The sequence below is a fragment of the Arsenicicoccus sp. UBA6765 genome (assembly GCF_002453335.1).
Taxonomy (GTDB): Bacteria; Actinomycetota; Actinomycetes; order Actinomycetales; family Dermatophilaceae; genus Arsenicicoccus; species Arsenicicoccus bolidensis.
The window spans coordinates 1-54804 of sequence record NZ_DKGR01000033.1 but is presented as its reverse complement, the minus strand read 5'-3'; the positions used below and the strand labels follow the sequence as shown (position 1 = coordinate 54804).

The 54804-nt window shown below is 73.0% G+C and carries 57 protein-coding genes, 4 tRNA genes and 1 pseudogene; 28 read left to right on the top strand and 34 right to left on the bottom strand.

Annotated features, from left to right (window positions below; all coding sequences use genetic code 11):
- The first annotated feature begins 81 nt into the window (after positions 1 to 81).
- The 7 genes from B4K29_RS09310 to B4K29_RS09280 all read left to right on the top strand — a co-directional run bounded on the left by B4K29_RS09310 (position 82) and on the right by B4K29_RS09280 (position 5749).
- The gene (locus B4K29_RS09310; protein ID WP_051274012.1) at positions 82 to 753 is read left to right on the top strand and encodes a SatD family protein; all 672 of its coding nucleotides are present in this window, start codon (positions 82 to 84) and stop codon (positions 751 to 753) included.
- 8 nt (positions 754 to 761) lie between these two features.
- Positions 762 to 1583: a hypothetical protein gene (locus B4K29_RS09305; RefSeq protein ID WP_029210777.1), complete on the top strand. Its 822-nt coding sequence runs from the start codon at positions 762 to 764 to the stop codon at positions 1581 to 1583.
- 58 nt (positions 1584 to 1641) lie between these two features.
- Positions 1642 to 3219, top strand: a complete 1578-nt coding sequence (locus B4K29_RS09300; protein WP_169516826.1) for a protein kinase domain-containing protein — start codon at positions 1642 to 1644, stop codon at positions 3217 to 3219.
- Between the two features lie 185 nt (positions 3220 to 3404).
- Positions 3405 to 4127, top strand: a complete 723-nt coding sequence (locus B4K29_RS09295) for a hypothetical protein (protein ID WP_286967124.1) — start codon at positions 3405 to 3407, stop codon at positions 4125 to 4127.
- Positions 4124 to 4471, top strand: coding sequence for a hypothetical protein (locus B4K29_RS09290; protein ID WP_286967123.1), 348 nt, complete (start codon positions 4124 to 4126; stop codon positions 4469 to 4471). Before B4K29_RS09295 ends, B4K29_RS09290 begins: the two co-directional genes overlap by 4 nt.
- A gap of 83 nt (positions 4472 to 4554) precedes the next feature.
- Positions 4555 to 4983: a hypothetical protein gene (locus tag B4K29_RS09285; RefSeq protein ID WP_286967122.1), complete on the top strand. Its 429-nt coding sequence runs from the start codon at positions 4555 to 4557 to the stop codon at positions 4981 to 4983.
- Between the two features lie 16 nt (positions 4984 to 4999).
- On the top strand, positions 5000 to 5749 hold the full coding sequence (locus B4K29_RS09280) for a response regulator (protein WP_286967121.1): 750 nt from the start codon (positions 5000 to 5002) through the stop codon (positions 5747 to 5749).
- 163 nt (positions 5750 to 5912) lie between these two features.
- Here the strand turns inward: B4K29_RS09280 and B4K29_RS09275 are convergent.
- The 4 genes from B4K29_RS09275 to B4K29_RS09260 all read right to left on the bottom strand — a co-directional run bounded on the left by B4K29_RS09275 (position 5913) and on the right by B4K29_RS09260 (position 7471).
- Positions 5913 to 5989, bottom strand: a tRNA-Phe gene (locus B4K29_RS09275).
- Between the two features lie 46 nt (positions 5990 to 6035).
- A tRNA-Asp gene (locus tag B4K29_RS09270) sits at positions 6036 to 6112 on the bottom strand.
- Positions 6113 to 6189: 77 nt separating this feature from the next.
- A tRNA-Glu gene (locus B4K29_RS09265) sits at positions 6190 to 6262 on the bottom strand.
- Between the two features lie 105 nt (positions 6263 to 6367).
- Entirely contained in the window at positions 6368 to 7471 is a 1104-nt protein-coding gene (locus tag B4K29_RS09260; RefSeq protein ID WP_029210773.1) for a PHP domain-containing protein, read from the bottom strand.
- Between the two features lie 65 nt (positions 7472 to 7536).
- Between B4K29_RS09260 and B4K29_RS09255 the strand changes: the two genes are divergently transcribed.
- The 6 genes from B4K29_RS09255 (at position 7537) to B4K29_RS09230 (ending at position 14078) form a co-directional block, all read left to right on the top strand.
- A complete protein-coding gene (locus tag B4K29_RS09255) occupies positions 7537 to 8910 on the top strand; it encodes an L-serine ammonia-lyase (RefSeq protein WP_029210772.1) in 1374 nt (457 codons plus the stop codon).
- A gap of 37 nt (positions 8911 to 8947) precedes the next feature.
- On the top strand, positions 8948 to 9988 hold the full coding sequence (gene mgrA / locus B4K29_RS09250) for an L-glyceraldehyde 3-phosphate reductase (protein ID WP_286967120.1): 1041 nt from the start codon (positions 8948 to 8950) through the stop codon (positions 9986 to 9988).
- Positions 9989 to 10304: 316 nt separating this feature from the next.
- The gene (locus B4K29_RS09245) at positions 10305 to 11156 is read left to right on the top strand and encodes a sugar phosphate nucleotidyltransferase (RefSeq protein WP_051274011.1); all 852 of its coding nucleotides are present in this window, start codon (positions 10305 to 10307) and stop codon (positions 11154 to 11156) included.
- A gap of 5 nt (positions 11157 to 11161) precedes the next feature.
- Positions 11162 to 12202: an NAD-dependent epimerase/dehydratase family protein gene (locus B4K29_RS09240; RefSeq protein WP_019284946.1), complete on the top strand. Its 1041-nt coding sequence runs from the start codon at positions 11162 to 11164 to the stop codon at positions 12200 to 12202.
- Positions 12202 to 12798, top strand: a complete 597-nt coding sequence (rfbC, locus tag B4K29_RS09235) for a dTDP-4-dehydrorhamnose 3,5-epimerase (protein WP_019284945.1) — start codon at positions 12202 to 12204, stop codon at positions 12796 to 12798. The genes B4K29_RS09240 and rfbC overlap by 1 nt, the downstream gene beginning before the upstream one ends.
- Positions 12795 to 14078 carry an NAD(P)H-dependent oxidoreductase gene (locus tag B4K29_RS09230; protein ID WP_019284944.1) on the top strand — a complete coding sequence of 428 codons (1284 nt, stop codon included), beginning with the start codon at positions 12795 to 12797 and terminating at the stop codon, positions 14076 to 14078. Before rfbC ends, B4K29_RS09230 begins: the two co-directional genes overlap by 4 nt.
- Before the next feature lie 85 nt (positions 14079 to 14163).
- Here B4K29_RS09230 and B4K29_RS09225 read toward each other — a convergent pair whose 3' ends face one another.
- On the bottom strand, positions 14164 to 14784 hold the full coding sequence (locus tag B4K29_RS09225) for a hypothetical protein (RefSeq protein ID WP_286967118.1): 621 nt from the start codon (positions 14782 to 14784) through the stop codon (positions 14164 to 14166).
- Between the two features lie 161 nt (positions 14785 to 14945).
- Here B4K29_RS09225 and B4K29_RS09220 point away from each other — a divergent pair, with 161 nt between their 5' ends.
- Positions 14946 to 15128 carry a hypothetical protein gene (locus B4K29_RS09220; protein ID WP_019284942.1) on the top strand — a complete coding sequence of 61 codons (183 nt, stop codon included), beginning with the start codon at positions 14946 to 14948 and terminating at the stop codon, positions 15126 to 15128.
- Positions 15129 to 15133: 5 nt separating this feature from the next.
- On the opposite strand, the gene B4K29_RS09215 is transcribed toward B4K29_RS09220, so the two are convergent.
- Entirely contained in the window at positions 15134 to 15427 is a 294-nt protein-coding gene (locus B4K29_RS09215; RefSeq protein ID WP_019284941.1) for a hypothetical protein, read from the bottom strand.
- Between the two features lie 62 nt (positions 15428 to 15489).
- Here B4K29_RS09215 and B4K29_RS09210 point away from each other — a divergent pair, with 62 nt between their 5' ends.
- Positions 15490 to 16221 (top strand): hypothetical protein, encoded by a 732-nt coding sequence (locus B4K29_RS09210; protein WP_029210769.1) that lies wholly within the window; start codon positions 15490 to 15492, stop codon positions 16219 to 16221.
- 11 nt (positions 16222 to 16232) lie between these two features.
- Here B4K29_RS09210 and B4K29_RS09205 read toward each other — a convergent pair whose 3' ends face one another.
- The 7 genes from B4K29_RS09205 to B4K29_RS09175 all read right to left on the bottom strand — a co-directional run bounded on the left by B4K29_RS09205 (position 16233) and on the right by B4K29_RS09175 (position 21256).
- Positions 16233 to 16589 carry a hypothetical protein gene (locus B4K29_RS09205; protein WP_286967116.1) on the bottom strand — a complete coding sequence of 119 codons (357 nt, stop codon included), beginning with the start codon at positions 16587 to 16589 and terminating at the stop codon, positions 16233 to 16235.
- A 160-nt stretch (positions 16590 to 16749) separates the two neighbouring features.
- Positions 16750 to 17142 (bottom strand): DUF952 domain-containing protein, encoded by a 393-nt coding sequence (locus B4K29_RS09200; protein WP_019286890.1) that lies wholly within the window; start codon positions 17140 to 17142, stop codon positions 16750 to 16752.
- Between the two features lie 25 nt (positions 17143 to 17167).
- The gene (locus B4K29_RS09195) at positions 17168 to 18454 is read right to left on the bottom strand and encodes a hydroxyacid-oxoacid transhydrogenase (RefSeq protein WP_286967115.1); all 1287 of its coding nucleotides are present in this window, start codon (positions 18452 to 18454) and stop codon (positions 17168 to 17170) included.
- A complete protein-coding gene (locus B4K29_RS09190) occupies positions 18451 to 18666 on the bottom strand; it encodes an AMP-binding enzyme (RefSeq protein WP_286967114.1) in 216 nt (71 codons plus the stop codon). Before B4K29_RS09190 ends, B4K29_RS09195 begins: the two co-directional genes overlap by 4 nt.
- Positions 18606 to 20132 (bottom strand): class I adenylate-forming enzyme family protein, encoded by a 1527-nt coding sequence (locus B4K29_RS09185; protein WP_286967113.1) that lies wholly within the window; start codon positions 20130 to 20132, stop codon positions 18606 to 18608. Before B4K29_RS09185 ends, B4K29_RS09190 begins: the two co-directional genes overlap by 61 nt.
- Positions 20129 to 20779, bottom strand: coding sequence for a cyclase family protein (locus B4K29_RS09180; RefSeq protein WP_338021325.1), 651 nt, complete (start codon positions 20777 to 20779; stop codon positions 20129 to 20131). The genes B4K29_RS09185 and B4K29_RS09180 overlap by 4 nt, the downstream gene beginning before the upstream one ends.
- A gap of 57 nt (positions 20780 to 20836) precedes the next feature.
- Positions 20837 to 21256 carry a hypothetical protein gene (locus B4K29_RS09175; RefSeq protein ID WP_239261331.1) on the bottom strand — a complete coding sequence of 140 codons (420 nt, stop codon included), beginning with the start codon at positions 21254 to 21256 and terminating at the stop codon, positions 20837 to 20839.
- A 31-nt stretch (positions 21257 to 21287) separates the two neighbouring features.
- Between B4K29_RS09175 and B4K29_RS18440 the strand changes: the two are divergent.
- A pseudogene (locus tag B4K29_RS18440) lies at positions 21288 to 21841 on the top strand (nitroreductase/quinone reductase family protein).
- Positions 21842 to 21888: 47 nt separating this feature from the next.
- On the opposite strand, the gene B4K29_RS09170 reads toward B4K29_RS18440, so the two are convergent.
- A tRNA-Lys gene (locus B4K29_RS09170) sits at positions 21889 to 21962 on the bottom strand.
- A 66-nt stretch (positions 21963 to 22028) separates the two neighbouring features.
- Positions 22029 to 22733 carry a GAF and ANTAR domain-containing protein gene (locus B4K29_RS09165; RefSeq protein WP_034251968.1) on the bottom strand — a complete coding sequence of 235 codons (705 nt, stop codon included), beginning with the start codon at positions 22731 to 22733 and terminating at the stop codon, positions 22029 to 22031.
- Positions 22734 to 23020: 287 nt separating this feature from the next.
- On the opposite strand from B4K29_RS09165, the gene B4K29_RS09160 reads away from it, so the two are divergent.
- Positions 23021 to 23884 (top strand): SDR family oxidoreductase, encoded by an 864-nt coding sequence (locus tag B4K29_RS09160; RefSeq protein WP_019286896.1) that lies wholly within the window; start codon positions 23021 to 23023, stop codon positions 23882 to 23884.
- Positions 23885 to 23903: 19 nt separating this feature from the next.
- Here the strand turns inward: B4K29_RS09160 and B4K29_RS09155 are convergent, their stop codons facing one another.
- Complete coding sequence (locus B4K29_RS09155) at positions 23904 to 24443, bottom strand: MarR family winged helix-turn-helix transcriptional regulator (RefSeq protein WP_239261338.1); 540 nt, start codon at positions 24441 to 24443, stop codon at positions 23904 to 23906.
- 111 nt (positions 24444 to 24554) lie between these two features.
- On the opposite strand from B4K29_RS09155, the gene B4K29_RS09150 reads away from it, so the two are divergent.
- The 5 genes from B4K29_RS09150 to B4K29_RS09130 are packed head-to-tail and all read left to right on the top strand — an operon-like array spanning position 24555 to position 28531.
- Positions 24555 to 26075 (top strand): phytoene desaturase family protein, encoded by a 1521-nt coding sequence (locus B4K29_RS09150; RefSeq protein WP_019286898.1) that lies wholly within the window; start codon positions 24555 to 24557, stop codon positions 26073 to 26075.
- The gene (locus tag B4K29_RS09145; protein ID WP_240483940.1) at positions 26072 to 26983 is read left to right on the top strand and encodes a phytoene/squalene synthase family protein; all 912 of its coding nucleotides are present in this window, start codon (positions 26072 to 26074) and stop codon (positions 26981 to 26983) included. The genes B4K29_RS09150 and B4K29_RS09145 overlap by 4 nt, the downstream gene beginning before the upstream one ends.
- The gene (locus B4K29_RS09140; RefSeq protein WP_019286900.1) at positions 26980 to 27327 is read left to right on the top strand and encodes a lycopene cyclase domain-containing protein; all 348 of its coding nucleotides are present in this window, start codon (positions 26980 to 26982) and stop codon (positions 27325 to 27327) included. Before B4K29_RS09145 ends, B4K29_RS09140 begins: the two co-directional genes overlap by 4 nt.
- Positions 27324 to 27653 (top strand): lycopene cyclase domain-containing protein, encoded by a 330-nt coding sequence (locus tag B4K29_RS09135; protein ID WP_029210761.1) that lies wholly within the window; start codon positions 27324 to 27326, stop codon positions 27651 to 27653. The genes B4K29_RS09140 and B4K29_RS09135 overlap by 4 nt, the downstream gene beginning before the upstream one ends.
- Complete coding sequence (locus tag B4K29_RS09130) at positions 27650 to 28531, top strand: prenyltransferase (protein WP_019286902.1); 882 nt, start codon at positions 27650 to 27652, stop codon at positions 28529 to 28531. The genes B4K29_RS09135 and B4K29_RS09130 overlap by 4 nt, the downstream gene beginning before the upstream one ends.
- Here the strand turns inward: B4K29_RS09130 and B4K29_RS09125 are convergent.
- The gene (locus B4K29_RS09125) at positions 28470 to 29054 is read right to left on the bottom strand and encodes a hypothetical protein (protein WP_029210760.1); all 585 of its coding nucleotides are present in this window, start codon (positions 29052 to 29054) and stop codon (positions 28470 to 28472) included. The genes B4K29_RS09130 and B4K29_RS09125 overlap by 62 nt on opposite strands.
- Entirely contained in the window at positions 29051 to 30454 is a 1404-nt protein-coding gene (gene idi / locus B4K29_RS09120) for an isopentenyl-diphosphate Delta-isomerase (RefSeq protein ID WP_240483939.1), read from the bottom strand. Before idi ends, B4K29_RS09125 begins: the two co-directional genes overlap by 4 nt.
- 30 nt (positions 30455 to 30484) lie before the next feature.
- Here idi and B4K29_RS09115 point away from each other — a divergent pair, with 30 nt between their 5' ends.
- Entirely contained in the window at positions 30485 to 31201 is a 717-nt protein-coding gene (locus tag B4K29_RS09115) for a CPBP family intramembrane glutamic endopeptidase (RefSeq protein WP_286960146.1), read from the top strand.
- The gene (locus B4K29_RS09110) at positions 31198 to 32640 is read left to right on the top strand and encodes a tryptophan-rich sensory protein (protein ID WP_029210758.1); all 1443 of its coding nucleotides are present in this window, start codon (positions 31198 to 31200) and stop codon (positions 32638 to 32640) included. Before B4K29_RS09115 ends, B4K29_RS09110 begins: the two co-directional genes overlap by 4 nt.
- Before the next feature lie 48 nt (positions 32641 to 32688).
- Here the strand turns inward: B4K29_RS09110 and B4K29_RS09105 are convergent, their stop codons facing one another.
- The 15 genes from B4K29_RS09105 to B4K29_RS09035 form a co-directional block, all read right to left on the bottom strand.
- Complete coding sequence (locus B4K29_RS09105) at positions 32689 to 32952, bottom strand: type II toxin-antitoxin system RelE family toxin (RefSeq protein WP_019286911.1); 264 nt, start codon at positions 32950 to 32952, stop codon at positions 32689 to 32691.
- On the bottom strand, positions 32949 to 33209 hold the full coding sequence (locus B4K29_RS09100; RefSeq protein WP_029210757.1) for a type II toxin-antitoxin system Phd/YefM family antitoxin: 261 nt from the start codon (positions 33207 to 33209) through the stop codon (positions 32949 to 32951). Before B4K29_RS09100 ends, B4K29_RS09105 begins: the two co-directional genes overlap by 4 nt.
- 49 nt (positions 33210 to 33258) lie before the next feature.
- A complete protein-coding gene (locus tag B4K29_RS09095; RefSeq protein ID WP_239261346.1) occupies positions 33259 to 34614 on the bottom strand; it encodes a cryptochrome/photolyase family protein in 1356 nt (451 codons plus the stop codon).
- A gap of 88 nt (positions 34615 to 34702) precedes the next feature.
- Positions 34703 to 34933, bottom strand: a complete 231-nt coding sequence (locus B4K29_RS09090) for a hypothetical protein (RefSeq protein ID WP_019286914.1) — start codon at positions 34931 to 34933, stop codon at positions 34703 to 34705.
- A gap of 72 nt (positions 34934 to 35005) precedes the next feature.
- On the bottom strand, positions 35006 to 35485 hold the full coding sequence (locus B4K29_RS09085; protein WP_029210755.1) for a pyridoxamine 5'-phosphate oxidase family protein: 480 nt from the start codon (positions 35483 to 35485) through the stop codon (positions 35006 to 35008).
- Between the two features lie 22 nt (positions 35486 to 35507).
- On the bottom strand, positions 35508 to 36215 hold the full coding sequence (locus B4K29_RS09080) for a hypothetical protein (RefSeq protein ID WP_029210754.1): 708 nt from the start codon (positions 36213 to 36215) through the stop codon (positions 35508 to 35510).
- Positions 36212 to 37750 (bottom strand): ATP-dependent DNA ligase, encoded by a 1539-nt coding sequence (locus B4K29_RS09075; RefSeq protein WP_286967112.1) that lies wholly within the window; start codon positions 37748 to 37750, stop codon positions 36212 to 36214. The genes B4K29_RS09080 and B4K29_RS09075 overlap by 4 nt, the downstream gene beginning before the upstream one ends.
- Entirely contained in the window at positions 37747 to 38748 is a 1002-nt protein-coding gene (locus B4K29_RS09070) for an SDR family NAD(P)-dependent oxidoreductase (protein ID WP_286967111.1), read from the bottom strand. Before B4K29_RS09070 ends, B4K29_RS09075 begins: the two co-directional genes overlap by 4 nt.
- 442 nt (positions 38749 to 39190) lie before the next feature.
- A complete protein-coding gene (locus B4K29_RS09065) occupies positions 39191 to 39928 on the bottom strand; it encodes a glycosyltransferase (RefSeq protein ID WP_286960152.1) in 738 nt (245 codons plus the stop codon).
- Positions 39912 to 40940: a hypothetical protein gene (locus B4K29_RS09060; RefSeq protein WP_286967110.1), complete on the bottom strand. Its 1029-nt coding sequence runs from the start codon at positions 40938 to 40940 to the stop codon at positions 39912 to 39914. Before B4K29_RS09060 ends, B4K29_RS09065 begins: the two co-directional genes overlap by 17 nt.
- Entirely contained in the window at positions 40937 to 41572 is a 636-nt protein-coding gene (locus tag B4K29_RS09055; protein ID WP_029211066.1) for a class I SAM-dependent methyltransferase, read from the bottom strand. Before B4K29_RS09055 ends, B4K29_RS09060 begins: the two co-directional genes overlap by 4 nt.
- Positions 41569 to 42384, bottom strand: a complete 816-nt coding sequence (locus B4K29_RS09050) for a glycosyltransferase family 2 protein (protein WP_286967109.1) — start codon at positions 42382 to 42384, stop codon at positions 41569 to 41571. Before B4K29_RS09050 ends, B4K29_RS09055 begins: the two co-directional genes overlap by 4 nt.
- A 28-nt stretch (positions 42385 to 42412) precedes the next feature.
- On the bottom strand, positions 42413 to 43438 hold the full coding sequence (locus tag B4K29_RS09045) for a hypothetical protein (RefSeq protein WP_286960373.1): 1026 nt from the start codon (positions 43436 to 43438) through the stop codon (positions 42413 to 42415).
- Complete coding sequence (locus B4K29_RS09040; RefSeq protein ID WP_286967108.1) at positions 43435 to 44580, bottom strand: glycosyltransferase family 4 protein; 1146 nt, start codon at positions 44578 to 44580, stop codon at positions 43435 to 43437. The genes B4K29_RS09045 and B4K29_RS09040 overlap by 4 nt, the downstream gene beginning before the upstream one ends.
- Complete coding sequence (locus B4K29_RS09035) at positions 44577 to 45995, bottom strand: glycosyltransferase (RefSeq protein ID WP_286967107.1); 1419 nt, start codon at positions 45993 to 45995, stop codon at positions 44577 to 44579. Before B4K29_RS09035 ends, B4K29_RS09040 begins: the two co-directional genes overlap by 4 nt.
- Positions 45996 to 46083: 88 nt before the next feature.
- Here B4K29_RS09035 and B4K29_RS09030 point away from each other — a divergent pair, with 88 nt between their 5' ends.
- Positions 46084 to 47025: a WcbI family polysaccharide biosynthesis putative acetyltransferase gene (locus B4K29_RS09030; RefSeq protein ID WP_239261365.1), complete on the top strand. Its 942-nt coding sequence runs from the start codon at positions 46084 to 46086 to the stop codon at positions 47023 to 47025.
- Positions 47026 to 47066: 41 nt separating this feature from the next.
- A complete protein-coding gene (locus B4K29_RS09025) occupies positions 47067 to 49442 on the top strand; it encodes a glycosyltransferase (protein ID WP_051274041.1) in 2376 nt (791 codons plus the stop codon).
- 67 nt (positions 49443 to 49509) lie between these two features.
- On the opposite strand, the gene B4K29_RS09020 is transcribed toward B4K29_RS09025, so the two are convergent.
- Positions 49510 to 51684, bottom strand: a complete 2175-nt coding sequence (locus B4K29_RS09020) for a catalase (RefSeq protein ID WP_019286931.1) — start codon at positions 51682 to 51684, stop codon at positions 49510 to 49512.
- A 255-nt stretch (positions 51685 to 51939) separates the two neighbouring features.
- Here B4K29_RS09020 and B4K29_RS09015 point away from each other — a divergent pair, with 255 nt between their 5' ends.
- Complete coding sequence (locus B4K29_RS09015; RefSeq protein WP_029211060.1) at positions 51940 to 53130, top strand: zinc-dependent alcohol dehydrogenase; 1191 nt, start codon at positions 51940 to 51942, stop codon at positions 53128 to 53130.
- Between the two features lie 281 nt (positions 53131 to 53411).
- Positions 53412 to 54698: a threonine ammonia-lyase IlvA gene (gene ilvA / locus B4K29_RS09010; protein WP_286967106.1), complete on the top strand. Its 1287-nt coding sequence runs from the start codon at positions 53412 to 53414 to the stop codon at positions 54696 to 54698.
- Positions 54699 to 54804 lie beyond the last annotated feature (106 nt).

Sequence of the window (54804 nt, the reverse complement as noted above, 5' to 3'; positions counted from 1 at the left end):
TGGCCGGTTGCGCCACTGATGTCCTCCTCGATATCAGCAGATGACTGATACTGAGTCGGAAATGAGCTATTCTCTGATGTCGTGACCTCCTCCGGATCGTCCGACCCCGCGGTCTACGCGCTGCTGGGGGACGTCGTCGGGTCCCGGCGTGCCGGCAACCGGCGCGTCCTGCACGAGCACCTCGGCGCCGCGCTCCGCCAGGTCGAGCAGGTGGTGCCCGCGCTCGAGCCGCTCACCACGACGGTCAGCGACGAGTTCCAAGGGGTGTACGCCGACGTCGGGTCCGCCGTCCTTGCTTCGCTGCTCGTCCGGCTGCACACGCTGCCGCAGGTCGACGTCAGGTGTGGCATCGGGCGCGGCCTGGTGCAGGTGATCGACCACGGCCACGTCCCGCCCCTGCAGGACGGCAGCGCCTGGTGGGCCGCCCGAGAGGCCGTGGAGGAGGCCGAGCGCCGGGCCGCCTCGGCGGGCACGCGGTCCTGCCGCACGTGGTACGTCGAGGACCCGGACCGGCCCTCCGGCGCCGCAGCCACCATCCTCGCCACGCTGGTCCTGCGCGACGAGCTCGTCTCCAGGCTGGACGCGCGGCCCCTGCGGGTGCTCCTGGGGGTCATGTCAGACCTCACGCAGACAATGGTGGCCGAGCAGGAGGGGATCACGCAGTCGGCGGTCTCCCAGCTGGTGGCGCGAGAGAGCCTCGGAGCCATCAGGGAGGCGCACGAGATCCTCACCCAGCCTGCCCGCGACCGCTGAGGAGCACCATGACCTATCTCGCCGTGTGGCTGCTGGCGCTGGGAGCCGGCGACCTGGCGCGCCCCGGCGCGGAGCTCGGGGGTCGGCGGCCCTCGTGGCTGCCAGTCCTGGTCTCCGTCCCCGTGGCCGTGCTGTCCTGGCCCCTGCTCGGGCAGCGTGGCGGCTGGCACCTGCTCGCACTGCTCGGGATCGTGCTGCTGCTCGTCGTGTGGGCCCGCTCGTCGGCGGCCGCCGTGAGCAGCGGGCTCCGGGCACGCGACCACGGCGACGGCGAGGGCGACGGCGACGACCGCGCCCACGACCCCTCGGCCGCGGCCGCCGCTCTGCTGCGGAGCGCCGGACGGCACCGGCTGGTGGCCGGCGCCTCCCTCCTGGTGGGACTCGTGGCACTCTTCGCGCTGGCCGGGGTCGACGCCGCCGCCGGTGGGCCGCTGGCCCGGTGGTGGGGCTCGCTCGGCCTGCCCCGGCTCGGCCGGGTGCCGCTCGACCGCGCGCTGATGGTCCTCGCCGTGATGCTGGCGCAGATCGGCACCGGCAACGTCGTCGTGCGTCTCGTCCTCGACGCGGCCGGCGCGCACAGCCAGCCCGGGGTCCTGCGCGGCGGGCGCTGGCTGGGCCCGATGGAGCGTGTCTTCGTCGTCGGGCTCGCCCTCGCGGGCCAGGCGACCGCAGCCTCCGTCGTCATCGCCGCCAAGGGGATCCTGCGCTTCCCCGAGCTGCAGGACCAGCGCGGGCCGGGTCAACGGATCGACGTCGTGACCGAGTACTTCCTCCTGGGCAGCTTCACCTCGTGGCTGGTGGCTCTCGGGTGCGCCCTGCTCGCGCTCTGACCAGGCGCGCCGGGCCGATCGGGGCCCACGCCCCGGGCCATGCGTGACAATGGCGTCCATGAGTGGAGACATCGTCCTCGCCAACCGGTACCGCCTGGAGCGCCAGATCGGCCGCGGCGGGATGGGCCAGGTCTGGTCTGCCGTCGACACCCGGCTGCAACGCCGGGTGGCCGTCAAGACGGTCGACCTGGCGGCCACCGGCGACGAGGTGGCGGCCGAGAGGTTCCAGCAGGAGGCCCACGCCACCGCGGCGCTGTCCCACCCCAACATCGTCACGATCTTCGACAACGGCGTCGACGGCCACACGGCCTATCTCGTCATGGAGCTGCTGAGCGGGCCCAGCCTCGACGAGCTGGTCCGCGACCAGGGGCCGCTCCCGGTCGACCGGGCGCTCGCCTACACCCAGGAGGTGGCCTCCGCCCTCGGCGCCGCGCACCGGGCGGGCGTCGTGCACCGTGACGTCAAGCCCAGCAACCTCATGCTCGACGAGCGCGGCACCCTCAAGATGGTGGACTTCGGGATCGCCCGCCTGGACCAGGCTCGCACCAGCCAGCTGACGGCGACCGCCACGGTCATCGGCAGCGCGCCATACCTGTCTCCGGAGCAGGCCACCGGCGGGACGGCCACCCCGCAGAGCGACCTGTACTCCCTCGGCTGCGTCCTCATGACCCTGCTGACCAGCGAGCCGCCGTTCGAGGGCGAGCACCCTCTGTCGATCCTGCACCACCACCTGAGCACGCCCCCGCCGCTGCCGTCCGAGCGCCGCCCCGGGGTGCCGCAGGCCGTCGACGACCTGGTCGCCCAGCTGCTGGCCAAGTCGCCCCAGGACCGACCCGCCAGCGCCGCTGACGTCGCCGGCCGGATCGCTGCCATCCGCCGCGGCGCCGCGCCCTCCACGACGGTGCTGCCGGTCGCCGGAGCCGCGGCGGCCGCCACCACCGTGCTCCCTCCCGCGGTGCGGGCCCCCGAGCCCGCACCGCGCACGGTCACGCAGGCCACGGCCTACCGTGACGAGCCCGACCGCCCGCGGCGCCGCGGCATGGGGGCGCTGTGGGTGATGCTCCTCCTGCTGGCGGCGACGGTCGGTGCCCTGTGGTGGTTCGTGCTCCGGGGGACCGGCCCCTCGACCGACACGCCCACCGTCCCGACCCCCACGGCGACGAGCACCACCGCCCGCACGACCGCCCCCACGAGGACGACCTCGGCCCCGACGGTGACCGTCACGCAGACCCCCACCCAGAGGCCGACCTCCAGTGCCCCGACGACCCCGACGCAGGAGCCGACGACCCCGACCGAGCAGCCGACGACCCCGACCGAGCAGCCGTCGACCCCGACCGAGGAGCCCAGCGACCCGGCGCCGACCTGGACCGGTTCGGCCTCCGCGGCCGCGTCGACGCTGGGCGACGTCGTCCAGGGTGCGCAGCTGTCCGGGTCCTCGGGCAAGGACGCGTCCAAGAGCCTGCGCTCGCTCGACAAGGCCATCCGTCAGCAGGATGCCGGTGCCGCGCGCGCGGCGCTGGGTGAGCTGAGCGGCGCGGTCCAGAGCAGTGTCCAGGACGGGTCGGTCTCCAGCGAGACCGCGCAGTCCATCACGTCGGCGGCCGACGTCGTGGCCGGCGCGCTCCCCGCCGCCTGACGCTGCTGAAGGCCTCAAGTGCCGCTGCTCCGAGTTGCGGGCGGCAGGTGCGATCCTGACGACGTGGCACCACCAGTCGGCGGCCTGAGCGCCGTGGCCCTGAGGGCCGTCCATCGCAACGAGGCGACGGTCACCCTCGTCGTGCGACTCACCGCGCGCCTCTGGCTGCTGGTGGGGACGTGGGGGTGGGCCGACACCCCCGGCGCTGGGCCTTGCTGGCCCTGTGCGTGGTCCACGACCTGTGGCTGTGGTCGCGGCTGCGGGCCGGGCGCGGCCCCGGGGTCCGGTGGCGAGTGGCGGCGGACCTCGTCGACGCGACGGTGTGGTCGCTGCTGGGCTGGGCGCACTACCCCCACACGGCCGCCGTGATGGTCGTGATCCCGCTCGTCGCCTTCGTGTCGGCGCGGCGCCTGTCGACCGGCCTGGTGCTGACCGCCGTGACGATCGGCGTGACGGCGGCCGCGAGGTCGCTGGTCGGCTCGGAGCCCTACCTGGTGGTCACCACGGGGTTCGTGCTGATCGGCGTGCTGCTCGGCCGGTCCCTCGTGTGGCTCGTCGCCGAGGAGGTCCGGCGTCACGAGGCCCTCGTCGAGCGCTCGGCGCAGGCGTCGCTGGCCGCCGCCCGCCTGGCGGGGCGCAACGCCGTCGTGACGGGGGTCGGTGCGGAGGCCATCGACCAGCTGCAGGTGACCATCTTCGCCCTGGGTGGCGCCGGGGTGGACGAGGCGACCGAGCTGCGCAAGGCCGTGTCCCAGCACAAGCAGCAGCTCGGCCGGGCGACCCGCGCCGAGGCTACTACCTGCGGGACGCCTGCGACGTCTACTCCCAGGCCACCCGGTCCAGCGAGCCCGACGCCTCGCGCTTCACCTTCTTCGACGTCGACCCGTCGGCCGGCACGGTCGTCGTGAGCCGGTCTCAGGCGCGCCTGCTGTGGCAGCACCTCGCCGGACGCGGAGGTGGGGTCGTCCGGGTCCGGAGCGCGACGGTCGGCCCGAACGGGGAGGTCTCGGTGCAGGTCGACGACGAGACCGTCGTGCTGCCCGCGGTGGACGGGCAGCCGCTGTCCCTGTCGGTGACGGCGGCCGGCGTGGCGGCGATGGCGGCATACGTGCTGATCCTCGCGGTGCCCCAGCACTCCGTCGTGCCGGCGGCGATCGCGCTGCCCGTCGCCGCGCTCCTGCTCCTCTCCACGGTGGTCGCCCATCGGGTCCTGCGCCGCTGGGGACCGCCGGGGAACCCCTGGTGGCCCTGAGCGGTGCCGTGCCGATAGCCTGCCTCGGGGGACTCTGGTTCGCCGGTCACGGGCCGCGCGGGCCGGAGGACATGATGCTCAACATGCCGATGGTGGGGTGGGCGATGATGCTTGGTCTCGTCGTGCGGCCGCGACGGGCCGTCCTGGCCTGCCGCGCCGCACTGGTGCTCGGCCTCGTGCTGACCGCTCTGGCGACCGAGGGCACCCTGAGGTTCGCGATCCCCGAGCTCGTGTGGCCGCTCATGGCCTATGTGGGGTCGCAGTGCGTCAGCCGCACCCTGGACGACGCGTGCAACGAGGTCCAGGTCGAGGCCCGCGCCCAGGCGCAGGCCCGCACCGAGGCGGCCCGACGTGCGGCGGCCGGTGCCGAGCTCGACTACCTCACGACGGTCGTGGAGCAGGGGCAGCGACTGGTCGCCGGGGCTGACGCCGGGGAGCTGCGCGAGGGGGTCGCGGACGACCTGCGCCGGGTGAGCAGGCTGCTCGCCGAGACCCGCGCGAGCCTGGCATGAGGACGGGCGGGCGCGGATGAGGATCGTGATCGTCGACGACAGCCCGAGCGTCCGGGACGCCCGTCAGCTGTGGTTGCGGGAGGCGACCGACGCCCAGGTCGACGCCCTCGACTTCGAGGGTGCCCTCGCGCTCGGCACCCGCTGGGGGCAGGTCGACATCGCCGTGCTCGACGGGCACGACCGCAGGTCTCCCGAGCGCCGGGCCGCGGCGGCGCGGCGCTCGGGCGTGGACTCGATCCCGGCGCACGACCACTTCCCGGGCGCGCGGCTCGGGCAGGAGGTGCGCCGGCACACTCCCGCCGGCGTCACCAGCATCATCCTGATCAGCGCCTACGCCCGAGAGAACGAGCTGATCTCGCGCCGGATCGTGCAGGCGGGGGTCGACTACGTCTTCGACCACTTCGAGGTCGACCAGGACCGTGAGACCTTCGTGCGGGCGGTGACCCAGCCCTGGACGTTCTCCTCGCGCCGGGCCTCGATCGACTGGGCGGCCCTGGGCTACGAGCGCGCCCCCGACGTGCAGGCGGCCATCGACATCGCCGAGTCGTCGCCGGTCGCCGACATGGTGCTCAACGACGAGGCGCACGCCGCGCACCCGAGCGACGAGTGGACGATCCGGTCGGTGCGTCACCGGCTGGGTGATGCGCTGCCGGGCGGTGTCAGCGCCGGGGCCGGTCCACGCCAGGCGCGAGCCCCGCGCAAGAGCTGGCTGTCCCAGCAGCTGGGTCTGGCCCTCGGCCGGCACCTGCCCACCGACCCCGAGTGAGCACCCCTCAAAAGGTGGGCGTCGCACTTGAGTGCCGGGCGGGATGTCATGGTGCTGCGCCGGGGCCGCGCCGACGAGGGGGATGCGCGGCCCCAGGCGCACGCAGGCGGGGGGAGCCGCAGCGAGAACGACGAAGCCGCACCCCGGTCGGGATGCGGCTTGCTGGTGGCCAGGGGCGGGGTCGAACCGCCGACCTTCCGATTTTCAGTCGGACGCTCGTACCAACTGAGCTACCTGGCCTCGCGACATCCTCAAGATATCGCGAAGTCTCTCCCGAGGGAGAGACTGGCGACCCCGACCGGGCTCGAACCGGCGACCTCCGCCGTGACAGGGCGGCGCGCTAACCAACTGCGCTACGGGGCCAAAGGGTGAGGAGTGACTACCTCAAGCACTCCGACAACTCGCTGGCCGTGACCAACTTGTCCATCGTACATGCTCTGTATCCCCAACGGGATTCGAACCCGTGCTACCGCCGTGAAAGGGCGGGGTCCTAGGCCGCTAGACGATGGGGACCCGAATCTCTCGGGCCCTCTGCCGCTAGCGCTCTAGTAGCTCGAGCCCGTCGAGGACTCCGAAAGCATAGGGGACGGCGGCGGAGAACTCCTAATCGGGTCGGAGTCAGCGTCGAGCGGCCCACTCCAGCAGGCGATCTCGCGGCCAGGTGGTGACGATGCGCTCGGCTGGGACCCCGAGGTGCCAGGCCCGCTCGGCCCCCAGCTGCTGGAAGTCCAGCTGCCCCGGCGCGTGCGCGTCGGTGTCGACCGCGAACAGGCACCCGGCGTCCAGCGCCAGCGTGATCAGGTCGTCCGGCGGATCCTGCCGCTCCGGCCGGGAGTTGATCTCGACCGCGACGTCGTGGGCGGCGCACGCCTCGAAGACGACGCGGGCGTCGAACGACGACTGCGGCCGCTTGCCTCGGCCTCCGGTGACGAGCCGGCCCGTGCAGTGCCCCAGCACGTTGGTGCGCGGGTTGCTGACGGCCGCGACCATGCGGCGCGTCATCGCGGCGGACTCCATCTTGAGCTTGGAGTGCACCGAGGCGACCACCACGTCGAGCTCTTCGAGCAGGTCGGGCTCCTGGTCGAGCGATCCGTCGTCGAGGATGTCGACCTCGATCCCCGACAGCAGCCGGAAGCTGCCGGGCACGATCTGGTTGGCACCGGCGACCACCTGGAGCTGCTTGCGCAGACGCTCGGGCGACAGGCCGTTGGCGACCTTGAGGCGGGGGGAGTGGTCCGTGAGCACCTGGTACTCCCGCCCCAGCTCGACCGCGGTCATCACCATCTCGTCGATGGGGGACCCGCCGTCCGACCAGTCAGAGTGGCTGTGCAGGTCGCCGCGCTGCAGGACGACGAGCTCCTGGCCGTCGCGGGCCAGGGGTGCGGACTCGCGCTCCTCGAGCTGGGCGAGGTAGACGGGCTCCTCGCCGCGCAGCACCGCCTGCGCGATCGCCTCGCTGCCCTTGCCGATCCCGGGCAGGTCCTGCAGCGTCCCGGCAGCGGCGCGGGTCGTCAGCTCGTCGTCGCCCAGCGCCCCCAGCGTGGCCGCGGCCCCGCGGAAGGCCTTGATGCGGTAGCTGGACTCCAGCGCCCGCTCGAGCAGGAACGAGATGCGGCGCAGGGCCAGGACGACCCCGGCGGCGTCGGGGGTCAGGGTGTCGGCGATCGGCTCGGCGGAGGCGGAGCCGTGGCGTTGGGGTCCGGTGGCGGCGGGCTTCGGCATACGGCCATCGTCGCACCGCAGGGGGTGGCTTGGCCGAGGTGGCGCGGGTCACCTACGGTCAGGGCATGGCACTGAGCGTCTTCGACCTCTTCTCGATCGGTATCGGGCCGTCGAGCTCGCACACGGTGGGCCCGATGCGCGCGGCGCTGATGTTCGTCCGGTCGCTGGAGGCGGACGGGCAGCTCGACCGGGTCACGAGCCTGCGGGTCGAGCTCTACGGGTCGCTGGGCGCGACGGGCCACGGCCACGGCAGCGACAAGGCGGTCCTGCTCGGGCTGTCCGGAGAGGCGCCGGAGCTCGTCGACCCCCGCGCCGTCGAGGGCCGTCTCGCGCACATGCGCGCGACCAAGCGGCTGGCGCTGCTGGGACGCCACGAGATCGACTTCGACGAGGCCACCGACCTCGTCATGCACCGGACCCGGTCCCTGCCCGGTCACTCCAACGGCATGACCTGCGAGGCCGTCGTCGAGGGGCTGGAGGAGCCGGTGCAGCGCACCTACTACTCGGTGGGTGGCGGCTTCGTGGTGGTCGAGGACGGGTCCGGCGGCCATCGGATCGTCGAGGACGAGACCCCGGTCGCGCACGAGTTCCGGACCGGTGACGAGCTGCTTGCGGTCTGCGCGGAGACCGGCCGCTCGATCGCCCAGGTCATGCTCGACAACGAGCGCGCCTGGCGCAGCGAGGCCGAGGTCAGGGCGGGGCTCCTGGAGATCTGGCGCGTCATGCAGGAGTGCGTGGACAACGGCATCACCACCGAGGGGGTGCTCCCGGGTGGGCTGCGGGTCCGTCGGCGCGCCCCCGAGCTGGCGCTGCGACTCGCCCTCGAGGAGGGCAACGTCGACCCGCTGCGGGGGCTCGACTGGATCACCCTCTACGCCCTCGCCGTCAACGAGGAGAACGCCGCCGGCGGACGCGTCGTCACCGCGCCGACCAACGGCGCCGCCGGGATCATCCCCGCTGTCCTGCACTACTACGTGCGGTTCGTGCCGGGTGCCGACGACCTGGGGGTGGTCCGCTTCCTGCTGACCGCGGCGGCGATCGGCATGATCATCAAGGAGGGGGCCTCGATCTCCGGCGCCGAGGTGGGGTGCCAGGGCGAGGTGGGCTCCGCCTGCGCGATGGCCGCGGCCGGCCTGGCGGCGGTGCTCGGCGGGACGCCCGGACAGGTCGAGAACGCCGCCGAGATCGGGATGGAGCACAACCTCGGCCTCACCTGCGACCCCGTCGGCGGGCTCGTCCAGATCCCCTGCATCGAGCGCAACGCCGTCGCGGCGGTCAAGGCCGTCACGGCGGCCCGCACCGCGCTGCGCGGCGACGGGACGCACATCGTCTCGCTGGACAAGGTCGTCAAGACCATGCGCGAGACGGGCGCCGACATGAAGGTGAAGTACAAGGAGACGGCCCGAGGCGGCCTCGCGGTCAACGTCATCGAGTGCTGACCCGGCACGCCCCGGCTCGGTGCGCTTGGATGGTCGTATGACGAACGCCTACCGCCCCGCGCAGGACCGTTACGACGGCGACATGCTCTATCGACGCTGCGGGTGCAGCGGCCTGCGGCTCCCTGTCATCTCGCTCGGTCTGTGGCAGAACTTCGGCACGGACCGGCCGCGCGAGACCCAGCGGGCCATCCTGCGGCGCGCCTTCGACCGCGGCGTGACGCACTTCGACCTGGCCAACAACTACGGGCCGCCCTACGGCCAGGCCGAGATCCACATGGGGGAGTACCTCCGCGACGACTTCGCCGGGCTCCGCGACGAGCTCATCATCTCGACCAAGGCGGGCTACGACATGTGGCCGGGGCCCTACGGGCAGGGCGGTGGCGCCCGCAAGTACGTCCTCGCCAGCCTGGACCAGTCCCTGCAGCGGCTCGGCCTGGACTATGTGGACATCTTCTACAGCCACCGCTTCGACCCGGAGACGCCGGTCGAGGAGACGATGATGGCGCTGGACCACGCCGTCCGGTCGGGCAAGGCGCTCTACGTCGGGATCTCGTCATACTCCGCGGCCAAGACCCGGGAGGCCGCCGAGATCGCGAGGGCCCTCGGCACCCCGCTGCTGATCCACCAGCCGTCGTACTCGATGCTCAACCGGTGGATCGAGGAGGACCTGCTGGATGAGCTGGAAAGGCAGGGTATGGGGTGTATTGCGTTCACCGCCCTGGCGCAAGGCCTGCTCACGGAGCGCTACCTCCAGGGCGTGCCGGACGACAGCCGGGCAGCACGGGCGGGGTCGAGCCTGTCGGCGGACCAGCTCTCGGACCAGACCCTGCGGCACGTCCGGGCGCTGGCCGGTGTGGCGCAGCGGCGCGGGACGTCCCTGTCCCAGCTGGCTCTGGCCTGGGTGCTGCGCGACCCCCGGATGACGTCGACGCTGGTCGGGGCCTCGAGCGTGGAGCAGCTCGACCAGAACCTCGACGCCCTGCGGCATCTCGACCTCACCCCCGAGGAGCTCGAGGAGATCGATCGCGACGCCGTCGACGCCGGCATCAACCTGTGGGCACGATCCTCGCAAGCGTGACGGCGAGGGACGTCCTGGGACATCGCGGGCACTACGCTGCGGGTTCGATAACTACTCTCCGCGCACGGATTGGCGCATCCTTGTGAGAAAAACCGGCTCACCCGTCAGGCTCCCGGCGGCGCACCTAGAGTCATGAGTGGCCGTGATCTCCCCGAGATCTCGAAGGGGGGCGCCGCCGCACCTGGTGCGACGGGCTCGGAGGTCGGGGGAGAGACGTGACCGTCCCGACGTCGGGACGTCCCTGTCGGTGGGGCGCGGCCGGTCCGGGCACCGGATGGTGCCGGACGTTCTCGTCCGAGAGAAAGAAGCAGAGCACGTGACTGTCGACCACGCACAGCCAGCAGGAGCCGGGGGCGCTCCCGTGGACGTCTCCCAGATCCCCGTCGTCATCCTCTGCGGTGGCCAGGGCACCCGCATCCGCGAGGCGAGCGAGAAGCTGCCCAAGCCGATGATCGAGATCGGCGAGAAGCCGATCGTGTGGCACATCATGAAGACCTACTACGAGCACGGCTTCCGCAACTTCGTCCTGTGCCTGGGCTACAAGTCCGACGTCATCAAGAGCTACTTCCTGGACCGCCGCCGCCTCTCGGCCGACGTGGTCCTGCGACCCGGCGCGGAGCCGGAGTTCGTCGGTGGCGAGGAGATCGAGGAGGACTGGACCATCACGCTGGTCGAGACCGGCCTCGACGCCGGCACCGGCGGTCGCGTCAAGCTCGTGAGCAAGTACCTCGACGCGCCCTGGTTCATGCTGACCTACGGCGACGGCATCGGTGACATCGACATCAGCGCGGAGGTCCAGCACGCCGTGCGCATGGACAAGATGGCCTGCGTGACCGGCGTCCACCCCGCGAGCCGCTACGGCGAGATGCACGTGGACGACAAGGGCGAGATGGTCACCGAGTTCAACGAGAAGCCCACCCTCGCGACCGGCTGGGTCAGCGGCGGCTTCTTCATGATGAAGCGGGAGTTCGTGGACCGCTACCTCGCCGACATCGACGAGGAGGACATGCTCGAGAAGAAGCCCCTGCAGCAGGTCTCGCGCGACGGCGAGCTCGCCGTCTACGAGCACGAGGGCTTCTGGATGGGCATGGACACCTTCCGCGACTGGAAGGAACTCAACGGCTTGTGGGACGCCGACAAGGCTCCCTGGAAGATCTGGAAGGGCTGACACACATGAAGGTTCTGGTCACTGGTACCGAGGGCTACCTCGGCTGTCTCGTCGCCGCGGAGCTCATCCGCGACGGCCACGACGTCACGGGCGTCGACACGGGCTTCTACGCCCAGGGATGGCTCTACAACGGCGTCGACCTCGGCGCCAAGACGCTCCGCAAGGACATCCGCAACCTGACCGTCGAGGACGTCCGCGGCCACGACGCGATCGTGCACATGGCCGAGCTGTCCAACGACCCGCTGGGCGCGCTGATCCCCAACGTCACCTACGACGTCAACCACAAGGGCTCGGTCAAGCTGGCCGAGCTGGCCAAGCAGGCCGGTGTCTCGCGGTTCGTCTACATGTCCTCCTGCTCGGTCTACGGCGTCGCTGACGGCGTGGTCGACGAGCAGTCCCAGGTCAACCCGCAGACGGCCTACGCCGAGTGCAAGGCCATGGTCGAGCGCGACGTGCTGCCGATGGGCGACGACAACTTCTCGCCCACGTTCATGCGCAACGCCACCGCCTACGGTGCCTCCCCGCGCATGCGCTTCGACATCGTGCTCAACAACCTGTCGGGCCTCGCCTACACCACCAAGAAGATCGCGATGACCTCGGACGGCACCCCGTGGCGTCCCCTGGTCCACGCCCTCGACATCGCCAAGTCGATCCGCTGCGCCATCACCGCGCCGCGCGAGGCCGTGCACCAGCAGATCTTCAACGTCGGCAAGACCGAGCACAACTGGCGCGTCCGCGAGATCGCCGAGATCGTCGGCGCGGCCTTCCCGGGCTGCGAGGTCACCTTCGGCGACAACGCCGGGGACAACCGCTCCTACAAGGTCAACTTCGACAAGATCGCGTCGCAGCTGCCGGGCTACGCGAGCGACTGGGACGCCGAGCGTGGCGCCCAGCAGCTCGCCGAGGTCTTCACGACCATCGACCTGGACGAGGCGACCTTCACCGGTCGCGGCCACACGCGCCTGAAGCAGCTGGAGCACCTCATGCGCACCAAGCAGATCGACGACCAGATGTTCTGGACCAAGCCGGCTGGGAGCATCGTCTGATGGAGTTCCGCACCTTCCACATAGAGGGCCCTGCCCTGATCGACCTCAAGCTCCTGCAGGACGAGCGAGGCTTCTTCGCCCGGACCTTCTGCACCCAGGAGTTCGAGGACGCCGGCCTCACGCCGGCCGTGATCCAGTGCAACATGTCCTACAACTACAAGGCCGGCACGATCCGCGGCATGCACCAGCAGATCGACCCGGCCCCCGAGGCCAAGCTGGTCCGCTGCATCCGCGGCCGCATCCTCGACGTGATCGTCGACATGCGCCCCGAGAGCCCGACCTACCTGCAGCACGTCAAGGTCGAGCTGACGGCGGACAACCGTCAGGCGCTCTACGTGCCCGAGTACTTCGCGCACGGCTACCTGACGCTCGAGGACGACTGCGAGGTGACCTACCAGGTCTCGCACGCCTACACGCCCAACACCGAGCGCGGCTTCCGCTACGACGACCCGGCGTTCGGGATCGACTGGGGCCGCGAGGTCGAGGTCATCTCGGACAAGGACGCGGCCTGGCCGCTCTTCGCCGAGCGCGACGACGTCGAGAAGCCCGCGACGCTCCCGGCCCCGCGCCAGGCGCAGCTCAAGGAGGATGCATGATCATCGTCGACACCGCCCTGGCCCAGCGCGAGGCCGAGGGCAACCCGATCCGCGTCGCCCTCGTGGGCGCCGGGTTCATGGGTCGCGGCTTCGTCAACCAGGTCACCAACTCGGTGCCCGGCATGGTCGTCGCCGCCATCGTCAACCGCACCCAGGCCAACGCCGAGCGCGCCTACACCGAGGCCGGGACCTCGGAGTGGGAGGTCTGCGAGGACGCCGCGGCCGTCGACGCCGCGGTCGAGGCCGGCAAGGCCGTGATCACGAGCGACCACAAGGCCGTCACCGAGGCCGGGTCCATCGACGCGATCGTCGAGGCCACCGGCGCGGTGGAGTACGGCGCGCACGTCGTCGCCGACGCCATCGAGGGCGGCAAGCACGTGGTGCTGCTCAACGCCGAGGTCGACGGGACCGTGGGCTACGCGCTCAAGCAGCGGGCGCTGGCCAAGGGCGTCATCATCACGGGCTGCGACGGCGACCAGCCGGGCGTCCAGATGAACCTCTACCGCTTCGTGAAGTCCATCGGGCTCACGCCGCTGGTCATGGGCAACATCAAGGGCCTGCAGGACGAGTACCGCAACCCGACCACCCAGGAGGGGTTCGCCAAGCAGTGGGGCCAGGACCCCTACATGGTGACGAGCTTCGCGGACGGCACCAAGGTGTCCTTCGAGCAGGCGCTGGTCGCCAACGCCACGGGCATGACGGTCGAGAAGCGCGGCCTCAAGGGCGCCGACCACCGTGAGCACATCGACACGGCGACCAAGCTCTACGACGTCGAGCAGCTCAAGGAGCTCGGTGGCGTCGTGGACTACGTCGTGGGCGCCCAGCCGGGTCCCGGCGTGTACTGCTTCGCGACCCACGACGACCCCAAGCAGCAGCACTACCTCAAGCTCTACAAGCTGGGTGACGGGCCCCTGTACTCCTTCTACACGCCGTACCACCTGTGCCACTTCGAGGTGCCGCTGACCGTCGCGCGCGCCGTCCTCTTCGGGGACTACGCGATCACCCCGGCCGGGAAGCCCACCGTCGAGGTCATCACGGTCGCCAAGCGCGACCTCAAGGCCGGCGACACGATCGACGGTCTCGGCGGCTACGACACCTACGGCCAGTGCGAGGCCGCGGGCGTCACCGCCGACGAGGGCCTGCTGCCCATGGGCGTCGCCGAGGGCTGCGTCCTCAGGCGCGACGTCAAGAAGGACGAGTACTTCACCTACGCGGACGTCGAGCTGCCGCAGGGCCGACTCGTCGACGCGCTGCGCGAGGAGCAGGCCTCCCTGGCCTGACGACTCACTCCGTATGCCGGAGCCCGCCGCCTGCCTCGACGAGGTAGGGGGCGGGCTCCGGCATACGGGGCAGGTCGTCCGCTGGTCAGGCGATGAACTCCCGCACGGCGGCGGCGACCTCGTCGTCGAGCCCGGCGAGGAGCTCGTCGTGCGAGGTGACGCGGTAGCTCCGTGGCCCCTGCCAGTCGGCCGCGAGGACGTGGTGGCTGTCGAACCAGAAGTGGTGCGAGGGTGACTCGTCGACGAAGAGCGTGACGGTGCCGAGCTGCTGGTCGGGCCGCCCGGGCAGCTGCACGGTCTCGGGGTTGCCGACGCTCAGGTGGGCGCTGCGGGGTGCGTGCTCGGGCGCGGACTCGTCGAGCACGTGGAACTCCTCGTCGGTGTGCGAGCCGGCCAGCATCTGCTCCAGCACCACGGACTGGGCGCTGCTCGGGATCGTGTCGCGGGGGATCGCGTGGGAGGCGCCGTCGACGTCGACCGTCGTGCGGTCGGTGCGCCGGGCGGACGTGGATCCCTCAGGGGTGCTCAGCGAGCAGGACGTCCAGTCGCGCACGTCACCGGTGTGCGTGAGCAGGTGGTCGGTGCGCTGCAGCCGCTGCCCGTCGCGATAGACGAGGAGGCTGCGCAGCTGGGTGGAGGTCAGACGTCGCACGAGGGCACCGACCTTGCGTCCCCCCACGTGGAAGCTCTCCATCGAGATGTCCATGTCGCGACCGTAACCGAGGGTGACAGGGCGCCCAACCGGTGCCCGTATGTCGGTCGGGTGCCGGGTCTCCAGAAGGACGCGGCCGACACCGGGGGTGGGTGCGCCGCATCCTCGTCGAGGTGCGAGGATGACCTGCACCAACCAGTGACGAGGAGGTCACCATGGACGAGCGTCGCGTCAAGGTCCTGGACGCCGTGGTCCGGGCGTGGACGGAGAACGGCAGCAATCCCGACTACACCGCGCAGCAGCACGAGAGCGTGCGTGCGGCGATGCCCACCCTGGCGCGTGCCCTGGACGAGCTGGTGATGGAGCTCAAGAACGGCCACCGCAGCTCACAGGGGTGAGCCCGTCACTGGGGGCGGCCGCGTCGCGTCCGCAGGAACCACGCGCCCAGCGCCAGGCCGAGCGCGAGGATCACGCCGAAGAGCAGGTAGCCGAAGCTGAGGTCTCCCTGCTCGCCCTTGGTGACCGGGCGCTCGGTGGTGCTGCTGGGGGTCGGGCTGGTGGTGTCGGCCGGCACGGCGACGACGAGGCGCTGCGGCGTCGCGGACGGTGCCGCAGACGCGGCGGGGACCGTGGCGAGAGGGACGGCGGCGGCCAGGGCGGTCACGGCCGCGCGGCGCATCCAGGTGCGGGAGGACATGTGAATCTCCTTCGGCTGGGCACTCGTTGGTCCCGTCGCGCATACCCCGGCGGACGCGGCTCATGCCGTCGGTGACCGCCGGTGGCGGATTCGGGGAGGGTGCCGGGGGCTCGCTGGTCGTGCTCGACCGGGGCCAGGGGGTCAACGGCGAGCTCGTGCTGCGGACCGACGGGGCAGACCTCGAGGTGATCGCCAACGGCGTGTTCCTGATGGACACCCGCCTCACGGTCTCCGAGCGCCTGATGGTCAGCGCGACGCTGGCCCGGGTGCGGCCGGGCGCGCGGTTGCTCGTCGGCGGTCTCGGCGTCGGGGCGTCGGTGGTCCAGGCCCTGGAGTCGGGGGTGGGGCGCGTCGACGTCGTGGAGGTCGAGGCCCTCGTGGTCCGGTGGTGGGAGCGCTACTTCCGGGCCCACTGGGGGCTGTCCGGCCGGGACCTGGACCGGCTGCGGGTCATCCGGGCGGACGTGGGGGAGCACCTCTCGACGACGCAGGAGACCTACGACGCCATCGTGCTCGACACCGACAACGGTCCCGAGTGGCTGGTCCACGAGCGCAACGCGGGTCTGTATGCCGTCCCCGCCCTCCTCGTGGCCGCCCGGCGCCTGGCGCCGGGCGGCAGCTGCGTCTACTGGTCGGCCTCACCGTCCGACGCCTTCGAGGGGCGGTTGCGGCAGGTCTACGCCGACATCGAGCGGGTCGACGTGGGGCGCTTCGACGTGGGGCGCGCGGACGCCTCGCCGGACGTGCTCTATGCGTGCCGGCGACCGCTCGACCGCTCGCCCGGAGACCGCTGACCGCTGACCGGTCAGTGCGGGTCCTCGCGCGGGTTGGGCAGGAAGTACCCCGCCATGGCGAACATCGTGGCGAGCATGATCGCGCCCCGCAGGTAGCCGAAGCGCAGGTCGCCGCTCTCCCCGAGGGTGCGCTGGCCGCGTGGTCGGGCGGCGGGCACCTGGGCGGGCGCGGGCGCCGGGGCCGGAGGCGGGATCGCCGCAGCGCCCAGCGCGGACGAGACGAGGCTCGACGAGGTGGAGGCCGGCGGACCGGTGGCAAGAGCCACGGACGCGGAGGCGCCGGGCACGGGTGCAAGGAGCAACGCTCCGGTGGCGAGGGTGGCGAGGGTGGCGGCGGCGAGGCGGCGCACCCGGATCGTGGACGACATGGCGACTCCTGGGGACTCGCGGCTCGTGCGCGTCGGAGCGGCTGCCCGGCGTGTACCACCAGGCCTACTCCTTCGCACGGCGAACGGGGAGTCCTGATCGATCGGATCGCCAGGCGGTAGCCGTGGTGTCGTCAGCCGGTCGCGAGGGTCGCGGACGCCCTCACCTCGCCAGCCGCAGCTCGCCGTCCTCGAAGTGGGCGGGCACGGCCGAGATCACGGCCTCCGGCGGGATGGGGCCATAGACGTGCGGGAAGGTCTCGCCGCCCTCCTCCGCCGCCTCCAGCTTGAGGTGGCTGCGGCCCAGCAGCGCCGGCTCGATGATCAGGACGACCAACGGTCCCGGCACGTCGCGGTAGAAGCGCCGGGCCGTCGCGGGAAGCTGCTCGGGGGAGGAGCAGTGGATGAACCCCTCCTGGTCGAGCGTGCGGCCGTGCGTCGACGTGGTGTAGGCGCCGGCATCCCGGCCCTCCTCCCACGCGGCGAGGGTCGTGAGGTGGCCGATGATGTCGGCGCTCTGGGGCTTGCCGGCGTTGCGCCTCGGGCGTCGGGTCATGACCCCATGGGACCACGGGTGCGGGTCACCAGTTGGCGAAGGACCCCCGGAAGATCGCCGCGACGTCGTCCTCGGTCACGTCCTTGGGCGCGGCGGCGAGCAGGCGCTGCTGCTTCATCGTGCCGCCGACGAGGTGGTCCACGTCGCTCTCGTCGTAGCCGACGGCGGCCAACCAATCGGGGATCCCGATGTCGCGCATCAGCCGGGCGAGGACGGTCGGGAGGAGGTCGGCCGGGTCGTCGGTCATCTCGGCCTGCGGGTCGAGCATGCGGGCGGCCTCGACGTGACGCTGCGGGTTGGTGTCGAAGGTGAAGCGGAAGGCCTCCGGAGCCGTCAGCGACACCGACATCCCGTGCGGCACCATCGGCTCCTCGCGGGGGTAGCCCTCCGGGTGGAAGTCCTTGACCCGGCCCGCGATCGGGTAGGCGTTGGCGTGCGGGATGTGCACGCCGGCGTTGCCGAACCCCATGCCCGCGAAGGTCGAGGCCAGGGCCATGTCGGTGCGGGCCTGCTCGTCGTCACCGTGGTGCACCGCCCGCCGGAAGGACGTGGCGAGCAGCTGCATCGCGCGGCTGGACCACATGTCCGAGACCGGGTTCGCGCCGCAGTAGGGGACGCGCTCCTCGGGCGTCTTGCGTTCGTAGGTCGTGTAGGGCCTCGCGGTCCAGCTCTCGAGCGCGTGGCACAGGATGTCCATGCCCGCGCTCGCGGTCACGCCCGCCGGCTGGGTGAGCGTGAGTCGCGGGTCGACGACCGCCATGGTGGGGCGCAGCGCGGCGTGGCTGATCCCGGTCTTGACCTGCTGCTCGAGGACGTCGAGTACGCAGATCGTGGTGCTCTCCGCGCCCGTCCCGGTGGTCGTGGGGACCGCCACGAGCGGGTGCAACGGCTGGGACGGCGCCCGTCCCTGACCGACCGGCACGTTGACGTAGTCCATCAGCTCGCCGGGGTTGGTGGTGAGCAGGTTGATCCCCTTGGCGGTGTCGATGCTCGAGCCGCCGCCCACCGCGACGTAGGCGTCGAACGGTCCGGCGGCACGCGCGTGGTCGATAGCATGCTGGAAGCTCGCGTCCGTGGGCTCCACGTGCACCTGGTCGTAGACCAGCGCCTCGATCCCGAACGTCGCCATCTGGTCCGCGACGCGCTGGGGCGTGCCGGTCGCCGCGATGCCGGGATCGGTCACCACGAGCACGCGCCTCGCGCCCGTGAGGGACAGGTCGTAGCCGATCTCCTCCGAGGCGCCGTTGCCGAACTTCAGCCGGGGGGCGCCATACGTGAAGATGCTCTCGGGGTCGGCGGGGTGATAGCTCATGGTGCTTGCTCCTGCGTGTCGCGTAGCTGTCGTCGGAGGATCTTGCCGGTGGTCGTCTTGGGCAGCTCGTCGACGATCTCCACCGCGCGGGGGTACTTGTAGGCGGCCATGCGCTCCCGGGCCCAGGCCACGATCTCCTCGCCCGTGACGGTCACGCCCGGGACGAGGGAGACGAACGCCTTGACGGTCTCGCCGCGATAGTCGTCGCGCACCCCCACGACCGCGACCTCACGGACCGCGTCGTGGGAGTACAGGACGTCCTCGACCTCGCGCGGCCACACCTTGTAGCCGGCGCGTTGATCATGTCCTTCTTGCGGTCGACCAGGAAGAACCAGCCCTCGGGGGTCATGATCCCCACGTCGCCGGTGCGCAGCTCGCCGTCGCGGATCCCCTCGGCGGTGGCCTCCGGCCGCTGCCAGTAGCCCGGCACCACCTGCGGGCCGCTCGTGGCGAGCTCGCCGGCCTCTCCCGACGGGAGCGCCTCGCCGTCGTCCCCCAGCACGCGAACCGTGGTGCCGCACACCGGAACCCCCACCGAGAGGGCGCCACTGCCTGGATCGACGGGAGCGCGCGCGCCGCGGGGCACGGCGTGCGACGGCGAGCTGGTCTCGGTCAGGCCGTAGATGTTGTGCAGGTAGTGGCCGGTGGCCGCCTCGAACCGGTCGGCCACCGCCGGAGCGATCGGCGCGCCCCCGGAGTAGATGGACCGGAAGCTCGACCAGTCGTCCCGGGCGATCCCGTCAACACCGCTCAGGGTGATGAACGCGGTGACGGATCCGACGGTGAAGGTCGGCCGGTGCTCGCGCATCGCGTCGACCATGACGGCGGCGTCGAACCGATGGGTGAGGACCAGGGACGCCCCGGCCAGCAGCGACAGGCAGACGTGCCCGACGAGACCCGTGATGTGGAACAGCGGGGCCACGCCCAGGACGACGTCGTCGGGGCCGAGGTCCATCCAGGTGCGATAGACCTCGGCGTTGACGACGAGGTTGCCGTGGGTGTTCATCGCACCCTTGGGCTCGCCGGTGGTGCCGGAGGTGTAGGTGAGGACGGCGACCTCGTCGCTGCCGGGCTCCGCCCGCGGCAGGGTGACGCCGCCGGTCGCACGCGCCCGGTCCAGGATCTCGCGCAGCGGCACCGCTCCCGCGGTCGAGGTGCCGGCCGTGGTGCTCATCACGCGGGTGTCGTCGCGCGTCTGGTCGTCGGTGGCAGCCACCGTGATCACGCAACGCACCTGGGTCGCGCCCGACCCCACCAAGGGTGCGGCCACCGACTCCCACAGCTCGTCGAGGCAGACCAGCGCCGTCGCACCGGAGTCACCCAGCAGGTAGGCCAGCTCGTCCGTCTTGTTCATGGGGTTGACCATCACGGCCACCCCGCGGGCCTTCCACGCGGCCAGCAGCGCCACGACGAACGCGGGGCCGTTCTGGGTGTAGACGGCCAGCCGGTCCCCGGCCGCGAACCCCTCGTCGACGAGGTGCGCGGCCAGGGCCGAGGAGCGGGCGTCGAGGTCTGCGTAGGTGAGGACGCCGTCGAAGTAGCGGATCGCCGGGGCGCCGCCGTCGCGGGCGACGGTCGCGGCGAAGGCCGCCAGCACCGAGCCGTGCCCGGCGTCGATCTCGGCCGGCACGCCCTGGCGGTAGAGCGACAGCCAGGGACGGTCGGTGCTGGTGGTCACTTGATGGCCATGGGGTTGACCGGCGTGCCCGCGGCCTTCGCGACCTTCAGCGGCGCCGCGGCATACATGAAGGTGAACTGCCGGTCCTGCGCGCAGTCGGCAGCGAGCTCCTCCAGGTCGCAGATCTCGGTGAGCGCCACACCCAGGTTGCGCATCAGCGCGCAGTGCAGCGGCAGGGCGGCGCCGTTGCTGGGGTCGTAGGTGATCTCGTTGGCGATCGTGTCGGTCGCCAGGTTGGGGATCTCCATCTCGTGGAACCACCGGACGAGCTCGGGGGAGTAGACCAGCCCCGGCTCGCAGAAGTCGTCGTAGAAGCGCTCGCCCTGGTCGAAGAAGTGCTTGAGGAAGTTGGTGCGCACGACGAGGACGTCGTGCTTCTCGATCGGCGTCCCCTGGTCCTCGGCGCAGGCCACGAGGTCCTCGTGGGTGAAGGTCTCGGCCGGGTCGAGCGCCTCCTTGCCGCGCCAGCGCGCGATGTCGATGAGGATGCCGCGTCCCACGACGCCCCGCTCGGCGATGGGGCCGATGCTGGCCTTGTCGAGCCCGCCGACGGTCGTCCGGGCGTCGTAGCCGTTCCAGATCTGGCCGTCGTACCACACGTGGCCGAGGGCGTCGTACTGCGTGGACCCCTGCAGGAAGGCGTCGATCTTGTCGTCGGCATAGTGCAGCCCGCCGGGGAAGGCCGGTCCGCCCGCGCCCTCGTCTCAGCTCGACTCGTCCAGGATCTGGGTGCGGACCGCCGGCGCGCGACCGGGCCAGACGGGGTCGCCCTTGGGGTGACCGATCATCCGCTGGAGGGTGAATACCCGCCCCGACCTGACGCTCCGGATCCCCCGCATCACCTCGTCGTCGGTCAGGAAGTTCAGGGCACCGACCTCGTCGTCCGGTCCCCACCGGCCCCAGTTGGTGGGTGCGTCCTTGAGCAGCTCGTGCATGGATGGCGTCTCGGTCACGATGTCCTCCGGTGTCTCGTCGTCGAGCGACCGTGCGGTCTGCGCCCGCCGTTGGGCGCTACCAGCTAGTAGATCGTCGCCCGGCCCACCCGTCAACGGGTCGGGGTCGACCACGCGACCTCCGGACGACCCGAGCCCGGTGGCCGCCGCCGTCGGGATGAGGGGCTGCACAGGAGAATATACGTAACCGTATATTAGGGCTATGTCGCCGTCCCTGCGCCCGGTCCCCGCGGTCTCCCCGTTGTCCGCGCTCCAGGGTGCGTTGTCAGGTCTGGCATCGCTGGCGGCCGGTGCGCCCGCGGTCCTGCGCGTGCTCTCCGGGGCTCATGCCCGTCTCCTTCGGTGCTGGGACGGTCGGGTCCCCGACCAGTGGTTCGGCGCCCGGCTGCTCGTCCTGGAGACGATCGGACGGCGCAGCGGACGGCTGCGGAGCACGCCGCTGGTCTTTGTGCGCAGCGGCGAGGACCTGGTGGTCGCCGCCACGAACGCCGGTGCCGACGGCAGCCCGACTGGTGGTGCAACCTGCGGTCCGCCGGCGAGTCGATCGTGGTCGTCGACGGGCGGCGGGTGCGGGTCGTCCCCCGGGAGAGTCACGGCGCCGAGCGAGACCGCCTGTGGGGGACCCTGGCCCGCCGCGCCCCGATTGAGGCCTATCAGCGTCGGACGACCCGCACCCTGCCGGTCGTGGTCCTGAGCCCGGAGCGCCCGCAGTCGGGGGCGAGTCCGGCCAGGATCTCGCGACGGGCCGCGGCGTGACGCGCGGCGGGGACGCCCTGCAGGCCTGTGACCTGCGGGTATGTCGGTAGGCCCCGTGGGGCTCGAACCCACGACCCGCGGATTAAAAGTCCGCTGCTCTGACCAGCTGAGCTAGAGGCCCGTGCACCGCCACCCCGGTGAGGTGGTGGTCGGCGCGAGGAGCCAGTCTAGCCGCGGCGGCGGGTGCTCACCGGTGCGCCTGCTGGGACTGGCCGCGCACGATCTCCTCGGCGACGAAGGAGAGCTTCATGTTGAGCTCCTGGCTCGTCCTGCGCAGCACCTGGAAGGCCTGCTCGTCGTCGATCTTGCGGGCCGCCATGATCAGCCCGACGGCCTTGCCGATGGCGCGGGAGTTGTCCAGGGCCTTGGTCAGGTTGGCGGCCTCGCCGCGGGCGCGCACGGTCATGATGGCGACCGAGGCGAGGGACGCCAGGATGGCGCTCTGGTCGACGGATCGCTGGGTGAGGGCGCCAGGCGTGTCGGAGAAGAGGTCGAGGGCGCCGACCTTGGTGCCGTCGATGAGGAGCCGGCACCCGATCATCCCGCGCACCGGCGTGTCGGCGACGACGCGCGCGGCCAGCTCGGGCCACGCCGTGGGCGTGGACAGGTCCGGGTCGAACTGGACGGCCTCGTCGAGGATCGCGTCGAGGCAGGGTCCGTCGCCGATGCTGACCTCGAGCTCGTCGATCCCCTTGGCGATCGGGTCGGTGGCGGCGACGCTGGTCAGCCGCTCCCGGTCGCGCAGGAGGATGGCCGCGCGGTCGCACCCGTCCACGAGCTCGACGGTGGCGTGGACGATGGCGTCGTAGACGTCCTGCGTGGTGGCGCCGGAGTGGACGATCTCGTTGAGGCGGGCGAAGACCTGCGACGCCTCGGGTGGCAGCTGGTCCATGGGCTCGCTCCTCGATCGGGTCATCGGGGCAATGTTACTCACCGAGCGAACCACGTTCACCTCGTCCCACAGGGTAAGGCTCGTCTCCGCCGGGTACGTGAGAGTCGTGTGGGGCGAACCGGCCTATGAGGCAACACCGGTCGGCGCTCACGCGGTTCAGCCACCAGCCGCGGCCCCACACCTGCTGTCACCTGCCAGCCCGGCTGACCCCCGCGCTGACCCGAACCTGACAAGAACCTGCCCCCAACCCCAACCCCAACCCGCATCACGACGGAGCGAGGACGACCATGCCCCAGAGCACCCCAGACCTGTCCGCCATCCCGAAGCAGAAGCAGGAGTGGCCCGGCACCGTCGCCGACCTGGACCCGGCGCCCGACCACGGCGAGGCGTCGTGGGTCGGTCGGGATCGTCTGACCGGGAAGCGGATCCTGATCACCGGAGGCGACTCCGGGATCGGCCGTGCGACGGCCGTGGTCGCTGCCAAGGAGGGCGCCAAGGTCGTCGTCACGCACCTGGCCGAGGAGGCCGAGGACGCCCGGGCGACGCAGGCCGCGGTGCAGGAGGCCGGTGGCACCTGCGAGCTGATCGAGGCGGACCTGCGGACGTATGACGAGAACCAGCGCGTGGCGCGGGCCGCCGTCGCGGCCCTGGGCGGCCTGGACGTGCTGATCGCCAACGCGGCCTACCAGATGACCCACGAGCGCATCGAGGACTTCCCGCCGGAGCAGATCGAGCGGACCTTCGCGACCAACGTGTTCGGGCCGTTCTGGCTGGTGCAGGAGCTGGCGGAGGAGCTGCGCGGCGGCTCGATCATCATCACGACCAGCGTCCAGGCCTACAGCCCGTCGGACAACCTGCTCGACTACGCCGGCACCAAGGCGGCGCTCAACAACATGGTCGTCAACCTGGCCGGCCAGCTGGGCGAGCGGGACATCCGCGTCAACGCCGTGGCACCGGGCCCGATCTGGACGCCGCTGATCCCGGCGACCATGCCCGTGGAGAAGGTCGAGGGCTTCGGCTCCGACACCCCGCTCGGTCGCGCCGGTCACCCGGTCGAGGTGGCGGCGGCCTATGTCTTCCTGGCGTCGGACGAGGCGAGCTATGTCTCCGGGACGGTCCTCGGCGTGACGGGCGGCAAGCCGGTCTTCTGACGGGCTGGGCTCGGGTCGGTCACGCCGGCCCGAGCCCCCGCTCGCGGTGGCCGATCTCGTGCTCCGCGTCGGCGGTCGCGTCACGCAGCCGGTCCAGGACCTCGGTGACCACGGCGAGCTGCTCGGGCGAGTAGTCGTCCAGGACGTCCCGGAACCCGTCCGTCATGGGCTCGAACAGGTGGCTGCTGTCCTCGAAGGTCCGATCGGTCGGGACGAGCAGGACGCGCCGGCCGTCGTCGCCGGCGCGGGTGCGCTGCACGTGGCCGGCTCGCTCCATCCGGTGGAGCATCGCGCTGACCGCGGCGGGGGAGAGGCCCAGGGTGCGGCCGAGGTCGCCGGCGCCCATCGGTGCCCCATGCTCGGCGGCCCGCCGCACCACGGCGACCGCGTGCAGGTCCGCGGCGTGGTGGCCGGTCTGTCGCGCCACCGCGGCGACGTACGAGTTGACCTGCAGGCCGAGCCGGCGGACGGCGTCGCCCACCTCGCTGACGAGGTGGTCCGTCGGCGTCTGCTGGGATCGCTGCTGCGGATCCGGCTGTGGCTGGTGGCGGTTGACCATGACGTATTTCGATGGTGGAATGACTCGACCGTCGAAAGAACCTTTCTTGCGACGAGGGCGTGGTCTGCAAGGGCAGGCGGCCCGATCCTACTTCCCAGGAGGTTGGACCGTATGCCGGACCGTCAGACCGACGTCATCGTGGTCGGCGCAGGCCTGGCGGGGCTCTCCGCTGCCTGCCACCTGCGAGGACGTGGCCACCACGTGACCCTCGTCGAGCGTGACGCCGGCCCCGGAGGGCGCGCCGGGCGCTCCCGCCACGAGGGCTACACCTTCGACACCGGCCCCACCGTGATGACCATGCCGGACCTGCTCGACCAGGCGTTGCGCGCCGTGGGGACCAGCGTCGCCGACAGCGTCCCCATGCGAGCCCTGGACCCCGCCTACCGTGCGACCTTCCACGACGGCAGCACCATCCACGTGCGCCACGGCCACGAGGCGATGCGCGACGAGATCCGGCGCACCTGCGGCAGCGTCGACGCCGCCGCCTACGACGGCTTCGTCACCTGGTTGCGCGAGCTCTACGCCGTCGAGATGCCGCACTTCATCGAGCGGAACTTCGACTCCGTGGCCGACATGCTGACCGAGCCGCGCGCCGTCGCCCGCCTCCTGCGCCTCGGGCCGCTGCGGCGCCTCGGGCCGCTGATCCGGGACCGTTTCCAGGACCCTCGCCTGCACCGGCTGTTCACCTTCCAGGCGATGTATGCCGGGCTGCCGCCCGAGTCCGCCCTCGCCATCTACGCGGTCATCACCTACATGGACACGGTCGAGGGGGTCTACTTCCCCGAGGGCGGCATGGGGGCGATCCCGGTGGCCATGGCCGCCGCGGCCGAGCGCGCCGGCGTGCAGGTGCGCTACGGCGCCGAGGTCGCCCGGCTGCTGCGCTCCGGCACCGACGCCCAGGGCGTCGCCGGGGGCGCCGTGACCGGCGTCGAGCTGGTCGACGGCGAGCGCCTCCACGCCCCGGTGGTGGTCTGCACGCTCGACCTGCCGGTGGCCTACGAGCGGTTGCTGCCGGGGCTGCGGCCGCCGCGCGCGGTGCGCAAGGGCACCTACTCCCCGTCCGCGGTCGTGTGGCACGTGGGCACGGGATCGCCGGTGGGAGAGCAGTTCTCGCACCACAACATCCACTTCGGCGAGCAGTGGAACGAGTCCTTCGACGCGCTGCTGGGCCGCAAGCAGCTCATGCCGGACCCCTCGCGCCTCGTGACCGTCCCCACCGTCACCGAGCCGGCGCTCGCCGCCCCCGGTGGCTCCACGCTCTACGTCCTCGAGCCCGTCCCCAACCTCGAGGGCGGCCAGGACTGGGACCGAGAGTCCGGCCCGATGCGCGAGCGGCTCCACGCCTTCCTCGGCGCCCAGGGCTATCCCACGGACGTCGTCGCCGAGGAGCTGTGGACCCCGGCCGACTGGGCGCGGATCGGCCACGCCCGCGGCACGCCGTTCGCCCTCGCCCACACCGTCACCCAGACCGGGCCGCTGCGACCGTCCAACCTCGAGCGCCGGGTCCCCGGCCTCGTCTTCGCCGGGTCGAGCACGATCCCTGGCGTCGGCGTCCCGATGGTCCTGGTCAGCGGCAAGCTCGCAGCCGACCGCGTCGATGCGCTGGCGGCGGCACCGGGAGGCGCACGGTGAGCGCCCCGGCCGCCACGCCGGCCACCGCACCCCTGGCCCCCCTCGAGCGCGAGGGCTACCGCCGGTGCGCCGCGATCACGCGCCGCCACGGCACCACCTACTACTGGGGCGTGGCCCTGCTCCCCGTCGAGCGGCGACGTCACGTGCACGCGGTCTATGCCCTGTGCCGCGCGGCCGACGACATCGTCGACGAGCCGGGAGCGACCACGCCCGGGCAGGTCCGCGACACCGAGCGGCGGCTCGCGGCCTTCCGGCATACGGTCCTGGAGGCCGTCGACGGCGCCCCGGTGGAGGATCCCGTGCTGGCGGCCGTCGTCCGGACCCTGCGCAGCTGTGCGCTCGAGCAGGCCGTCCTCGACCGCTTCTTCGGGGCGATGGCGGCCGACCTCACGACGACGCGCTACGAGACCTGGGAGGACCTGCTCGGCTACATGGACGGGTCCGCGGCCGTGATCGGCGAGATGATGCTTCCCGTGCTGCGACCCACGACGCCCGACGCCCTCGCCCCCGCCCGTGCGCTCGGCCTGGCCTTCCAGCTGACCAACTTCATCCGGGACGTGGCCGAGGACCTCGACCGCGGCCGGGTCTACCTGCCGCAGGCCGACCTGCGCGCCCACGGGGCCGACCCCGCGCTGCGCCGGGTCACCCCGCAGTGGCGGTCCTTCATGGCCGAGCAGATCGAGCGCAACCGCGGGCTGTATGCCGAGGCCGACCGCGGCATCCCGATGCTGCCCGACACGTCGGCGCGCTGCGTGGCGACCGCCCGCACCCTCTACTCCCAGATCCTCGACCGGATCGAGGCGGCGGACCACGACGTCTTCACCGAGCGCGTGCGCGTGCCGACCCGGATCAAGGCCGCGACGGCCGCGGCAGCCCTGGTGCGGCGGCCCAGGGGAGCGGGGGCGTGAGCGGACTGGCCGGGCTCGAGGGGCTCGCCTACCTCGCCTGTCTGCTCGTGTCGTTGGCCGGGGTCGCGACCATCGACCGACGGTGGCGGCTCTTCGTCTGGGACCGCCCTCGCGCAGCGGTGGTGGTGCTGGTCGTGGGGCTCGCGTACTTCGTCCTGTGGGACCTCGCCGGCATCGCGCTCGGGCTCTTCCACCGGGGCGACACGCGCTGGATGACCGGCCTGCAGGTCGCCCCCGAGCTGCCCGTCGAGGAGCTGTTCTTCCTCGTGCTGCTGTGCTGGTCGACGATGTGCCTGTGGTGCGGCGGGCGGCGCTGGGCCCGTCACCGGGGGGACGCGCGATGACCTTCGCCCTCGTCAACCTGGTCATGCTGGGCCTCGCCGTCGTGGGGGCTGCCGTGGCGCTGCGGGCGTCGGGCCGTCGTGGCGGTGTGGGGCGTCGGGACCCGTGGCTGCGCCCCCTGCTGCTCACGCTCGTCGGGCTGGCCCTGCTCACGGTCGTCTTCGACAACCTGATGATCGCCGCCGACCTGTTCGACTACGGCGACCAGCACCGCAGCGGGCTCCAGCTCGGGCTCGCCCCCGTGGAGGACCTCGCCTACCCGTTGGGCGCCGCCATTCTGCTGCCGGCCCTGTGGGTCTGGTTGCGGGACAAGGAGATCCGGCGATGAGTCAGCAGAGCCAGCAGAGTCGGCTGGGGCGCCTGGTCGCCTCCTCCCGCCCGCTCAGCTGGGTCAACACGGCCTACCCCTTCGGGGCGGCCTACCTGCTCACCGCCGGGCGGCTGGACCTGCGGGCCGTCGTCGGGATCGTCTTCTTCCTCGTCCCCTACAACCTGCTCATGTATGGCGTGAATGACGTCTTCGACTACGAGTCCGACCTGCGCAACCCCCGCAAGGGCGGTGTGGAGGGCATCGTCCTGGACCGGTCGCTGCACCGGCTGACGCTGTGGGCCGCCGTGCTGCTGCCCGTGCCGTTCGTGCTCTGGCTGCTCGCGCACGGGTCGCTCGCGGCCGGGATCGTGCTGGCGGTGTCGGTCGCAGCGGTCGTGGCCTACTCCGCGCCCGGGCTGCGGTTCAAGGAGCGGGCGTTCGTCGACTCGATGACCTCGAGCACCCACTTCGTGTCGCCCGCGGTCTACGGCGTCGTGCTGGCGGGGGTCGCCCTGCCCTGGCAGGGCTGGGTCGTGCTGCTCGCGTACTTCCTGTGGGGGATGGCGAGCCACGCGTTCGGGGCTGTGCAGGACGTCACGGCGGATCGCGCCGCCGGGATCGGGTCGGTCGCGACCGTCATCGGGGCGCAGGCCACCGTGCGGCTCAGCGCCAGGCTGTATGCCGCGACCGGGCTCCTGCTCGCCACCACGGGACGCTGGGGCCTGCTGGCCGCGCTGCTCGTCCTGCCCTACCTGTGGATGGTGTGGCCCTATCGCTCGCTCTCCGACGAGGAGGCGCCGCGCGCCAACGGTGGGTGGCGCAGGTTCCTGTGGATCAACTACGTCGTGGGGTTCCTGCTGACCCAGCTGCTGATCGCTCGCTGGCTGGTCGGCTGACCCGCGTCGCGACCAGGGCGGCCACGAGCCCCCCGACCCCGTCCGCGACCAGGTCGGTGAGCGAGTCGGCATACGTGACGTGGATGGCGGGGTCGACCCAGAGGTGACCGGCCCACTCACCGAGCTCCCAGATGACGCCGAGCAGGAGGACGGCGAGGGTGGTGCTCATGACGGTGCCGAGGGCGGGGCGGGGCCGGCGCGTCGGCAGGTGCAGCAGGAGCAGGGCGATCACGGCCCCGCAGCCGGCGTGGGCCACCAGGTCGAGTCCGCGGACCTGGTCGTAGGTCCCGGCCGCGGCCCACCACCCGGAGGCCAGCAGGACGACCTGCGCGACGAGGTCGGTGGGGGTGTCGGCGTCGACGAAGCGCAGGGCCATCGCCCCGCCCAGCACCAGGAACATCGCGGCCGCGGCCGGGCCGCCGTGCAGCGTCCACGCCAGCGGGACCGTGACGGCCGCGACGAGGCGCAGGAGATCGCCCCAGCGCCACCGGCCCTGGCCGACCAGCCAGTCGTGCCGCGTCACGAGGCCGGGCGCCGGAGGTCTCGGACCGCCGGCGGGAGCGCTGCCGGGTCGCCGACGGGCCAGTCGCGCGGGTCGTCCGGCAGGTCCGCGAGCAGCGCGACCTGGTCCGCGCACCACGGCGACACCGTGGTCGACCCGTCGAGGACGCCGTCGCGCAGCTCGGGCCAGGGCACCCACCACGCGTCGTCGACCTCGGTGGGGTCGGGCGCGAGGTCGGTCGCCGCTCCGACGAGCTCGGCGACGTGGACCGGGCACAGCTCGTGCTCGACGACGCCGTCCATCTCGGCGCGGTAGGCGAAGCCGGGGAGCACCACCCGGGCGACGCCGATGCGCAGCCCCAGCTCGTCGGCGGCCCGCCGCGCGACCGCCGCGGCGAGGTCCTCGCCGGGCGCCGGGTGGCCGCAGACGGAGTTGGTCACGACCCCGGGGAAGGTCGCCTTGTCGCGCGCCCGGCGGGTGACCAGCACCCGCCCCTGGTCGTCGACGACGTAGCAGGAGAACGCCAGGTGCAGGGGCGTGCTCTCGTGGTGGACGGCGCGCTTGGGGGCGGTGCCGATGGCGTGGCCGGCCGCGTCGAGCAGGACGACCTGCTCGGCGCCGGGGGTGTCCGGGACGGCCGGTCGCGCCGGGAGGCCGGGACCGATGGGCACGCCCAGCCGGTCGACCCACCTCAGCCCCGGGGACCCGCCCGAGGCCCACCCGTGGCGCAGCGTGCGCATCGCCATCCGGACGCGGCGCGAGGCCTGGCTGGGGGAGTGGAACATCCGGCCCGCCACCCCGACCCGGAGGCAGGGGTCGAGGACGATCCGGGCGCGCGGCCCGAGCGCGAGGCTGAGGTCGAGGTCGTCGTGCAGCTCGGGGTCGTCGCGGGTCACGAGATGGCGCACGCGCTCCCAGGCGCTGCGCCGCAGCGCCATGTTGGACCCCCACAGCGGTATGCCGGCCATGGCCGCACCCGTCGCGGCGAAGGTCCCGGCCAGGTAGGCCACGGTGGCCAGCGGCGCGAGGCGCGGGGCGAGGTCGTAGAAGACGCCGGGACCCGTGAGCCCGTCGAGGTGCTCGTCGCTCGCGAACCGGCCCGCGACCCGGGCCACCCAGTCGCGTGGCAGCCGGGAGTCCGCGTCGCAGCGCGCGATCACCTCACCGGTCGCGCTGTCGTAGCCCCGGGCCGCCGCGGCGGGCACCCCCACCACGGGCTCGGTGACCACGCGGGCGCCATACGACCGGGCGAGGGCGGCGGAGCCGTCGGAGCTGCCGTTGTCGACGACGACCACCTCCCACGGGGCGACGGACTGCCGGGCGAGGTCTGTGAGGCAGCGGCGCAGGTGCTCCGCATCGTCGCGGACGGGGACGACCACCGACACGCGGGGCAGCGAGGTCGTCGGGTCGGATCGTTCCATGACCGAAAGATATCCCGATAGGGTGAGGTCATGGAGCACTGGCGCGAGGCCTTCGCACGTCATCTGCAGGCCGAGCGCTCGGCCGCTGGTGCGCAGGACCCGTCCGCCCGGACGCGTCGCCGCGTGGTCGCCGCGCTCACCGTCGTCGTGGCTGCCTCGGTCCTGGCCTGGGCGCTGCGGATCAAGCCCGGCGACGAGCTCTTCTACCCCGCCACCCTCGGCCTCGCGGCCGTCCTGCTCGTCGGCGCCCTCGTCGCCGGTCGCCCCCTGCGTGCCACCGAGGAGCTCGGCAAGCGCCGGGCACCTCTCCTGGTGCTCGTCGGGCTCGGCGTCGGGGCCGTGCTCCTCGTCGTGTTCCTGATCGGCGCCGGGATCGTCGCCCAGGTGCCGGCGCTCCGCGAGCCCGTCGAGCAGCTGCTGGCCCACGCTCGCTGGGGCTCGCTGCCCATCGTCGTGGCGATCACGGCGCTTAACGGCGTGGTCGAGGAGCTGTTCTACCGCGGGGCGCTCTACGACGCCTTCGGCGGACGTTGGGCGGTGGTGGGCAGCACCGTGGTCTACACCGTCGTGACGGCGCTGGCCGGCATACCCCTGCTCGCGCTCGCCGGGCTGCTCGTCGGGCTCGCCGTCGCCGTCCTGCGCCGCCTCACCCAGGGCGTGCTCGCCCCCATCGTCGCCCACCTGACCTGGTCGATCGGCATGCTCCTGCTGCTCGGCCCCACCCTCGAGCTCTTGGAGATGTCATGACTGCTGCTCACCCGGAGACCCGTCTCGGGCTCGTCACCGGCGCCACCGGCTATGTCGGCGGCCAGGTCGTCGGCGCGCTGATCGAGCGCGGCTGGCGGGTGCGCGTCCTGTCGCGCAGCGCCGACAAGGTCCGCGACGCCGAGTGGGGCGACGCCGTCGTCGACGGCACGGCCGGGCCCGGTCAGGTCGAGGTGGTCGAGGGCGACGCGTCCTCCCCCGAGGACCTGGCGACGGCGCTGCGGGACGTCGACGTCGCGTGGTACCTCCTGCACTCGATGGGGGACGGCGACGACTTCCAGGACGAGGAGCGGTCCATGGCCGAGGCGTTCGCGACCGCAGCCCGCGAGGCGTCCGTGTCGCGCATCGTCTATCTCGGTGGGCTGCACCCCGAGGGCGAGGAGCTGTCCGAGCACCTCGCGTCGCGGGTCGAGGTCGGCGAGATCCTGCTCGGGTCGGGCGTCCCCACGGCGGCGCTGCAGGCCGGGGTGGTGCTGGGTGACGGGTCGCAGTCCTTCGTGATGCTGCGGCACCTGTCCGAGCGGCTCCCGGGGGCGATCGCGCCCAGCTGGCTGCGCAACACCATCGCGCCGATCGCCGTCGACGACGCGCTGCACTACCTCGTCGCCGCGGCTGACCTGCCGGCCGACGTCAACCGGACCTTTGACATCGCCGGGCCGGACGTCGTCAGCTATGCCGACATGATGAAGCGCTATGCCTCCGCCCTCGGCCTCGGGCCGCGCCTCGTCCTGACCGCGCCGGTCACGACCCCGCGGGCCGCCGCGCGCTGGATCGGGCTCGTGACGCCGGTGGACTACGAGCTGGCCAAGCCGCTCGTGGGGTCGCTGCTGCATGACACCGTCGCGTCCGAGCACGACCTCGCCGACCTGGTGGGCGAGCCCAGCGGTGGGGCAACGGGATTCGAGGAGGCCGTGCGTCGCGCGGCCCGGGGGTCGGACACCCGGCGCTGGCGCCGAACGCTGGCCTGGACGGGTGCCGCCGTGACCGCCACCGCGGTCGTGGGCTCGCTCGTCACCGACCCCAGCAGCCGGTGGTACCGCCACCTGTCCAAGCCCTCCTGGCAGCCCCCGTCGTGGGCCTTCCCGGTGGCCTGGACCGCGCTGTATGCCGACATCGCCCTCGTCTCCGCCCTCACGATCGCGGACCTGCAGGAGTCCGGCCGCGAGGACGAGGCCCGGGAGTACGCCGTGGCGCTCGGGACCAACCTGGTGCTCAACGCCGGGTGGAGCGCGCTGTTCTTCGGCGCGAAGCAGCTGCGGGTGTCGACGGTCGAGGCCGTGGCTCTCGCCGCCAGCTCGGCCGACCTGGTGCGGCGCGCGGCCGGGGCCAGCCCCGAGAAGGGGGTCATCCTCGCGCCATACGCGGCGTGGACGGCCTTTGCCGCAGCACTGACCGCCGAGCTCACGCGCCGCAACGCCTAGCCGGACCGAGCGCAGCGATGGGTTGACCGCTCAGCGGCTCGCGTGCGTTCAGCGGCGCTGATAGACCTCTCGCCGGTGGCCGACCGCCAGGACCAGGACGACGAGGACGCCGTCGTGGATCTCGTACACGATGCGGTAGTCCCCGGTCCGCACCCTCCACTCGCCGTCTCCGCCGACCAGCTTCTTCGCGCTCGGAGGACGGGGGTCGGACGCCAGGAGCTCCACGGCGGCCTGAACACGCCGGCGTGCGGCGCCATCGAGCTTGCGGAGCTGTCGGGCTGCAGCGGGGCTCAGCTCGATGCGGTAGCTCATGCCAGGCCCAGGTCCGCCTTGACCTGGTCCCACGGGACGGCGCCCTCGGAGGTCATCTCGCTGCGGGCAGCGCGGGCTGCCTGGATGTCGGCCAGGTCCTCGGCGGCCTCGATGAGGCGGTCGAGGTCGTCGGCATCGATGACGGCCGCGACGCGCTGCCCGCGTCGCGTGAGATAGACGGGGTCGTGGCGCACCCGTGCCTCGTCGACGACATCGGCAAGTCGCGCGCGGGCGTCGCTGACGGTGAGTTCGGTCATGACACCATGGTGCGCCGGAAACGCTGAGATGTACATCGCAGCGCTGCCGCTAGCTGCGCCGGGTCTCCTCGTAGCGCCGCAGCGCCTCTCGCCGCTCCTCTGCGTGGTCCACGACGGGCTCGGGATAGCCGTGCGCGTAGCCGTCGAGGACCTTCCACGGCTCGTGCACGGCCTTGCCGGCGACGTGGGCCAGCTCGGGCACGTAGCGGCGGACGTAGTCGCCCTGCGGGTCCCAGCGCTTGCCCTGCTCGACCGGGTTGAACACCCGGAAGTAGGGGGCGGCGTCGGTGCCGGTGCCCGCCGCCCACTGCCAGCCGTGGTTGTTGGAGGCGAGGTCGCCGTCGACCAGCAGGTCCAGGAAGTGGCGGGCGCCGTGGGGCCACCAGATGTGCAGGTCCTTGACCAGGAAGGACGCCGTGACCATGCGAAGCCGGTTGTGCATCCAGCCTTCGCGTGCGAGCTGGCGCATCCCGGCGTCCACCATGGGATAGCCGGTCCGCCCCGCGCGCCACGCGTCCAGGAGCCCGGCGGCGTCCTCGTCGGTGGCGGGGTCGGCATACGGCATCGACGACAGCTCCCGGCGCAGGTCGCCCCAGGCGGAGTCGGGCCGCTGCCACAGCACGTCCGCGTAGAACTCGCGCCAGCACAGCTCGTTGACATAGCGCTGCGCCGAGTCGCCCTGTGCTGCAGGGTGCCTCGCGAGGTCGTGCAGCAGCGTGCGCGGGTGGATGGTGCCGTGCTTGAGGTGCATCGACATCCGCGAGGTGCCGTCCAGGTCGGGGCGGTCGCGGTCCTCGCCATAGGTCTCGAGCGGGCCGTCGAGGAAGTCCGCCCAGGCCGCCCGCGCCGCGTCCTCGCCGACCGGGTGCATCGGCTCGACGTCCGGCAGGGGGTCGGAGTCCACGTCGGCGTGCCAGTGCAGGTCCGTCGGGACGGGGGCGGGGGCCGGCCAGCCGTGGTCGCGCCAGGCCCGCGAGAACGGCGTGAACACCTTGTACGGCGTGCCCGAGCCGGTCGTGAGGGTGCCGGGGCCGACGGCATACGGGCATCCCCTGGCGACCATCGCCACGTCGGCGGACTCGAGGGCGGCGCGCACCTGCTCGTCCCGGCGCCGGCCGTAGGGCGTGGCCTCGGCCGACACGTGCACCCGACGCGCCCCCACCTCGGCGGCGACGGCCGGCACGACCTGCTCGGGGCGTCCGCGTCGGACCACGAGGGCACCGTCGGTGGCCTCCCGCAGCGCCCGGACCGCGCCGAGATAGGCGTCGCGGCGCGGCCCGCCGGCCCGGTCGAGGGCGGGGTCGACGACCACCAGGGGCAGCACGGAGCCGTCCTCGGTCGCGGCCATCAGGGCGGGGTGGTCGTGCAGCCGCAGGTCGCGGCGCAGCCACAGCACGCTGGTCACGGGGTGGCTCCTCCTTCCGGGGATCCGCCTGAGGTCGTCACGTCCGCCTGGGGTGCGAACCCAGACGGACGTGACGACCTGACGTAGGTCAGGACGGGTCGACCGAGCCGGTGTCGGCCTTGCCGTCCTCGTGGATCTGCTCGGCGAGCTGGTCGACGTCGGCCTCGGCCACGTCCACCCCCGCCTCGTCGAAGCCCTCGCGCAGCTCCTGCGCCACGGTCTGCTCCTCGGCGCCCTCCTGCCAGGACTCGACGCGCTCCACGACGTTGTCGACGGCCTCGTCCTTGGCCGCCTGGACCTCGTTGGGGTTCTCGCTCATCTGTCTCTCCTTGCTGTCTGGATCGGTGGAGCCGCTCGGCCGGTCACGCCGGGCGGGTGAGGCGTGGGACCGTCAGAGGTCGACCGTCTCGTTGTCACCCTCGACGCGCTTGCCCGTCACGGCGGACTTGACCAGGTTGGCGAGCTGGACGACCTTGCTGCCACCGGGCGCGTCCCAGTACTCCGCGGTGTCCCCCGTGACCTCGATCAGGATGTTCTCGGGGTTCTCCGGACCGCCCTCCATCCACGCGCCGGTGAACGTGCCCCACAGCTCCTCGAGCTTGGCGCGGTCGTCGACGACGCGGGCCGTGCCGGACAGGGACACCCACGAGCCGTTGCCGGCATACGCGAGGTTGACCTGCGGGTTGGCCTGCAGGTCGCGGACCTTCTCGGTGTTGCGCTCGGCGATGAACCACACGGTGCCCGTGAAGTCGACGTCCTGCGTCGCCATCGGGCGGGACACCAGGCGGCCGGTCGCGTCGGCCTGGGTCATCATCGCGATGCGGGTGCTCTTGATGATCTCGGCGACCTTCTCGTGCTGCTCGTCGGTCATGTGCTTCTCCTCTGCGTCGGTTTCATCGGTGTGATCGGTTGGTCGGGCGGGTGGCGGGATCGGTCAGGTCCTGCGCCGCCTGGTAGGCCGGGCGCCGCAGCACCCGCACCCAGGTCGGTGGTCGCAGCCCGGCGAGGGGCCGGTCGACGGGCGCGAACCGCAGCGGTCGGTCCTCGCCCCACGGTCCGTCGAGCTCGAGCTGACCGACGCGGTGCCAGTGGTCGTGCGTGCCCGACCAGGACAGGTCGTATGCCGACCGGCCCGCCGGGTCGAGCCGTAGCCACACGGCGCCGCGGGAGCCGAGCTGGGGGAGCAGGGTGGTGAGCGGGCCGCCCGCCTCGTGCAGGTGCACCGTCAGCAGCCACCGGGTCAGAGCGCCGGTGCCGGTCGACGCGAGGAGCAGGTCGGCGGGGCCGCCGTCGTCGGCCGCGCCCTCGATCCGCAGCGCCACGCCCATGACGTCGGGGCCGTGGTGGGCGAGCGACATGGCGCGCGACGACCGCACCGTGCACCGGTGCCGTCCGGGGTGGTCGAGGAGCGGGACGCCCGACGCGGGCCCCTCGCCCAGCGCCGTGAGCGTGCCCGTCCCCACCCGGCCGTAGGCGTGCAGCGGCTTGTCCCGCCGCACCACCGCCACGGCGCCCAGCCCGGCCGCGAGGCCCAGCCCACCAGCCGCAGACCCCACCGTGCGGAGCACCTGCAGCGGGCTCGGCGATCGCCGGGCGGTCATGACGAGCCCCGCTCGTACCGCGCCCGGACCGCGTCGACGGTGTCGGCCTCGGCGGCGGTCTTGTCGTCGCGGTAGCGCAGCACCCGCGCGAACCGCAGGGCCATCCCCGCCGGGTAGCGCCGGGAGGTCTGCACCCCGTCGATCGCGATCTCGACGACCTGCTCGGGGCGCACGTGCACCACGTGGCCCGACCGGGAGGTCTCGAGAGCCAGGAAGCGCTCGGTCTGCCAGGCGAGCATCTCGTCGGTCATGCCCTTGAAGGTCTTGCCGAGCATGACGAACCCACCGGCCTCGGTGTCGCGCGCGCCGAGGTGGATGTTGCTGAGCAGCCCGGAGCGTCGCCCGCTGCCCCACTCCACGGCGAGCACCACCAGGTCGAAGGTGTGCCGCGGCTTGACCTTGATCCACCCGCTGCCGCGGCGGCCGGCGGCATACCGGGTCTCGGGGTCCTTGACCACGACCCCCTCGTGCCCGGCGGCGACCAGGTCGGCGAAGAACGCGGTGGCCGCCTCCCCGTCACCCGTCAGGAGGGAGGGGACGAGGTGGTCGGGGGCGATGCGCCGCAGGGTCGCGTCCCGCTCGTGCTGCGGCTCGTCGACGAGGTCGATCCCGTCGAGGTGCAGCACGTCGAACAGGTAGGTGGTCAGCGGGGTCCGCTCCCGCAGCGCCTCGACGTCGGCGGAGGAGGCGGTCCGGGCGCCGGTGACCTGGAAGGGGTGGGGACGCCCGTCGGGGCGCAGCGCGATCGCCTCGCCGTCGAGCACGACCCGTCGCACGTCGAGCGAGCGCGCGACCTCGACGACCTCGGGCACGCGGCCGGTGATGTCGTCCAGGCTGCGGGTGTAGACGCGGATGTCGTCGCCGTCCCGGTGCACCTGGATGCGGATGCCGTCGAGCTTGCACTGGACGACGCGCTCGCCGCCGGTCTCGTCGAAGGCCTCGGGGACGCTGGGCGCCGACCCGGCCAGCATGGGCCGCACCGGGCGCCCGACCTCGAGCCCGATCGCCTCGACGGCCTCCGCACCACCCGTGGCGGCGGCCTCGGCCACCGGACCCAGGTGGCCGGCCATCATGGCGCCCCGGCGCACCACGGCCTCGGGGAGGTCGTATGCCGCCGCGACGGCCGCCACGAGCGATCCGTCCTGCGCGCCATGCCGCAGCTCGCCGACGAGCAGCGCTCGCAGGAACTCCTGCTCGTCGGCGGTCGCCGTCTCGAGCAGCGTGGTGAGGGCCTGCGCGCGGGCGGCCGCGGACCCGGCCCCGGACAGGCCGGCGAGCTGCGTGGCCGCGCGGTCGACGTCCTGCACGGTCAGGCTGGCCTCGGCCGCCGGAGACGGCGGGGTGCTGATCGCGCGGTAGCCGACGCCGACGCGGCCCTGCGGCAGCACGCCGGCGAGGTGCGCGGCCACGACGCCGACCTCCTCGGGGTCGGCGCGACGCAGGACCTCGGCGAGCAGGGTCGTCTTGGCCGTGCGGGACCTCGTCGCCGCCACGGCGTGCGAGGCGGCGACCAGGTCGGCATACGGCAGGGTCATGCGCGGTGGTGCTCGTTGTTGCGGTGGGCCGCGCGCGTGCCGAGCGTGGTGAGGACCTCGACCACGGGGTTGCTGAGGCGGCGGCGCGCCTCGTGGCCGGTGATCGTCTCGCCGTCGCCCGTGCCCGACGGGAGGATGCGGGACATGAGACCGAGCGCGCGGACCGTGGTGGAGGGCAGGAGCCCGGCGACGCGCGCGCCGACCTTGCTGAGCGGGGAGAGCAGGGCGACGGGGTCGCCGGCGAGGGTCGCGTCGACCATCTGCGCGGCGGCGCGCTCGGCGCTCATCGACACCAGCGGCAGGGAGGCGCCGGGCGCGAACCAGGCGTACTCCTTGGCCTGGTCCCCGATGAACTGCGCCTGCAGGTGCGAGCCCGTGCGCATGAGGCCGGGGACGATCGCGGTCGCGGTGACGCCGGTGCCGGCCAGCTCGGCGTGCAGCCCCTCGGTGAAGCCCACCGCCCCGAACTTGGCCGTGCTGTAGGGCAGCAGGTGCGGCACGCTGATCTTGCCGCCGATGGAGGTGACGACGCCGATGCGACCGCGGCGGCGGGCGCGCATCGCCGGGAGCACGGCGAGGGAGAGGTTGATCGGACCCCAGAGCATGACGTCGATCGCCTGCTCGAAGTGGCTGCGGTCGGTGGCCTCGAGCGGCCCGACCTGGATGATCCCGGCGACGTGCATGGCCACCGTGATCGGGCCGACCTCGCGCTCGACCTCGGCGACCATCTGCTTGACGCGCTCGTGGTCGGTGACGTCGCAGACATAGGTGTGCGCGTCGGCGCCCTCGGCCGTCAGCTGCGCGCGGGCGTCGTCGAGCTCGTCCTGGTCACGGGCGCAGATCGCCACGCGGAAGCCGCGGCGGCCCAGCTCGTGGGCCACCAGCAGGCCGAGGCCGCGGGAGGCGCCGGCCACGAGGGCGACCCGCTGCTGCCCGCCCGTGAGGTCGCGGGCGGAGTCGGTCGTCGGGGACGTGACGGTCTGGGCTGCGCTGCTCATGACCTTCGCCATACCACTTCCACGATGGAACAAACCCCCGACCTACCTCAGGTAGTCACATCCACCCGCCTTCGCCCGCCAGGCGGATGTGTCGAGGGTGGGTCGACGTGTCGAAGGCCGGTCGATGTGCCCCAGGCCGGTCGATGTGTCCCAGGCCGGTCGATGTGCGGCCGGTCCGCGGCCTGCTCGTATGGCGGCACCGCCCGTCTGGGCCTGCCGCCGACGTCTCGGCTGCCGTTCCCCGTCTCGGCTGCCGCTCCCCGTCTCGGCTGCCGTTCCCCGTCTCGGCTGCCGCTCCCCGTCTCGGGCTGCCGCACAAGACGGGAGATGGTCGCCGAGACGGAGGACGCACGCCGAGACGGCGGGTGGAGGACGGGCGGAGGACGGAGGACGGAGGACGGGCGGAGTGAGGCAGCGGCCGCGACCGACCGACCGGGCCGGGTCAGGGGTGGGTGAGCTGCTGGAGCAGGTGCCCGAGCCCCTCGCGGGCGCGACCGGGCATGCGACCTGACGTGCGGACGACCGAGGCGCGGGTGCTCGTGACGGGCCAGCCCGCGGCGGCCAGGGCGGCCAGCAGCGCGGTCTCCTCGCCGTGCGCGACGGCCGGGAAGCCGCCGACCGCGAGATAGGCGTCGAGGCGGATGGCGAGGTTCGCGGCATACGCGTGCTCGTGGGTGTCGGGGCCGGTGATGCCGGACCGGACGATGCTGTCGTAGGCCGCCCGCGCCTCGGGCGTCGCCGTCCAGTCGGTCAGCTCGACCATGCCGGCGACCGCCACCGCCGAGCGGGAGACGGCGACGTCGAGGAGGGACCTGACCCAGCCGGCAGGCACGACGGAGTCGGCGTCGGTGCTGAGCAGCCAGGTGCTGCCCGGGGCGAGGGGCCAGCGCTCCAGCGCGGCGCGGACGCCACGGTCGCGGACCTCGCCGACCGTGACGGACGTGGCGTCCTCGACCACGAGGCCGGACAGGGGGCCGTCCGGCCGCAGCGCGACGCGAGCCACGGCCGCCGTGCCGTCGGTGCAGCGGTGGGCGTTGACGACCACCCGCGACGGTCCGGGCCACCCGGCCAGCGCCCGACCGACGGAGGACAGGGCCGCGGGCAGCCGCCGTGCCTCGTCGTGGGCGGGGAGGACGACGAGCAGGGCGGGAGGGGCGGCCAGGTCAGCGGACGAGCCCACCGAGGTAGCCCTGGTCGGCGTCGCGGTTCTGCTGCGCGACGTAGAGGTCGAGGTCCGCCAGCGCCTGCGCCAGGTCGCCGTCGAAGGCCATCCCCGCGGGGCCGGCGAGGACGCGGCACTCCTCGAGCACCGCGCGGGAGGCGGCGGCCACGCCGGCCCGCACCTCGGTCGACAGCTCCTGGCCACGTCCGCCGGCTCCGCGCGCCGGGGATGCCTCGGAGGACGACGCCGAGGACGACGTCGAGGACGACCCGAGGTCTGGCTCCGACGACGCCAGCACTCGACCTGCCGTGTCGAGCAGCGCTGCGGCGCAGGCGAGCTCGGTGCGGATGCGGCCCCAGCGCGCGGTCCGCGCGGGGGCAGGAGGGGCCCCCGCCGTCGCGCGCGCCGTGAGGTCTGCGACGCGTGCCGCTCCACCGGCCCAGACCGCGGCCACGCCGACCCCGCCGGGGAAGAAGCCGGGACGCCCGAGGTAGAAGCCCTCGTCGCCGACCTGCGCGTCCGTGGTCGCCCCGACGCCCTGGACGGGGACGGTCAGGGAGCGGGAGTCGATCATCGCGGGCGTCCGCCACGAGTCCTCGTCGCCCTGCCACGTGCTCACGTCGAGGTCGAGCAGCACGGATCGCTCCTCGTCGAGCCACACCGGCAGCAGCGCCCGCTCGATGAGGCCCACGCCCGACGCGAACCGCAGCGTCCCGTCGAGCACCCAGCCACCGTCCACCGGCGTCGCTCGCACCCCGGTGGCGTGCGAGCGAGAGGCCCAGACGCCGTATGTCGCACCACCGTGAGGCCCTCGTCCCGCCTGCGCGAGGATCCGCACGGCGTCGACGTGCCCCTCGGTGAGGCGGCCCAGGGGGATCGAGGTGCGGCCCACCGCCAGCAGCGCGCGCAGCAGCGCCGGCCAGTCGAGGGAGGCCCAGTCGTGCGACGCGACGAGGGCGGGCAGCGTCGCGTCGGGCAGCGCGGCGGGGAACGGCGCCAGCGTGCAGAGCGGCTCGTCGGCGGTGGTCACGTGGTCTCCTCGGTGGGGGTGGGCCGGCCGATCCAGTGCCCGGCGACGAAGTCGGTGTCCTCGTGCCGCACCGCGCGCTCCCACCCGCCCGCGGTGAGGCGGGCGTCGAGCTCGGCGGTGACGTCCGCCCCGGACAGGTGGGCGTCGTGCGGGTGGTGCCGCCAGTGGACGGCGACCACCTCAGCTGCGTGATCGGTTGTGTCGCGACCGGACTCGCTCTCGGCAGCGACCAGCATGGCGTCGTAGGTCGCCTGCCGCGAGGCCTCGTCGAGGTAGTAGAGGACCTCCGACGCGACGACCAGGTCGCAGGACCCCGCCGGCACGGCACGAGCAGGGAGCGCGCTGACCGAGACGTCGGCGTCCTTGTCGCGCAACAGGTCTCGGGTCAGCTCGACGGCGGTGGGGGCCGCGTCGGTGGCGGTGACGCGGGCGCACCGGGCGGTGAGGGCGAGCGCGAGATCGCCTGTGCCGCAGGCGAGGTCCCAGGCGTGGGCATAGCGCTCGCGGGTGAGCGAGGCGACGACGGCCTGGATCTTGCGGCGTTCGTACCAGCTGGTGCGGACGCCGAAGGGGTCCGGGTCCTCGCGGTAGCGATCCTCGAAGTCCGTTGCGCCAGAGAGATGCCCGGTCACGATGAGGCCTCCTGGGCGCCGTCGACCCGTCGCCAGGCGCTGCCGTCGTAGGTCACGAGCCCTCGCTCGGCGAAGGCCTGCAGCCAGCCCTCCATGGGCCACTCGCCCCAGCGCCGGTGGTAGGTCGCCGCGTTGCGCAGGATGTCGTCGAGGTGCTCGACGGGCGGGCTCGAGACCGGGTGGTGCTGGTGATAGGCGTGGGCGCCCCCGACCCACACCAGGTCGACGCCCTCGCGCCGCGCGACCATGCCGAGGTCGGTGTCCTCGCCGCCGTAGCCGTCGTAGTCGGTGCAGAACCCGCCGAGCCGGCGCCACGTGGCGGGGGTGCAGGCGAACGACAGCGACCAGAACAGCCGGTGGTCGCCGCCCCGCACCAGCTCGCCGTCGCCCGGGGCCGGCCGGGCCGCGTGCGGGGAGGTCCAGCGGTCCAGCTGGTCGGGGGCGGGGGAGCCTGCCTCGGCGGGCAGGTAGGTCACCGGTCCGCACAGGAGCGCGTCCCCGAGCCTGCTTGCGGCGGAGGCATATCCGTCCACCAGGTCACGGCCGGGCAGGCAGTCCACGTCGAGCAGCACGACGAGCTCGGCGCCGAGGTCGAGGGCCCGCTGGACACCTGTGTTGCGGGCCCGCGCGAGCGGCAGGTGCCCGGGCGGTGCCGGCACCTCGACGACGTGCACGCCGGCCGCCTCGCCCACCACGTCGGCGATCTGCGGGTCGCCCATGGCGACGACGACGTGCTCGGGCGGGGTCGGGAGGGCCGCGAGGTGGGCGCGCTGCGCGGCCAGGTGCGTATGACGCCCCGCGGCGATCGTCACGACGACCACCCTCATGGCGCGACCGCCCTCATCGCGCGACCACCCCGTCGGCGGCGGCCTGGATGGCCTGGGCGGCCCGGGCGGCGGCGCCGTCGGTGCGCCAGCGCTCCCACGCGGGGTCCAGGGCCATCGCCTCGTCGAGGACGGCGGCCCAGTCGGTCGGCCACGTGTCGCGTACGACGGCGAGGCCGTGCTGCGCGAGCACGCCTGCGGTGGCTCGCTGCTCGTCGAACGGCCGGTCCTCGGCGACGACGACGGCCCGGCAGCCCGCGACGGCGACGTCGGCGACGGAGTTCTGCCCGGCGGCGATCACCGCCACGTCCGTCGACACGAGCAGGGGCAGGACGTCGGCGTGCCACTCGCCGAGGGGACCCGCGACCGTCCACTGCCAGCCGGGGGTCGCCGCACGTGCCGCGTCCAGGTCGGCGGGGCCGAGGCGGCTGCCACCCGCGCCGCCGAGCAGGAGCACCCGCCGTGGGCCATCATGACGGGGCGCCGTGGCCGCCGTGGTTGCCGGGGAGGCAGTGGCAGTGGGAGGGGCCGGGAGAGGGCGGCCCGCGTGGCGGGAGATGCCCCCGGCATACGTGACCTTGTCGGCGCGTCGTCGCAGGTAGCCGGGTTGGTAGAGCTCGCCGGGCCACGGCGCGACGATCGCCCGGGCCAGGTCGTGGCCGAGCTCGTGCGGGGCGTCGTCGCGGTCGCCGGGCATGGCCATCACGACGACCGGGATCCCGAGCGTCCGCACGAGCACCGTGACCTCCACCGACACGTCCACGACGACGAGCCGCGGGCGCACGCGCGTCACCCACGAGGCGATCGCGGCCAGGCGCTCGGTGTGGCCGAGGTTGTCGACCGGGGCGTAGTGCAGCCGACCGCCGGGGCTCGCGTCGGTGCGGCCCTCGACGTCGTCCCGCGGCAGCTCGAGCCAGTCGGCCGCCCAGTCCTCCCGGGGCAGCGTGGACAGCACGGTGACGTCCTCGTCCAGGTGTGCGGTGATGGCCCGAGCCCGGTGCAGGTGACCGCGGCCCTGGTGATGGACGTACCAGCCGATCATGCGCCGACCTGCAGCCGGCGCACGACGTCCCGGGCCGACCGCCGGTCGCCCGGGCGGGGAGCGTCGCCGCGGGCCAGCTCGCGATAGACGTCGAGGTAGTCGGCGACCATCCGCTCGACCGACAGGGACGAGCGCGCGTGCTCACGCACGGTGTGCCGGTCCAGCGCGACGACCCGGGGGAGGGCCGCGGCGAGGGCCTCGACGTCCTCGGGGTCCACCAGCGAGCCGTACTCCGGCGTGGCGACGACCTCGGGGATCCCCCCTCGGCGGAACGCCGCAACAGGCGTGCCGCAGGCCAGGGACTCGGCCACCACGAGACCGAACGGCTCGTCCCAGCACGGCGTCACGAGCGCCGCGGCGCTGGACCCGACGAGGGCGGCGAGGTCGTTGTGGGCCAGGTGCCCGACGTACTGCACGTCCGGGCCGAGGCGTGGCGCGATCTCGCGGGCGAAGTACTCACGGTCGCTGAGCGGGCCCGCGACCCGGAGCGGCATGCCGGCCAGGCGGGCTGCGTCGATCGCGAGGTGCGGGCACTTCTCGGGCACGAGCCGGCCGGACCACACCAGCCAGTCGCCGCCCTCACCGAGCGGCCACTCGTCGAGGTCGACGCCGTTGTGCACGACCCTCGGCCGCTCGGGCAGGACCGACCACGCGTCCGCGGTGAAGCCGCTGACGGCGGCGAACCGGCTGCCGTGCTGCGGGTCGGCGAGCATGACGGCCGACTCGAGCCACGGGGTCGGCGGGGTGTGCAGGGTCGTCAGCATGGGCGTCGGCAGGGCACCCGCCATGGCCACCGGCAGGTGGTGCAGCGAGTGGTTGTGCACCACGTCGACGTCGCCGTAGCGACCCTCGGCGAGCGCGAGCATGACGCCGAGGTAGGCGTGGTGCTCGGCCATGAACTCGGGTGCGGGCATCGAGACGTCACGCGCCGCCGCGGGGGAGGCACGCCACGGTCGCCGGGGGAAGGCCAGGCCCGGCTCGACGCCGTCCGACCCCTCGGCCGCCGCGAGGATCACCTCGTGGCCCAGGTCTCGCAGTCGTCGCACCAGGTGCCACACGTGCGCCTCGAGCCCGCCCGCGAACGGCTCGCGGATGCGGTGGCGGTGCGGGGCGATGACGACGACGCGGAGGCGGGGCTTCACCAGCTGCCCGCGACGACGCGGGTGGCCCCGACGGGGACCCTCGTGGACCCGACCGGGTCCCGCCAGCGGCCCGGACTCCCTGGACCGGGGGATCCGTCGGCCACGTCGGGGGGCGAGGTGCCGACCGTGACCCGCGTGGACCCGGCGCAGGGGTTGTGCAGGGCGGAGGTGAGGGACCTCAGGCCCTCCCGCAGGGAGTGACCGAGGGAGTCGCCGAGGCGCTCCCCGAGCGCGGCGGCCGGACGATCGACCTGCTCGACGCGGCCGACCTGCTCGACGGTCGCGGCGCCAGGCGCCGCACCTGCACCGAGCACCCGGTCGTAGACCTCCTCGTGCACCCGCCGCGCGTGCTCGTCGGCCGACGACCGGCGGGCCAGCCGCTCGGCGGCGTCGCCCCAGGGCACCTGCCACGGCTCACCCCCGGCGCGCGTGCGGTCCGCGACGAGGTGCTGCAGCGCCGTCCCGACCGCCTCGGGCTCGTCGAACTCCGCGTGGAAGCCCACGTCGTCGTGCTGCTCGGCGTAGTGCCCCACCGCGGGCGACAGGCACGAGGCGCCGAGGTCCCAGCACAGCTCCAGCCAGCCGGAGTGCGTGCCGTGGGCATAGGGCAGGACGACCACGTCGGTCCCGGCGATCCACGCGGCCAGGGCGTCGTCGTCCAGCCGCGGGCGCACCCGCAGGTCGACGCACGCCACGGCCGAGGCCAGGCCCTCGACGGCGGCGAGGACGTCCAGCCGGCGGGCGTCGTCGCTGCGCAGCACCTCGTCGTTGACCGTGACGACCAGCGTGCCGCCGAGCTCCCCGACCGTCGCGGCCAGGGGTGCGAGCCAGGAGGTGGGGTCGACGTTGGCGCGGACGGCCCCGAGCGGCACACCCACCCGCAGCCCGCGCTGGCGGTTGCAGCGTGACGTGTCGGAGCGACGGACCCAGGCGTCGTCGGCGATCTGGGGGTGGGGCAGGACGACCGCCTCGCGGCCCCACCGCTCGCGGATCACCGCGGCCACGCCGGGCGTCAGCGTGATGACCTCGGCGGCGGCCGGGACGAGCACCCCGAGCGCGTCGAGGTGGGCCTGCTGGTCGCTCAGGTGCGGGTTGGCGAGGTCGTGCACGGTCACGACGAGCGGGATGCCGGCCCGCAGGAGCTCCTGGACCCACAGCGTCAGCTGGGCGGTCGTGGAGGACTCGAACCCGAAGTGCACGTGCACCACGTCCACCTCGTCGGCGTGCGCGACCAGCCACACGGGGTCGAGCACCATCGGGGGCCACCACACGCCGTCGCCGGCCGTTCGGCCAGGGGGTGGCGGGTCCTCGAGACGCACCGCTCGGTCGCCGCCCGCGCCGTCCGTGCCGATGGCACGGGGCAGCAGGCGGTCGACATACGGGTGTGCGCTGGGGACGCTGGCGACACGGATCACAGGACGCACCTCGGCCTTCGTCGATCACGCGGTCGGGGCCCACGGTCTCAAGGCTCCACTCACTGGCTTACCTGCGTACGGTTACCCCATGACCAGCGCTTCCATTCGTCCGCGCGTGGACGACAGCGACGGCCGGGTGCGGCACTACGGCGCGTTCTACGGGGTCGACGCCCTGCCCGAGGGGGACGGCCCGCTGGTGGTCGTCCTGGGCAACTGCCAGGCCGAGGCCGTGCGCGTCCTGCTCGACGGATCACCGTCCCGCGGCGTCCGGTCCGTGCGCGTCCCGCCCGTCTTCGAGATGACCGAGGACGACGTGGTGCACCTGGGTCTGCTGCTGGAGCGCACCGACGTGCTCGTGGGGCAGCCGATCAAGGACGACTACCGCGGTATGCCGCTCGGCACCGCCCAGGTCGCGCAGGCGCTGGCACCCGGGGCGCAGGTCGTGCGGATCCCCGTCAGCTTCTACGCCGGGCTCTATCCCTGGCAGGTGCTCGTCCGCACGCCCGAGAGCGGTGACCCGCCCGGCGTTCCGTACCACGACCTGAGGACCGTCCTCGAGGCCGCCGACGGCACGCGGCCACCGGACCGGCTGGACGCCGACGGCATCCGCGAGATCTCTCGCGCGTCCGTCGCGGAGCTGCGCCGCCGCGAGGACGCCGCCGGCACCGTGCGGGTGTCGGACGTGCTGCTCGAGGCCGGCGCCGACGCCTGCCACGTCGTCAACCACCCCGGCAACACCCTGCTCGTGGCCCTCGCCCGGCGGGTGCAGGAGCAGCTGGGCCTCCCCGTGGACGCGCAGGACCCCGGCCGGACCCTGCTGTCCGAGCTCTTCGCGCCGCTGGACCCCCGCGTGGTCGACGCCCTCGACCTGGACGCCGAGCCCCGCACCGGCTGGACCAGGCGCGGCGAGCACGTGCCCGACGACGAGGTCCGCGAGGTCCAGCTGGCCTGGCTGGCCGACCACCCCGACATCGTCCGCCTCACCCTCGAGCGCCACGCCGGCACCGCGCGGCTGCTGGGCCTGAGGTGACTCGGCCCGTCCCTGTGTCTCCGGTGTCTCGCGCGTCTCGCGTGTCTCTGATCCACCTCGTCGTCGGGCCGCCCGAGCACGGCGTGACGCGCTGCGCCCTCGAGCTGCACGGCACGGTCTCCCTGCGCGACCAGCCGGTCGTGCGCGTCCTCGACGGGGTGACGGCAGACCTCGCCGCCGCCCTCGTCGAGGCCGGCCACGGCCCGGGCACCCCGGTCCACGTGCACGTCACCGACCGCCTGCTGGGCCGGTCCGCGCCCGAGGCGGCTGCTCGGCTCGTGCCCGTCGCCGAGCGGTGGCCGTTGACCGTCACCCTGCACGACGTGCCGCAACCCTCGGACGGACCGGGGGCCCACGAGCGCCGGGCCGGGGCGTATGCCGATATCGTCGCCGCCTCCCGGGGCGTCGTCGTGAGCAGCCACCACGAGTCGGCGCTGCTGGACGACGCCCTGCGCCTCGCCGGTCGGCCGGGGCTCGTGACGGCGCGGCCGCGGGTCGTCATACCGCTCCCCATCGACCCGCCGGCCGAACCTCTCCCGCCAGCCGCCCCGACACCCGCCCCGACACCCGGGCCCTCGGACGCGGGCCCGATCGCCCCCGGCCGTCGCGAGGTCGGCGTCCTCGGCTTCCTCTATCCCGGCAAGGGCCACGAGGAGGCGCTCGAGGCGCTCGCCGCCCAGCCCGCCGACGTGGGCCTGGTCTGCCTGGGGCGGCCGTCCCCGGGCCACGAGGACCTGGTGGACGCTCTGCAGACGCGGGCCGCGGAGCTCGGGCGCGACTGCCGCATCACGGGATTCGTGCCCGACGAGGATCTGGTCGAGGCGCTGCGGGCGGTCGCGGTCCCCGTCGCGCCGCACCGCCACCTGTCGGCCTCGGGGTCGATCAACACCTGGCTCACGGCAGGCCGTCGCCCCCTCGTGCCGCGGTCGCGCTACGTCGAGGAGCTGGAGGCGCGCTGTCCCGGCGCCCTGCTCGTCTACGACGACCTCCACGTCGCCGTCGGACAGGCGCTGGAGGACCCCACGCTCACCTGGTTGGGACCCGAGGTCGTGCTCGGGCCCGATCGCGACGAGGCTGCTCGGTCGTACTCCGACACGTTCGCCGACTGGGCGACGCGTCCCGAGATCAGCGTGGTCGTGCCCTACTACGACGACCAGCGCGGGCTCGACCTGCTGCTCGCCGCCCTCGCCCGCCAGACGCTCCCCACCGGGTCGTTCGAGGTGGTCGTGGCCGACGACGGGTCGCCCCAGCCGCCGGTGCTGACCGACCAGCCGTATGCCGTGCGCCTCGTGCGTCAGCCCGACGCGGGGTTCCGGGCCTCGGCGGCCCGGCACCTCGGGGCCACCGGCTCGACCGGGCGAATCCTCGCCTTCCTCGACGGCGACACGCTCCCGACCCCGGACTACCTCGCCCGGCTGGTCGGCGCGGTGCGGTCAGGGGAGGGGCCGTGCGGGACGCTGGCGGTGGGACGGCGTCGGCACACCGACCTGTCGGGGCTGTCGCCTGCCGACGTGGTCGACCGGCTCGGCGCCGGCGCTGTCGGCCGCGGCGCATCCGTGCAGCCCGGGCTGCCGGCGCTGCCGGAGCCGGCGTGGCTCCGCGAGGCCTACGCCGCCAGCGACGACCTGCGCGACGCGGACGACCGGTCCTACCGCTTCGTCATCAGCGCCGTGATGGCCCTGCCGCGCGAGCTCTACGACGCCGCAGGGGGGTTCGACCCGTCGTTCGTGGGCTACGGCGGCGAGGACTGGGACCTCGCGCACCGCTGCTGGCTGGCCGGCGCGGACCTGCGGCACGTCCCCGACGCCGTGGCGTGGCACGACGGACCGGACTTCGCGGGGCGCGACGACGAGGACCGCCGCCGCACCAAGGACCTCGAGACCCTGCGCCTCGCCCGGGTCCTCACCGACCCGCTGGCCCGCGACCCACGCCTGGTCTGGCACTGTCCCCGCGTCGTGGTGCGCCTGCAGGTGGGTGACGCGGGCCCTGCGGCCGTGGCCACGTGCGTGGCGTCGCTCCTGGACGGCACGGACGCCGGCGTGTGGCTCGTGGACGCCGACCTGGATGGGGACTCGAACACTCCATCAGGCGGCGACCAGACCCTGATCACCGATCCGCGCGTCCACCGCGGCGAGCCGTCCCGCGAGGTGCTCCAGCGCTGCCGCGAGCAGGTCGACGTGCTCGTCCCCGTGGAGCTGGACGGCACCCTCACCGAGCTCGTCGACCGGGGGCCGGTCCGCACCGAGCTCGTCGTCGTCCGCCGTACCCGGGACCTCGCCCGCCACCGCGCGCGTCCCCGCTCGCAGACCGGCGCCGGCGGCGATGACGGCATCCCTGCGATGTCGTCGGCCGCGGTCGGCATACGGCCGGTCACCGACCCACCGCCCCTGGAAGCCGCGTGGGGCGGCTGGGCCTGAGCCCAGCCGCCCCACGGACGGTGCCTGTCGCGTCAGCCGCGACCGGCGGTCACGTCGACAGCGTCGGTCACTTCGACACGGTCGGGTAGCGGTCCCAGACGCGGTGCAGCGTCAGGAGCTCGGCCACCTGGTCGATGATCGCGGCGCCGTCGGCCACCACGACCCCCTTGGCGTCGGCGGGCAGACCCGCCGAGGTGATCGCCTCCGCGGAGACCGCGCCGATCGCCTTGCAGTGGCGGAAGGCCTCGCCGAGCATCAGCGCGATGCGCGGGTCGGTCTGGGTGCCCAGGGCGGCCTGGTCGCCGTTGCGGGCGTCGTACGACGGCACGGCGTCCGGCGCCGGGGCGATCTGCCCGGCCAGGACGATGGCGTCGAACTCCACCGACCGGGCGGTGGCAAAGGTCTTGTCGACCTCGACCGACCCGACCTGGCCGCCGTGCGGGCCGACGACGAAGGGCACCATCGAGGCCTTCTCCACGGCCTTGACCAGGGCCGTGACCGTGGCGTCGTCGCTCTGCTCGTCGCACACGATCCCGACCTTGCGCCCGTCGACGGGGAACGGCTTGCCGACCTGGGACAGGGCGGGGCTGGGCTCCACGTCGGCGACCTTCTCCGTGGCCTCGGGCGCCGGCAGGCCGAGGCCCTTGGCGACCGCGGCGCACAGGTCGGCGTCGATGTTGGCCAGGCACTGCAGCTGGCGCTCCCGGACGACCGGCACCGTGCACTTGCCGAGCTCGAAGGTGTAGGCCGAGACGATGTGGTCCTTCTCGACCGGCGTCATCGAGCGGTAGAACATCCGGGCCTGGGAGTAGTGGTCCGCGAACGACGCCGGGACCGCCCGGACCGTCTGCGAGGCCGCGACGACGGCGGGGTGGTCCACGAAGCCGCCCTGCTCGGCGGGCGCGGGGAAGGGATTGCCCGCGCCGAGGGAGTTGGGGCGGTAGGGCGCGACGCCCGCGTGGACGGCGTGCTGGTGGAATCCGTCCCGCTGGTTGTCGTTGACATCGACGTGCGGGCGGTTGATCGGCAGCTGCTGGAAGTTCGGGCCGCCGAGGCGCGTGATCTGCGTGTCCACGTAGGAGAACAGGCGGGCCTGCAGGAGGGCGTCGTTGACGACGTCGATGCCCGGCACCAGGTGGCCGGGGTTGAACATGACCTGCTCGACCTCGGCGAAGAAGTTCGTCGGGTTGGCGTCCAGGGTCAGCAGGCCGACCGGCTGCACGGGGGCGAGCTCCTCGGGGACCAGCTTGGTGGGGTCGAGCAGGTCGATGCCGGAGAACATCTGGTCCTCGGTGTCGTCGAAGACCTGGACGCCCAGCTCCCACTGCGGGAGGTGACCGCCCTCGATGGCGTCGTACAGGTCGCGGCGCTGGAAGTCGGGGTCGCCGCCCATGATGAGCTGCGCCTCCTCCCAGAGGGTGGAGTGGACGCCGGCCTTGGGCTTCCAGTGCCACTTGACCAGCTTGGTCGCGCCCGCCTCGTCGATGACGCGGAAGGTGTGGACGCCGAAGCCCTCCATCGTGCGCAGGGACAACGGCAGCCCCCGGTCGGACATGTTCCACAGCGTGTGGTGCTGGGCCTCGGTGTGCAGCGACACGAAGTCCCAGAAGGTGTCGTGGGCGCTCGCGGCCTGCGGGATCTCACGGTCCGGCTCGGGCTTGGCCGCGTGGACGATGTCGGGGAACTTGATGCCGTCCTGGATGAAGAAGACGGGGATGTTGTTGCCGACGAGGTCGAAGTTGCCCTCGGAGGTGTAGAACTTCACGGCGAAGCCGCGGGTGTCGCGCGGGGTGTCCGCAGAGCCCCGCGAGCCGAGGACCGTGGAGAAGCGCAGGAAGACCGGCGTCTCGACGCCCTTCTTGAGGAAGGCCGCGCGGGTGATGCTCTCGGCGGAGCCGTAGGCCGTGAAGGTGCCGTGCGCGCCGGTGCCGCGGGCGTGGACCACACGCTCCGGGATGCGCTCGTGGTCGAAGTGCGTGATCTTCTCCCGCAGGTGGTGGTCCTGCAGGAGCGTCGGGCCCCGGTCGCCGGCGCGCAGCGAGTGGTCCGTGTCGGGGACCCGCCGACCCACGGCGGTGGTCAGGTAGTCGCCCTGCTGGGCGCGGGCGTTGGGGTCCTTGCTGGCCTCGGCGCCGGTGGCCGTCCGCATCTCGGGGGCGCGCGTGTCGGGCGTGGGGGGCAGCGGGCCGCGGGGGTCCGTGGGCTCCTCCAGGGGCGGCGTGTAAGAAGTGTCGTGCGACATCGGTCCTCCTTGACGGTCGCCTCCGGGGGACGGGGCGACGTGGTGTGACATGCCTGGCCGGGGTGTGCACGCGTCTTGGCGCCCGGCTCCGTGCTCTCGTACCCGTCGGGGGGCGGGGCTATCCCCGCAGGGCTGTCTGCGGCGGGTCGCCGGTGACAACGGTCCCACGGGTTTGCAGCCGATCCGCCGCGGGTACGTCACCGTGGAGGGCCCCGGCACACCGTCGCTCGGCCCGTAAGCGGAAGGACCACCATCGTGAAGGCATTGACCTGGCAGGGCGTCGAGAAGGTCGCGGTCGAGGAGGTGCCCGACCCCCGGATCGAGCAGCCCACCGACGCCATTGTCCGCGTCACGTCCACCGCCATCTGCGGCTCGGACCTGCACCTCTACCGCGTGCTGGCGCCCTTCCTCCAGCGCGGTGACGTGCTCGGGCACGAGTTCATGGGGATCGTCGAGGAGGTCGGCTCCCAGGCTGGCTCGCTCAGGGTGGGCGACCGGGTCGTCGTGCCGTTCAACATCTCCTGCGGCCACTGCTTCATGTGCTCGATCGGCAAGCAGTCCCAGTGCGAGACCACCCAGGTCAAGGACCAGGACAAGGGAGCGGCGCTGTTCGGCTTCACGAGCATGTATGGCGCCGTCCCCGGCGGCCAGGCGGAGTACGTCCGGGTCCCGCAGGCCCAGTACGGCCCGGTCGTCGTGCCCGAGGAGGGCAGCGACGAGCGCTACCTCTACCTGTCCGACATCCTTCCCACGGCGTGGCAGGCCGCGAAGTACGCCGACATCGAGCCGGGCTCGACCGTCGCGGTCTACGGCCTCGGCCCGGTCGGCCAGCTCGCCACCCGCAGCGCCCTGCAGCTCGGCGCCGGCCGCGTGATCGGCGTCGACCGGGTGGACGAGCGGCTGGCGATGGCGCGCGGCTTCGGCGTCGAGACCGTCGACATGCGCGAGGTGGACGACCCCGCCGAGGCCATCCGCGAGATGACCGGCGGCCGGGGCGCCGACTCGGTCATCGAGGCCGTCGGCATGGAGGCGCACGGCTCCCCGGCCGGCAAGACCGCCTTCGACGTCGTGCCGCGGCTGCCCAAGGCGCTGGCCAAGCCGATGATCGAGACGGTGGGCTTCGACCAGCTCGCGGCGCTGCACGGCAGCTTCGAGGCGGTGCGGCGGGGCGGCACGGTCTCGGTCGTCGGGGTGTATGGCGGGGCGGCCGACCCCATGCCGATGTTGACGATGTTCGACAAGAACCTCACGATCCGGATGGGCCAGTGCAACGTCCGCCGGTGGACCGACGAGCTGCTCGAGCTCGTCCGTCAGGACGGGGACGTGTTCGGCACCGAGACGCTCGCGACCCACCGACTGTCGCTGGACGAGGCGCCCGGCGCCTACGAGACCTTCCAGAAGAAGCAGGACGGCTGCATCAAGGTGGTCCTCAAGCCCGGCGCCTGAGGGCTGACCCGGACGCACGCCGAGGCGGTGCTGACGACCCCCAAGTCCGTCAGCACCGCCTCGCGGTGCGTGTGAGCCTCCCCCTCGTCCGCTCACACACCTTGCAGACGTAGCGTCGGTCGTAGAGGTTGCCCAAAGCCAGGGGCTTTCTCGCTCATTCCCCCAGGTGGCCTACCTGCACGCGCGAGGCGTTATCCAAGCGTGACAGCGTGGGGGAGGCGGAGGTTCCGGCATACGGGATGGTGGTCCGCCTGACGAGAGGCGCGCGCCATGGTGAGCCCATGACCACCGCGCTGCCCGTCGTCTCCGCCGCCGCCGTCGAGGCAGCGGCCGCACGGCTCGCGGGCGTCGTCCGGACCACGGAGCTGCAGCGCAACGAGCGGCTGAGCGACCGCACCGGCGCGGAAGTCTGGCTCAAGCGCGAGGACCTGCAGCCCGTGCGGTCCTACAAGCTGCGCGGGGCCTACAACCTCGTGTCGCAGCTCGACGCCGCGCAGCGGGCCGCCGGGGTCATCTGCGCGAGCGCCGGCAACCACGGTCAGGGCGTCGCCTTCGCGTGCCGCCGGCTCGGCATCCGGGCCAGGATCTTCGTCCCCAGCACCACGCCCCGGCAGAAGCGCGACCGGATGCTCGCCCTCGGCGGCGACGCGGTCGAGCTGGTCGTCACGGGCGACACCTACGACGAGGCGGCGGGTGCGGCGGCGGTCGAGGCCACGGTCACGGGGGCGACCCTGGTGCCGGCGTTCGACGACCCGCGGACCCTCGTCGGCCAGGGCACCGTCGTGCCCGAGATCGTCGCGCAGCTGGGGCACGCCCCCGACGTGCTGGTCGTGCCGGTGGGTGGCGGCGGCATGCTCGCGGGCTGCCTGACCTGGGTCGCCGAGCACGCGCCGTCGACGTGCGTCGTCGGCGTCGAGCCCTCCGGTGCCGCGTGCCTCGCCGCGGCCCTCTCGGCCGGCGAGCCGATCGCCCTGCCCGCCATCGACTCCTTCGTGGACGGCGCGGCCGTGCGCCGGGCGGGGGACGTCACCTATCCGATCGCGCGCGACGCCGTCGAGGCCGGCCGCGCCGAGCTCGTGCAGGTGCCCGAGGGCAAGATCTGCACCGAGATGCTCGACCTCTACCAGGTCGACGGGATCATCGCCGAGCCCGCCGGGGCGCTCGCGGCGGCGGCGCTCGGTGGGGGTGACCGCGAGGAGATCGTCCACGTGGAGCCGGGCTCGTCGGTGGTGGTGATCGTGTCGGGCGGCAACAACGACGTCTCGCGCTACAGCGAGATCGTGGAGCGCTCCCTGGTGTACGAGGGCCGCAAGCACTACTTCCTGGTGAACTTCCCGCAGGAGCCGGGCGCCCTGCGGCGTTTCCTCGACGAGGTGCTCGGGCCCGACGACGACATCGCGCTGTTCGAGTACGTCAAGCGCTCCAACCGCGAGATCGGTCCTGCGCTGGTGGGCATCGAGCTCGGGCGGCCGTCGGACCTCGGCGGGCTGCTGCAACGCTTGGAGGAGAGCCCGATCCGGGTGGAGCGCGTCGACCCCGACAGCCCCTTCTACCGCTTCCTCGTCTGACCTACCGGGGGTAGGGGCATCAGCCGGGCTTCGTTCGCCAGGCTAATGATCCCGCCGGGGGTAGGGGCATCGGCCGGGCTTCGTTCGGAAGTTGTCAACCTGTCTT

Bases quoted from the DNA above. Each gene is read 5' to 3' on its own strand.
- B4K29_RS09305 (WP_029210777.1), top strand. From the start codon at position 762: ATGACCTATCTCGCCGTGTGGCTGCTGGCGCTGGGAGCCGGCGACCTG.
- B4K29_RS09300 (WP_169516826.1), top strand. From the start codon at position 1,642: ATGAGTGGAGACATCGTCCTCGCCAACCGGTACCGCCTGGAGCGCCAG.
- B4K29_RS09285 (WP_286967122.1), top strand. From the start codon at position 4,555: ATGCCGATGGTGGGGTGGGCGATGATGCTTGGTCTCGTCGTGCGGCCG.
- B4K29_RS09280 (WP_286967121.1), top strand. From the start codon at position 5,000: ATGAGGATCGTGATCGTCGACGACAGCCCGAGCGTCCGGGACGCCCGT.
- B4K29_RS09260 (WP_029210773.1), bottom strand. From the start codon at position 7,471: ATGCCGAAGCCCGCCGCCACCGGACCCCAACGCCACGGCTCCGCCTCC.
- B4K29_RS09255 (WP_029210772.1), top strand. From the start codon at position 7,537: ATGGCACTGAGCGTCTTCGACCTCTTCTCGATCGGTATCGGGCCGTCG.
- mgrA (WP_286967120.1), top strand. From the start codon at position 8,948: ATGACGAACGCCTACCGCCCCGCGCAGGACCGTTACGACGGCGACATG.
- B4K29_RS09240 (WP_019284946.1), top strand. From the start codon at position 11,162: ATGAAGGTTCTGGTCACTGGTACCGAGGGCTACCTCGGCTGTCTCGTC.
- rfbC (WP_019284945.1), top strand. From the start codon at position 12,202: ATGGAGTTCCGCACCTTCCACATAGAGGGCCCTGCCCTGATCGACCTC.
- B4K29_RS09230 (WP_019284944.1), top strand. From the start codon at position 12,795: ATGATCATCGTCGACACCGCCCTGGCCCAGCGCGAGGCCGAGGGCAAC.
- B4K29_RS09225 (WP_286967118.1), bottom strand. From the start codon at position 14,784: ATGGACATCTCGATGGAGAGCTTCCACGTGGGGGGACGCAAGGTCGGT.
- B4K29_RS09220 (WP_019284942.1), top strand. From the start codon at position 14,946: ATGGACGAGCGTCGCGTCAAGGTCCTGGACGCCGTGGTCCGGGCGTGG.
- B4K29_RS09215 (WP_019284941.1), bottom strand. From the start codon at position 15,427: ATGTCCTCCCGCACCTGGATGCGCCGCGCGGCCGTGACCGCCCTGGCC.
- B4K29_RS09210 (WP_029210769.1), top strand. From the start codon at position 15,490: ATGCCGTCGGTGACCGCCGGTGGCGGATTCGGGGAGGGTGCCGGGGGC.
- B4K29_RS09205 (WP_286967116.1), bottom strand. From the start codon at position 16,589: ATGTCGTCCACGATCCGGGTGCGCCGCCTCGCCGCCGCCACCCTCGCC.
- B4K29_RS09200 (WP_019286890.1), bottom strand. From the start codon at position 17,142: ATGACCCGACGCCCGAGGCGCAACGCCGGCAAGCCCCAGAGCGCCGAC.
- B4K29_RS09195 (WP_286967115.1), bottom strand. From the start codon at position 18,454: ATGAGCTATCACCCCGCCGACCCCGAGAGCATCTTCACGTATGGCGCC.
- B4K29_RS09165 (WP_034251968.1), bottom strand. From the start codon at position 22,733: ATGGACCAGCTGCCACCCGAGGCGTCGCAGGTCTTCGCCCGCCTCAAC.
- B4K29_RS09160 (WP_019286896.1), top strand. From the start codon at position 23,021: ATGCCCCAGAGCACCCCAGACCTGTCCGCCATCCCGAAGCAGAAGCAG.
- B4K29_RS09155 (WP_239261338.1), bottom strand. From the start codon at position 24,443: ATGGTCAACCGCCACCAGCCACAGCCGGATCCGCAGCAGCGATCCCAG.
- B4K29_RS09150 (WP_019286898.1), top strand. From the start codon at position 24,555: ATGCCGGACCGTCAGACCGACGTCATCGTGGTCGGCGCAGGCCTGGCG.
- B4K29_RS09135 (WP_029210761.1), top strand. From the start codon at position 27,324: ATGACCTTCGCCCTCGTCAACCTGGTCATGCTGGGCCTCGCCGTCGTG.
- B4K29_RS09130 (WP_019286902.1), top strand. From the start codon at position 27,650: ATGAGTCAGCAGAGCCAGCAGAGTCGGCTGGGGCGCCTGGTCGCCTCC.
- idi (WP_240483939.1), bottom strand. From the start codon at position 30,454: ATGGAACGATCCGACCCGACGACCTCGCTGCCCCGCGTGTCGGTGGTC.
- B4K29_RS09115 (WP_286960146.1), top strand. From the start codon at position 30,485: ATGGAGCACTGGCGCGAGGCCTTCGCACGTCATCTGCAGGCCGAGCGC.
- B4K29_RS09110 (WP_029210758.1), top strand. From the start codon at position 31,198: ATGACTGCTGCTCACCCGGAGACCCGTCTCGGGCTCGTCACCGGCGCC.
- B4K29_RS09105 (WP_019286911.1), bottom strand. From the start codon at position 32,952: ATGAGCTACCGCATCGAGCTGAGCCCCGCTGCAGCCCGACAGCTCCGC.
- B4K29_RS09100 (WP_029210757.1), bottom strand. From the start codon at position 33,209: ATGACCGAACTCACCGTCAGCGACGCCCGCGCGCGACTTGCCGATGTC.
- B4K29_RS09090 (WP_019286914.1), bottom strand. From the start codon at position 34,933: ATGAGCGAGAACCCCAACGAGGTCCAGGCGGCCAAGGACGAGGCCGTC.
- B4K29_RS09085 (WP_029210755.1), bottom strand. From the start codon at position 35,485: ATGACCGACGAGCAGCACGAGAAGGTCGCCGAGATCATCAAGAGCACC.
- B4K29_RS09080 (WP_029210754.1), bottom strand. From the start codon at position 36,215: ATGACCGCCCGGCGATCGCCGAGCCCGCTGCAGGTGCTCCGCACGGTG.
- B4K29_RS09075 (WP_286967112.1), bottom strand. From the start codon at position 37,750: ATGACCCTGCCGTATGCCGACCTGGTCGCCGCCTCGCACGCCGTGGCG.
- B4K29_RS09070 (WP_286967111.1), bottom strand. From the start codon at position 38,748: ATGAGCAGCGCAGCCCAGACCGTCACGTCCCCGACGACCGACTCCGCC.
- B4K29_RS09045 (WP_286960373.1), bottom strand. From the start codon at position 43,438: ATGATCGGCTGGTACGTCCATCACCAGGGCCGCGGTCACCTGCACCGG.
- B4K29_RS09030 (WP_239261365.1), top strand. From the start codon at position 46,084: ATGACCAGCGCTTCCATTCGTCCGCGCGTGGACGACAGCGACGGCCGG.
- B4K29_RS09020 (WP_019286931.1), bottom strand. From the start codon at position 51,684: ATGTCGCACGACACTTCTTACACGCCGCCCCTGGAGGAGCCCACGGAC.
- ilvA (WP_286967106.1), top strand. From the start codon at position 53,412: ATGACCACCGCGCTGCCCGTCGTCTCCGCCGCCGCCGTCGAGGCAGCG.